General features: G+C 60.5%; 53 protein-coding genes. 31 read left to right on the top strand and 22 right to left on the bottom strand.

The window, feature by feature from the left end; translation table 11 throughout:
* Positions 1-32 precede the first annotated feature (32 nt).
* The 8 genes from JNB88_RS26110 to JNB88_RS26075 all read left to right on the top strand — a co-directional run bounded on the left by JNB88_RS26110 (position 33) and on the right by JNB88_RS26075 (position 9,243).
* Positions 33-986: a sugar-binding transcriptional regulator gene (locus tag JNB88_RS26110; protein ID WP_220357990.1), complete on the top strand. Its 954-nt coding sequence runs from the start codon at positions 33-35 to the stop codon at positions 984-986.
* A 145-nt stretch (positions 987-1,131) separates the two neighbouring features.
* Entirely contained in the window at positions 1,132-2,442 is a 1,311-nt protein-coding gene (locus JNB88_RS26105; RefSeq protein WP_037133831.1) for an ABC transporter substrate-binding protein, read from the top strand.
* 135 nt (positions 2,443-2,577) lie between these two features.
* Positions 2,578-3,450 carry a carbohydrate ABC transporter permease gene (locus JNB88_RS26100; protein ID WP_220357989.1) on the top strand — a complete coding sequence of 291 codons (873 nt, stop codon included), beginning with the start codon at positions 2,578-2,580 and terminating at the stop codon, positions 3,448-3,450.
* Position 3,451: 1 nt separating this feature from the next.
* Positions 3,452-4,282, top strand: a complete 831-nt coding sequence (locus JNB88_RS26095) for a carbohydrate ABC transporter permease (RefSeq protein WP_037133325.1) — start codon at positions 3,452-3,454, stop codon at positions 4,280-4,282.
* Between the two features lie 18 nt (positions 4,283-4,300).
* A complete protein-coding gene (locus JNB88_RS26090) occupies positions 4,301-5,299 on the top strand; it encodes an ABC transporter ATP-binding protein (protein ID WP_220357988.1) in 999 nt (332 codons plus the stop codon).
* A 107-nt stretch (positions 5,300-5,406) separates the two neighbouring features.
* A complete protein-coding gene (locus JNB88_RS26085) occupies positions 5,407-6,888 on the top strand; it encodes a mannitol dehydrogenase family protein (RefSeq protein WP_220357987.1) in 1,482 nt (493 codons plus the stop codon).
* A gap of 82 nt (positions 6,889-6,970) precedes the next feature.
* Positions 6,971-7,660, top strand: coding sequence for an HAD family hydrolase (locus tag JNB88_RS26080; protein ID WP_037133833.1), 690 nt, complete (start codon positions 6,971-6,973; stop codon positions 7,658-7,660).
* On the top strand, positions 7,660-9,243 hold the full coding sequence (locus tag JNB88_RS26075; protein ID WP_220357986.1) for an FGGY-family carbohydrate kinase: 1,584 nt from the start codon (positions 7,660-7,662) through the stop codon (positions 9,241-9,243). The genes JNB88_RS26080 and JNB88_RS26075 overlap by 1 nt, the downstream gene beginning before the upstream one ends.
* Positions 9,244-9,246: 3 nt before the next feature.
* Here JNB88_RS26075 and JNB88_RS26070 read toward each other — a convergent pair whose 3' ends face one another.
* Complete coding sequence (locus JNB88_RS26070; protein WP_220357985.1) at positions 9,247-10,101, bottom strand: MurR/RpiR family transcriptional regulator; 855 nt, start codon at positions 10,099-10,101, stop codon at positions 9,247-9,249.
* 230 nt (positions 10,102-10,331) lie between these two features.
* Here JNB88_RS26070 and JNB88_RS26065 point away from each other — a divergent pair, with 230 nt between their 5' ends.
* Positions 10,332-11,060 carry a sulfate transporter family protein gene (locus tag JNB88_RS26065; protein WP_220357984.1) on the top strand — a complete coding sequence of 243 codons (729 nt, stop codon included), beginning with the start codon at positions 10,332-10,334 and terminating at the stop codon, positions 11,058-11,060.
* Here JNB88_RS26065 and JNB88_RS26060 read toward each other — a convergent pair.
* On the bottom strand, positions 11,049-11,474 hold the full coding sequence (locus JNB88_RS26060) for a VOC family protein (RefSeq protein ID WP_220357983.1): 426 nt from the start codon (positions 11,472-11,474) through the stop codon (positions 11,049-11,051). The genes JNB88_RS26065 and JNB88_RS26060 overlap by 12 nt on opposite strands.
* Positions 11,475-11,557: 83 nt before the next feature.
* Between JNB88_RS26060 and JNB88_RS26055 the strand changes: the two genes are divergently transcribed.
* Positions 11,558-12,136: a TetR/AcrR family transcriptional regulator gene (locus tag JNB88_RS26055; RefSeq protein WP_220357982.1), complete on the top strand. Its 579-nt coding sequence runs from the start codon at positions 11,558-11,560 to the stop codon at positions 12,134-12,136.
* On the opposite strand, the gene nth is transcribed toward JNB88_RS26055, so the two are convergent.
* Positions 12,101-12,883: an endonuclease III gene (gene nth, locus JNB88_RS26050; RefSeq protein ID WP_223217340.1), complete on the bottom strand. Its 783-nt coding sequence runs from the start codon at positions 12,881-12,883 to the stop codon at positions 12,101-12,103. The genes JNB88_RS26055 and nth overlap by 36 nt on opposite strands.
* 22 nt (positions 12,884-12,905) lie before the next feature.
* Between nth and JNB88_RS26045 the strand changes: the two genes are divergently transcribed.
* The 3 genes from JNB88_RS26045 (at position 12,906) to JNB88_RS26035 (ending at position 14,938) form a co-directional block, all read left to right on the top strand.
* Positions 12,906-13,403: a DUF2244 domain-containing protein gene (locus JNB88_RS26045; protein ID WP_037133836.1), complete on the top strand. Its 498-nt coding sequence runs from the start codon at positions 12,906-12,908 to the stop codon at positions 13,401-13,403.
* Positions 13,404-13,471: 68 nt separating this feature from the next.
* A complete protein-coding gene (locus JNB88_RS26040; protein WP_037133343.1) occupies positions 13,472-14,344 on the top strand; it encodes a methylated-DNA--[protein]-cysteine S-methyltransferase in 873 nt (290 codons plus the stop codon).
* Positions 14,345-14,458: 114 nt separating this feature from the next.
* Entirely contained in the window at positions 14,459-14,938 is a 480-nt protein-coding gene (locus JNB88_RS26035) for a hypothetical protein (protein ID WP_220357980.1), read from the top strand.
* Positions 14,939-14,948: 10 nt separating this feature from the next.
* Here the strand turns inward: JNB88_RS26035 and JNB88_RS26030 are convergent, their stop codons facing one another.
* A complete protein-coding gene (locus tag JNB88_RS26030) occupies positions 14,949-15,932 on the bottom strand; it encodes a sugar-binding transcriptional regulator (RefSeq protein ID WP_220357979.1) in 984 nt (327 codons plus the stop codon).
* Positions 15,933-16,244: 312 nt separating this feature from the next.
* Here JNB88_RS26030 and tal point away from each other — a divergent pair, with 312 nt between their 5' ends.
* Positions 16,245-17,210: a transaldolase gene (tal, locus tag JNB88_RS26025; RefSeq protein WP_220357978.1), complete on the top strand. Its 966-nt coding sequence runs from the start codon at positions 16,245-16,247 to the stop codon at positions 17,208-17,210.
* Between the two features lie 56 nt (positions 17,211-17,266).
* Here the strand turns inward: tal and JNB88_RS26020 are convergent, their stop codons facing one another.
* Complete coding sequence (locus JNB88_RS26020; RefSeq protein ID WP_220357977.1) at positions 17,267-18,103, bottom strand: amidohydrolase family protein; 837 nt, start codon at positions 18,101-18,103, stop codon at positions 17,267-17,269.
* 213 nt (positions 18,104-18,316) lie between these two features.
* On the opposite strand from JNB88_RS26020, the gene JNB88_RS26015 reads away from it, so the two are divergent.
* The 3 genes from JNB88_RS26015 (at position 18,317) to JNB88_RS26005 (ending at position 21,043) form a co-directional block, all read left to right on the top strand.
* Positions 18,317-19,048 carry an SDR family oxidoreductase gene (locus JNB88_RS26015; protein WP_220357976.1) on the top strand — a complete coding sequence of 244 codons (732 nt, stop codon included), beginning with the start codon at positions 18,317-18,319 and terminating at the stop codon, positions 19,046-19,048.
* A gap of 76 nt (positions 19,049-19,124) precedes the next feature.
* A complete protein-coding gene (locus tag JNB88_RS26010; protein ID WP_223217339.1) occupies positions 19,125-19,763 on the top strand; it encodes a DUF1345 domain-containing protein in 639 nt (212 codons plus the stop codon).
* Positions 19,764-19,834: 71 nt separating this feature from the next.
* Entirely contained in the window at positions 19,835-21,043 is a 1,209-nt protein-coding gene (locus JNB88_RS26005; protein ID WP_220357975.1) for an adenylate/guanylate cyclase domain-containing protein, read from the top strand.
* Here the strand turns inward: JNB88_RS26005 and JNB88_RS26000 are convergent.
* The 7 genes from JNB88_RS26000 to JNB88_RS25970 all read right to left on the bottom strand — a co-directional run bounded on the left by JNB88_RS26000 (position 21,040) and on the right by JNB88_RS25970 (position 28,007).
* Positions 21,040-21,213 carry a DUF1328 domain-containing protein gene (locus JNB88_RS26000; RefSeq protein ID WP_037133354.1) on the bottom strand — a complete coding sequence of 58 codons (174 nt, stop codon included), beginning with the start codon at positions 21,211-21,213 and terminating at the stop codon, positions 21,040-21,042. The genes JNB88_RS26005 and JNB88_RS26000 overlap by 4 nt on opposite strands.
* A gap of 148 nt (positions 21,214-21,361) precedes the next feature.
* Complete coding sequence (locus JNB88_RS25995; protein WP_220357974.1) at positions 21,362-22,789, bottom strand: gamma-aminobutyraldehyde dehydrogenase; 1,428 nt, start codon at positions 22,787-22,789, stop codon at positions 21,362-21,364.
* 52 nt (positions 22,790-22,841) lie between these two features.
* On the bottom strand, positions 22,842-23,657 hold the full coding sequence (locus JNB88_RS25990; RefSeq protein ID WP_037133358.1) for an ABC transporter permease: 816 nt from the start codon (positions 23,655-23,657) through the stop codon (positions 22,842-22,844).
* Positions 23,647-24,621 (bottom strand): ABC transporter permease, encoded by a 975-nt coding sequence (locus JNB88_RS25985; RefSeq protein WP_220357973.1) that lies wholly within the window; start codon positions 24,619-24,621, stop codon positions 23,647-23,649. The genes JNB88_RS25990 and JNB88_RS25985 overlap by 11 nt, the downstream gene beginning before the upstream one ends.
* Positions 24,618-25,604, bottom strand: coding sequence for an ABC transporter ATP-binding protein (locus tag JNB88_RS25980; protein WP_220357972.1), 987 nt, complete (start codon positions 25,602-25,604; stop codon positions 24,618-24,620). Before JNB88_RS25980 ends, JNB88_RS25985 begins: the two co-directional genes overlap by 4 nt.
* 201 nt (positions 25,605-25,805) lie before the next feature.
* Positions 25,806-26,966: an ABC transporter substrate-binding protein gene (locus JNB88_RS25975; protein ID WP_220357971.1), complete on the bottom strand. Its 1,161-nt coding sequence runs from the start codon at positions 26,964-26,966 to the stop codon at positions 25,806-25,808.
* A gap of 132 nt (positions 26,967-27,098) precedes the next feature.
* Positions 27,099-28,007: a LysR family transcriptional regulator gene (locus tag JNB88_RS25970; RefSeq protein ID WP_016556965.1), complete on the bottom strand. Its 909-nt coding sequence runs from the start codon at positions 28,005-28,007 to the stop codon at positions 27,099-27,101.
* Between the two features lie 181 nt (positions 28,008-28,188).
* Between JNB88_RS25970 and JNB88_RS25965 the strand changes: the two genes are divergently transcribed.
* Positions 28,189-28,905, top strand: coding sequence for a hypothetical protein (locus tag JNB88_RS25965; RefSeq protein WP_220357970.1), 717 nt, complete (start codon positions 28,189-28,191; stop codon positions 28,903-28,905).
* Positions 28,906-28,976: 71 nt separating this feature from the next.
* On the opposite strand, the gene lysS is transcribed toward JNB88_RS25965, so the two are convergent.
* From lysS to JNB88_RS25945, 4 genes are all read right to left on the bottom strand, one after another.
* A complete protein-coding gene (gene lysS / locus JNB88_RS25960; RefSeq protein ID WP_220357969.1) occupies positions 28,977-30,473 on the bottom strand; it encodes a lysine--tRNA ligase in 1,497 nt (498 codons plus the stop codon).
* Positions 30,474-30,489: 16 nt separating this feature from the next.
* The gene (gene gltX / locus JNB88_RS25955; RefSeq protein WP_220357968.1) at positions 30,490-31,947 is read right to left on the bottom strand and encodes a glutamate--tRNA ligase; all 1,458 of its coding nucleotides are present in this window, start codon (positions 31,945-31,947) and stop codon (positions 30,490-30,492) included.
* A gap of 192 nt (positions 31,948-32,139) precedes the next feature.
* Positions 32,140-33,909, bottom strand: coding sequence for an SLC13 family permease (locus JNB88_RS25950; protein WP_220357967.1), 1,770 nt, complete (start codon positions 33,907-33,909; stop codon positions 32,140-32,142).
* Positions 33,910-34,010: 101 nt separating this feature from the next.
* Positions 34,011-34,565, bottom strand: coding sequence for a TetR/AcrR family transcriptional regulator (locus JNB88_RS25945; protein ID WP_220357966.1), 555 nt, complete (start codon positions 34,563-34,565; stop codon positions 34,011-34,013).
* Positions 34,566-34,675: 110 nt separating this feature from the next.
* On the opposite strand from JNB88_RS25945, the gene JNB88_RS25940 reads away from it, so the two are divergent.
* A complete protein-coding gene (locus JNB88_RS25940; protein WP_220357965.1) occupies positions 34,676-35,710 on the top strand; it encodes an aldo/keto reductase in 1,035 nt (344 codons plus the stop codon).
* Between the two features lie 59 nt (positions 35,711-35,769).
* Here JNB88_RS25940 and JNB88_RS25935 read toward each other — a convergent pair whose 3' ends face one another.
* Positions 35,770-36,531: a bestrophin-like domain gene (locus JNB88_RS25935; RefSeq protein WP_037133374.1), complete on the bottom strand. Its 762-nt coding sequence runs from the start codon at positions 36,529-36,531 to the stop codon at positions 35,770-35,772.
* 85 nt (positions 36,532-36,616) lie between these two features.
* Positions 36,617-37,444, bottom strand: coding sequence for a helix-turn-helix domain-containing protein (locus JNB88_RS25930; RefSeq protein ID WP_220358051.1), 828 nt, complete (start codon positions 37,442-37,444; stop codon positions 36,617-36,619).
* Between the two features lie 92 nt (positions 37,445-37,536).
* Between JNB88_RS25930 and JNB88_RS25925 the strand changes: the two genes are divergently transcribed.
* On the top strand, positions 37,537-38,469 hold the full coding sequence (locus JNB88_RS25925) for a phytanoyl-CoA dioxygenase family protein (protein WP_220357964.1): 933 nt from the start codon (positions 37,537-37,539) through the stop codon (positions 38,467-38,469).
* A gap of 40 nt (positions 38,470-38,509) precedes the next feature.
* Here JNB88_RS25925 and JNB88_RS25920 read toward each other — a convergent pair whose 3' ends face one another.
* Both JNB88_RS25920 and JNB88_RS25915 read right to left on the bottom strand, forming a co-directional pair.
* Complete coding sequence (locus tag JNB88_RS25920; RefSeq protein WP_220357963.1) at positions 38,510-39,259, bottom strand: TerC family protein; 750 nt, start codon at positions 39,257-39,259, stop codon at positions 38,510-38,512.
* A 167-nt stretch (positions 39,260-39,426) separates the two neighbouring features.
* Positions 39,427-40,098: a TetR/AcrR family transcriptional regulator gene (locus tag JNB88_RS25915; protein WP_220357962.1), complete on the bottom strand. Its 672-nt coding sequence runs from the start codon at positions 40,096-40,098 to the stop codon at positions 39,427-39,429.
* Positions 40,099-40,253: 155 nt separating this feature from the next.
* On the opposite strand from JNB88_RS25915, the gene JNB88_RS25910 reads away from it, so the two are divergent.
* The 7 genes from JNB88_RS25910 to JNB88_RS25880 all read left to right on the top strand — a co-directional run bounded on the left by JNB88_RS25910 (position 40,254) and on the right by JNB88_RS25880 (position 48,294).
* Positions 40,254-41,450: an HlyD family secretion protein gene (locus JNB88_RS25910; protein ID WP_220357961.1), complete on the top strand. Its 1,197-nt coding sequence runs from the start codon at positions 40,254-40,256 to the stop codon at positions 41,448-41,450.
* Between the two features lie 20 nt (positions 41,451-41,470).
* Positions 41,471-43,063 carry a DHA2 family efflux MFS transporter permease subunit gene (locus tag JNB88_RS25905; RefSeq protein ID WP_220357960.1) on the top strand — a complete coding sequence of 531 codons (1,593 nt, stop codon included), beginning with the start codon at positions 41,471-41,473 and terminating at the stop codon, positions 43,061-43,063.
* 147 nt (positions 43,064-43,210) lie between these two features.
* Positions 43,211-44,236 carry a LacI family DNA-binding transcriptional regulator gene (locus JNB88_RS25900; protein WP_220357959.1) on the top strand — a complete coding sequence of 342 codons (1,026 nt, stop codon included), beginning with the start codon at positions 43,211-43,213 and terminating at the stop codon, positions 44,234-44,236.
* 18 nt (positions 44,237-44,254) lie between these two features.
* Positions 44,255-45,709, top strand: a complete 1,455-nt coding sequence (gene xylB, locus JNB88_RS25895) for a xylulokinase (RefSeq protein WP_220357958.1) — start codon at positions 44,255-44,257, stop codon at positions 45,707-45,709.
* Positions 45,710-45,746: 37 nt separating this feature from the next.
* On the top strand, positions 45,747-47,057 hold the full coding sequence (gene xylA / locus JNB88_RS25890; protein ID WP_037133388.1) for a xylose isomerase: 1,311 nt from the start codon (positions 45,747-45,749) through the stop codon (positions 47,055-47,057).
* Positions 47,058-47,227: 170 nt separating this feature from the next.
* Complete coding sequence (locus JNB88_RS25885) at positions 47,228-48,004, top strand: phosphodiester glycosidase family protein (RefSeq protein ID WP_220358050.1); 777 nt, start codon at positions 47,228-47,230, stop codon at positions 48,002-48,004.
* 71 nt (positions 48,005-48,075) lie between these two features.
* A complete protein-coding gene (locus JNB88_RS25880; protein WP_220357957.1) occupies positions 48,076-48,294 on the top strand; it encodes a hypothetical protein in 219 nt (72 codons plus the stop codon).
* A gap of 33 nt (positions 48,295-48,327) precedes the next feature.
* On the opposite strand, the gene JNB88_RS25875 is transcribed toward JNB88_RS25880, so the two are convergent.
* Positions 48,328-49,359, bottom strand: coding sequence for a LacI family DNA-binding transcriptional regulator (locus JNB88_RS25875; protein WP_220357956.1), 1,032 nt, complete (start codon positions 49,357-49,359; stop codon positions 48,328-48,330).
* A 170-nt stretch (positions 49,360-49,529) separates the two neighbouring features.
* Here JNB88_RS25875 and JNB88_RS25870 point away from each other — a divergent pair, with 170 nt between their 5' ends.
* The 3 genes from JNB88_RS25870 (at position 49,530) to JNB88_RS25860 (ending at position 53,173) form a co-directional block, all read left to right on the top strand.
* Positions 49,530-51,053 carry a sugar ABC transporter ATP-binding protein gene (locus JNB88_RS25870; protein WP_220357955.1) on the top strand — a complete coding sequence of 508 codons (1,524 nt, stop codon included), beginning with the start codon at positions 49,530-49,532 and terminating at the stop codon, positions 51,051-51,053.
* 79 nt (positions 51,054-51,132) lie between these two features.
* Positions 51,133-52,137, top strand: coding sequence for an ABC transporter permease (locus JNB88_RS25865; RefSeq protein ID WP_220357954.1), 1,005 nt, complete (start codon positions 51,133-51,135; stop codon positions 52,135-52,137).
* A gap of 88 nt (positions 52,138-52,225) precedes the next feature.
* On the top strand, positions 52,226-53,173 hold the full coding sequence (locus JNB88_RS25860; protein ID WP_220357953.1) for a substrate-binding domain-containing protein: 948 nt from the start codon (positions 52,226-52,228) through the stop codon (positions 53,171-53,173).
* A 62-nt stretch (positions 53,174-53,235) separates the two neighbouring features.
* Here the strand turns inward: JNB88_RS25860 and JNB88_RS25855 are convergent, their stop codons facing one another.
* Entirely contained in the window at positions 53,236-55,014 is a 1,779-nt protein-coding gene (locus JNB88_RS25855; RefSeq protein WP_220357952.1) for an adenylate/guanylate cyclase domain-containing protein, read from the bottom strand.
* A gap of 253 nt (positions 55,015-55,267) precedes the next feature.
* Here JNB88_RS25855 and JNB88_RS25850 point away from each other — a divergent pair, with 253 nt between their 5' ends.
* Positions 55,268-56,320: a sugar phosphate isomerase/epimerase family protein gene (locus JNB88_RS25850; protein ID WP_220357951.1), complete on the top strand. Its 1,053-nt coding sequence runs from the start codon at positions 55,268-55,270 to the stop codon at positions 56,318-56,320.
* Positions 56,321-56,333 lie beyond the last annotated feature (13 nt).

The following is a 56,333-nucleotide window of genomic DNA, read 5'->3' as shown; positions in this document are numbered from 1 at the left end:
CCGGCCGGTTCTTTCTGCATGGTAGAGACTTGATGGTAAGAAAATCCGAAACTTCGGGACGGCTCGATGACGCGGCGCGCGCGGGATGGCTCTACTATGTGGCAGGGCGAACGCAGGACGAGATTGCTGCCTTCATGGGTATCTCGCGGCAATCCGCGCAACGGTTGGTGTCACTGGCAGTCGCCGAGCGGTTGATCAAGGTTCGGCTCGACCATCCGATCGCGGCCTGCCTCGAGCTCGCCAATGCGGTGCGCAACAAGTTCAAACTCAAGCATGTAGAAGTCGTGCCAAGCGATTCCGATTCCAGCTCCACAACAGTCGGCATTGCGGAAGCCGCCGCCGCCGAAATCGAGCGGTGGCTGAAGCGTCCTGATCCGATCGTGCTCGCCGTCGGAACAGGGCGGACACTCAAGGCTGCCGTCGATCAGCTGCCCGCCATCGAATGTCCCAACCATCGGATCGTGTCGCTGACCGGCAACATCGCGCCGGATGGATCGGCCGCCTACTACAACGTCATTTTCAGCATGGCAGATGCGGTGAAGGCGCGACATTTCCCGATGCCGCTGCCGGTGCTGGTGACGTCGGCGGCAGAGAGGGAAACTCTCCATGGCCAGCAGCTCGTCCGTTCGACCCTGGAAATGAGCGCGCAGGCCGATGTGACTTTCGTTGGCATTGGCGAACTCGGGATCGATGGGCCGCTTTGCGTCGACGGCTTCCTCGAGAAGGACGAGATGATGGAGCTGATGCGCAACGGCGCCGTCGGCGAGATTTGCGGGTGGGTCTTCGATGCCGAAGGCAAGCTCCTCGACAACCCGATCAACGAGCGCGTGGCCTCCGCGTCTATCCCGTCGCGCGAGTCGTCGACCGTAATTGGAATCGGTAAGGGCAAACGCAAATTCAAGGCGATCAGGGCGGCCGTGATGGGCCATCAAATCAACGCCTTGATTACCGATGAAGACACGGCTGAATATTTGCTCAAGATGTGAGCAAAAATATATTCATTAATTTTCAATGAGATAATTCCGTTGTTCGCTAACGCAGCAACGAATGGTGATTGACTTTTTTCCTCCTTGGGTGAGTAATTGCCCATGAGCAAAGCGAATGCTCGCACTCATCTTCTGGGAGGAAGATATGACATTGAAAACTTTCCTGCTGGGCGCTTGCTCGGCACTGGCGTTTGCCGGCATGGCTTCGGCCGAAACGCTGACGATCGCGACCGTCAACAACGGCGACATGATCCGGATGCAGAAGCTGACGGACGACTTCAAGAAAAAGAACCCCGACATCGACCTTGAGTGGGTGACCCTCGAGGAAAACGTTCTGCGCCAGAAGGTCACGACCGACATCGCGACGAAAGGCGGTCAGTACGATGTTCTGACGATCGGCACCTATGAAGTTCCGATCTGGGCAAAGCAGGGCTGGCTGCTGCCGCTCGACAATCTCGGTGCCGACTACGACGCCGACGACCTGCTGCCGGCTATCCGCAGCGGCCTGACTGCTGACGGCAAGCTCTATGCAGCACCATTCTACGGCGAAAGCTCGATGGTCATGTACCGCAAGGACCTGTTCGACGCCGCCGGCTTGAAGATGCCCGATGCTCCGACCTGGGACTTCATCGCGGACGCCGCGAAGAAGATCACCAACAAGGACAAGGAAATCTACGGCATTTGCCTGCGCGGCAAGGCGGGCTGGGGCGAAAACATGGCCTTCCTGACGGCCATGTCGAACTCCTTCGGCGCTCGCTGGTTCGATGAACAGTGGAAGCCGCAGTTCGACCAGCCGGAGTGGAAGGACACGCTGAACTTCTACGTCAACCTGATGAAGGAAGCCGGACCTCCGGGCGCTTCGTCGAACGGCTTCAACGAAAACCTGGCACTCTTCCAGACCGGCAAGTGCGGTATGTGGATCGATGCGACCGTTGCTGCGTCCTTCGTCAGCAACCCGAAGGAATCGACCGTCGCCGACAAGGTCGGCTTCGCTCTGGCTCCGGACAAGGGTCTCGGCAAGCGCGGCAACTGGCTCTGGGCCTGGAACCTTGCCATCCCGGCAGGCTCGCAGAAGGTCGAGGCAGCTGAGAAGTTCGTCGCCTGGGCAACCAGCAAGGACTACACCAACCTCGTCGCCGAGAAGGAAGGTTGGCTGAACGCACCTCCCGGTACGCGCACCTCGCTCTATGCGAATGCGGACTACCAGAAGGCAGCGCCTTTCGCGAAGATGACGCTCGACAGCATCAACGCGGCCGATCCGACCAAGCCGACCGTCAAGCCGGTCCCCTATGTCGGTGTTCAGTTCGTCGCCATCCCTGAATTCCAGGGTATCGGCACGGCTGTCGGCCAGCAGTTCTCCGCAGCGCTTGCCGGCCAGGTTTCGGTCGACCAGGCACTGCAGAGTGCACAGCAGCTGACGACCCGCGAAATGACCAAGGCCGGTTACATCAAATAGATAACCTCCTGAGAAGGCGGGGCGTTTGACCTCTCCGCCCATCTGGGTCGCCGAATTGCCCAAACTGCGTCGGCGACCCTTTTTTGCACAGCTGTCCTGCTGCCGTCTGCCTCTTGAACAGGATCGGTCATCGCCATGGCTACGTTACACACCCGCTCCGCAGCGCGAATGATGATCGCACCGTCTGTTGTGCTCCTCTTCCTGTGGATGATCGTCCCGCTCGTGATGACGATCTATTTCTCGACGCTTAACTACAATCTGCTCAGCCCGGGGATGGAAACCTTCGTCGGCTTCCTAAACTACAAATACTTCCTCACCGATCCCGCCTTTTTCTCGGCGTTGATCAATACGCTGCTGCTGGTGCTTGGCGTGCTCCTGATCACCGTTGTCGGCGGCATCGCGTTTGCGCTGCTCCTGAACCAGGAGATTTACGGGCAGGGCATCGTTCGCATCCTTGTCATCGCGCCCTTCTTCGTCATGCCGACGGTTGCCGCCCTGGTGTGGAAGAACATGTTCATGAATCCGGTCAACGGGCTCTTCGCGCATCTCGCCAAGGCGCTCGGATTGCAGCCCTATGACTGGCTTGCCAACGCGCCGCTCTTCTCGATCATCCTGATTGTCGCCTGGCAGTGGCTGCCCTTTGCGACGCTCATCATGCTGACCGCCCTGCAATCGCTGGACGAAGAGCAGCAGGAAGCCGCCGAGATGGATGGCGCCGGCGTCATTTCGAAGTTCATCTACATTATCTTGCCGCATATGGCCCGCGCCATCACGGTTGTCATCCTGATCCAGACGATCTTCCTGCTCTCGGTGTTTGCCGAAATCCTGGTCACCACCAACGGCGGCCCGGGCACGCAGAGCACGAACCTCACCTATCTCGTCTACGTGCAGGCACTTCTGCAGTTCGATATCGGCGGCGCTTCGGCGGGCGGCATCGTGGCGGTCATCCTCGCCAATATCGTTGCGATCTTCCTCGTACGCCTCGTCGGCAAGAATCTGGAGGCTTGAGATGGCTAGAAAAGTCACAACCCAGCGCAAGGTCGTCATGACCGCCATCGCCTGGACGCTCGGCATCCTGATCTTCTTCCCGATCCTCTGGACGTTCCTGACGAGCTTCAAGACGGAAGCGGATGCCATCGCTTCGCCGCCGCAGTTCCTGTTTTTCCATTGGACGACGGAAAGCTATGCGGAAGTGCAGAGCCGCTCGGATTACCTCAGCCACTTCATGAACTCGGTGATCATTTCCTTCGGCTCGACGCTGATCGGCCTGATCATTGCCATTCCGGCCGCCTGGGCGATGGCGTTTTCGCCAACCAAGCGGACGAAGGACGTGCTGATGTGGATGCTGTCCACGAAGATGATGCCGCCGGTCGGCGCACTGATCCCGATCTACCTGATGTTTCGCAACTCGGGCCTGCTCGACAGTCGCCTCGGTCTTGTAATCATCCTGACGCTGATCAACCTGCCGATCATCGTGTGGATGCTCTACACCTACTTCAAGGAAATTCCCGGCGAGATCCTGGAAGCCGCCCGCATGGATGGCGCCTCGCTTGCCAAGGAAATCATCTACGTGCTGACGCCGATGGCGGTTCCAGGCATCGCATCCACGCTGCTCCTGAACATCATCCTGGCCTGGAACGAAGCCTTCTGGACGTTGAACCTCAGCGCCTCGAAAGCGGCGCCGCTGACGGCGTTCATCGCGTCCTACTCCAGCCCCGAAGGCCTGTTCTACGCCAAGCTTTCGGCAGCCTCCACCATGGCGATCGCCCCGATCCTGATCCTCGGCTGGTTCTCGCAGAAACAACTCGTCCGCGGCCTGACCTTCGGCGCGGTGAAATAAGATATCAGGGAGAGAAACATGGGCAGCATTACCCTTCAGAAAGTCTCGAAGGTCTTCGGTGAAGCCAAGGTCATCCCGTCGATCGACCTCGACATCAAGGACGGCGAGTTCGTCGTCTTCGTCGGCCCCTCGGGCTGCGGCAAGTCCACGCTTCTCAGGCTGATCGCCGGGCTCGAGGACGTATCGGCCGGCAAGATAGTCATCGACGGCAGGGATGCGACCGAAAAGGCGCCGTCCGAGCGCGGACTTGCGATGGTGTTCCAGTCATACGCGCTCTATCCGCACATGAGCGTGCGCAACAACATCGCCTTCCCCCTCAAGATGGCGAACATGGACAAGGCCGAGATCGACAAGAAAGTCGCCGACGCTGCCCGGGTTCTGAACCTGACCGACTACCTCGAGCGCAAGCCGCGCCAGCTCTCGGGCGGCCAGCGCCAGCGCGTCGCCATCGGCCGCGCGATCGTTCGCCAGCCCTCGGCCTTCCTGTTCGACGAGCCGCTGTCGAACCTCGATGCTGCCCTGCGCGTCAACATGCGCCTGGAAATCAGCGAGCTTCACCAGCAGCTGAAGACGACCATGATCTACGTCACCCACGACCAAATCGAGGCCATGACCATGGCCGACAAGATCGTCGTGCTGAACCGTGGCAATATCGAGCAGGTGGGTTCGCCGCTCGATCTTTACCACAAGCCGCGCAACCTGTTCGTCGCCGGCTTCATCGGTTCGCCGAAGATGAATTTCGTCAGTGGCCAATACGCAGCGCAATTCGGTGCGCATACGATCGGCGTCAGACCCGAACACATGCTGCTCTCGACGGAAAGCGGTGACTGGAAGGGCAAGGTCACCGTTGCCGAACATCTCGGCGCCGACACGTTCCTTCACGTCGATGTCGAGGGTATCGGCCATGTCACGGCCCGCGGCGGCGGGGACTTCCCGGCCAAGGCCGGCGATATCGTCTACCTGACCCCCGACAAGGCGCGGATCCACAAATTCAACGAGGGCGGCCTCACCATCTGAACAGCTTTGTTGCCGGGTTGGGGACGAGAGAGCGTACCGGGCAAGGTGTCCGGCGTGCTGAGACCGGGGTCGCAGTCGACCCCGAAGACCTTCAAGAGGACTGAAACATGACGTGCAAACTATCGCTGGCAACGCTTTCCGACGCGGCAAAGACAGCCGCCGTACCGGCCTATGAGCGGGCGTCGCTGAAGGCGGGCATCGTGCACTTCGGCGTGGGTAATTTCCACCGCGCCCACCAGGCGATCTATCTCGACGACCTGTTCAATCTCGGCGAGGATCACGATTGGGCAATTGTCGGCGCGGGTATTTTGCCCTCCGACGCAGCGATGCGCGAAAAGCTCGCCGCTCAGGATTTCCTGACGACCGTCGTAGAGCAGGACAACAACAAGACGGCAGCGCGCGTCACCGCGCCGATGATCGACATCCTGCCGGTCGGCGATGCCAAGAAGATCATTGCCAAGCTTGCCGATCCCGCGATCCGCATTGTTTCGATGACGATCACCGAAGGCGGCTATTTCATCGACGCATCCGGCAAGTTCAATCCCGATCATCCGGCGATATCAGCTGACGGGCAGAACCCATCCGAACCCAAGACGGTCTTCGGCCTGATCGTTGCCGGCCTCAAGGCGCGCAAGGAGAAGGGCATCGTGCCGTTCACCGTGATGTCCTGCGATAACATTCCGCACAACGGTGTCGTCACGTCGAATGCCGTTGTTGGGACGGCGCGCCTGTCCGATCCCGTTTTTGCTGATTGGATCAAGGCGAATGTCGCCTTCCCTAATGCCATGGTGGACCGCATCACCCCCGCCACGGGCCAGCGCGAAATCGATCTTCTAAAGGATGCCTTCGGCATCGAGGACAACTGGCCCGTTTATTGCGAAGAGTTCAAGCAGTGGGTTCTGGAAGACAAGTTCACTGCTGGGCGCCCGGCACTGGAGAAGGTCGGCGTCACCTTCGTGCCCGATGTGACCCCCTATGAACATATGAAGATCCGCATCCTGAACGGCGGACATGCCGCGATTGCCTACCCGGCAGCGCTGATGGACATCCATTTCGTGCACGACTCGATGGAAGACCCGTTGATCCGCGCTTTCCTCGCCAAGCTGGAGACGGACGAGATCATCCCGATCGTTCCTCCGGTGCCCAATACCTCGCTGACAGACTATTTCGCGCTGATCGAGCACCGGCTGCTCAATCCGAAGATTGCCGATACGATCCCACGCCTTGCGCAGGACGGATCGAACCGCCAGCCGAAGTTCATTCTGCCTTCGACCCTCGACAACCTTCGCCAAGGCAAGGATGTGGTGGGCCTGTCGCTTGTCTCCGCGTTGTGGTGCCGCTACTTCGCCGGCAAGACCGACAGCGGCAAGGACATCGCTTTCAACGATGCCAGCGCCGACCGGCTGCATGCGGCAGCACTGAAAGCCAAGGACGACCCGATGGCCTTCCTCGCCTTCGACGACATCTTCGGCGAGGTGTCGAAATCCGAACTGTTTCGCAAGCGTTTCGCCCACGCACTGAAAACTCTGTGGGAAAAGGGCACGCGCGAAACGCTGCAGCTCTATCTCGACAACAAGCTTGCCGTGTAAGGATCAGTGGCGGCAGTCCGCCGCCAGTCTCCGCCCACCGGGTGGAGGCGAACGTCCTGCACCAACTGCGATTGGGTCTGCCATGACTGATGCTGAAACACGGCTGGTCATTTTCGATTGTGATGGAGTGCTTGTCGATAGCGAACCGATCTCGGTCAGCGTTCTCGTCAAGGCGATGAATGATCTCAACGTCCCGATCACCGAGGAGGAGGTTTACGGCCGCTTCCTGGGGCGTAGCTTGGCCACCGTTATCGAGACGATGAAGAGCGAGTACGACGTTCATCCGGGCCAGGAATTCCTCGACCAGATCCGCACGGATCTTTATCAGCGTTTCCGCAAGGAGTTGAAGCCGATCGAGGGTGTCGCCGAGACGATCGACGGGCTCGGCATCCCCTGCTGTGTCGCATCGTCGAGCCAAGTCGAGCGCATCCGCCTGTCGCTGACTGTCACGGGCCTGATTGATCGGCTGCCTGACATCTTCAGCGCGACGATGGTCAAGAATGGCAAGCCGGCGCCCGATCTATTCCTGCATGCGGCACACGAAATGAATGTCGACCCTGCCAATTGCGTGGTCATCGAGGATAGCCCGGCCGGCATCCAGGCTGCGAAGGCGGCAGGCATGACGGTGTTTGCTTTCACGGGCGGCTCGCACGCCAATTTCTCTGGCTACCGCGCTGAGCTCGACCGGCTTTCTCCGGAGGCTGTGTTTGACGTCATGCCGGATTTAATACACCTTGTCCGAAAACATAAGCGGGACGGGATGCACCTTTAATGCCTCAGCATGTGGTTGCGGTCGATATCGGCACGGGCAGTGCGCGCGCCGGCGTCTTCGACGCTAACGGCGGGCTGCTGGGCAAGGCCGAACACCCGATCATCATGAACAGGCCGCGTGAAAATCACGCCGAGCACGATTCAGAAGACATCTGGTCGGCGGTCTGCATTGCCGTGCGCAAGGCAACGGAGCAATCGGGGGTCGAGCCGGCGTCGGTCGGTGCGATTGGCTTCGATGCCACCTGTTCGCTCGTGGTGCGTGATGTCGACGGAGGGCAGATCAGTGTCTCCACTGGTGGGGAGCGTCGCTTCGACACCATCGTCTGGCTCGATCACCGGGCGCTGAAGGAAGCGGATTTCTGTACGGCGACCAAGCACCCCGTCCTGGAGCATTCCGGGCATTTCATGTCGCCGGAAATGGAAATGCCGAAGCTGATGTGGTTGAAGAAGCGACTGCCCGGGACCTGGATGAACACCGGCTACCTTTTCGACCTTGCCGATTTCATGACTTGGAAGGCGACCGGCGCGTTGGCTCGCTCGCGCTGCACGCTGACGGCCAAGTGGAACTATCTCGCGCATCGGGATCAGGGTTGGCAGAAGGACTTTCTGGAGCAGATCGGGCTCGACGATCTGCTGGAGCGTGGGCGGCTGCCAGAGGAAACGGTTCCTGTCGGGAAAAGCGTCGGGACGCTGACGCAGGAGGCCGCCTCGGCACTTGGATTGACGACGGCGTGCCATGTTTCGGCCGGCATGATCGATGCTTATGCCGGGGCGCTCGGAACGCTCGGCGGCGAGGCGCACGATGCTCGCGGCCTGGAGCGTCAGTTGGCGCTCATCGCCGGCACGTCGAGCTGCATCGTGTCGTTCTCGCGCGAGCGCAAGCCGAGCCATGGCATGTGGGGGCCATACTACGAGGCGGTGCTACCTGAGTCCTGGCTGGCGGAAGCCGGGCAGTCGGCAACCGGAGCGCTGCTCGATCACATTGTGCGGATGCACGCTGCTGGCGGCGAGCCGACAGCAGCGCTGCATCAGAAGATTGCCGTCCGGATTGCGCAGCTTCGCGCGGAGGAGGGAGATGACTTCGGCGCGCGCATCTTCGTCCTGCCTGATTTTCACGGCAACCGTTCGCCGCTTGCCGATCCGCATGCCGTCGGCGCGATCAGCGGGCTGACACTAGATACTTCGTTCGACGGGCTCTGCGCACTTTACTGGCGCGCCGCCGTAGCTATTGCGCTCGGCATTCGCCATATCCTCGAGCGGATGAGAGAGTATGGGTATGTACCCGACACGCTGCATGTTGCCGGCGGGCACGTCAAGAATCCGGTGCTGATGGAGCTTTATTCGGATGCGACGGGCTGCAGGATCGTGGTGCCGAAGATGAACGAGGCGGTACTTCTCGGCACGGCCATGGCGGCTTCTGTTGCCTGTGGGCTTTATGGCGATCTCGCAGAGGCAGGATCGGCAATGTATCCCGGCGGCGAAGAGTGGCTGCCGAATGCCGCCAAGCGGGACTTTTACGACCGCGACTATCGCAGGCTGCTTGCGATGTATCGTCACCGTGCCGAGCTCGAGGCGATGGCGTAGGCTCTAGCGGTTTCCGCCCTCTCCAAGCAGGCTGCCGAATTCCGCCATACGACGTATGCGAGCCGCTGCCTCCTCGCCAGCGGCCGCGGTGACGGCTTCCGATAGACAGTCGAGCAGCGCCATTAGCGGTGGCAGATTGTCACCATTGTCGGTGCGGGTCGGAGGCAGGGCAAGCGCAAGATTTGCCTGGTCCGGGATCCAATTGGCACCTTGCGCGGTGATCAGGATTACCTTGTACCCGTAGCGTCGGGCCGTGCGCGCCAGCAGGCGGGCCCTGCGGAAGCGTTTGCTGTCGATCACAATAAGTAGGGCGTCAGTGCCATCGATCCGCGCAAAGAGCTCGGCAAAGCGGCTGCCTGTTCCATCAAGGGCACGAACGCCGTCGCGCGCGAGCGTCAGGCGCTGGGCGAAGTGAGATGAGAACCCGGAAAGACTCGCGTGCGTGGCGATGAAAACCTCCCGCGCGGCCGATATCATCGACACCGCTTCGCTCCACTGTGGCTGGCCCGTCAGATGATAGATGTGGTGCAGCGCCTGGATCTGTTCCGAGACAAGCACCGCGAGCGGCTTGCCGGCGGAAGCGTCCGTCTGCAGCTCTGTCAGCGATGCCTGCATCTGTGTCGGGGAGATGGCGCTCGTCTCGCGAATGTGAACCTTGACGCTGTCGAGCCCCTGATAGCCGAGCGCGCGAAGAAAGCGGCCCACCGTCATGGGGCTCAGGTCGAGACGGTCGGCGACAGAGGCAGCGGTTTCGAATGGCAGGTCGTTCAGATGCTCTGAGAAATATTTCGCGATTCGCCGTTCGGCCGGGGTGCCGGACTTGGCATATTGGCGAAGCTTCTGAACAAAATCTTCCACGTTAGCCGTCCTGGTCTTCCCGGAAGCGTTTCGCGGATATGCAGGGCAACCCTTGTCGTTTTTCAACTATTCCGGAAGCTGCGTCTCAGGATCAAGCAATCTTGGATGATAAATTACTATATCTTAACATAGCATTTTCGACAAGTTTTGGGTCAGTCCGCCGAATTTATTTCAGCCTTGCCGTTCAAAGTTCAGATTCCTACATGGTTGATGCAACCGGAGACCTCATAATGATCTTTCAGGCCGCTCGCCTTTCCCTCATCAATCTTTTTGCGGCGGAGACGCGGTCGGTCTTTTGGAAGGTCCTGGGCCTCACGCTTCTGGTTCTCGTCGGGTTCTGGCTGCTGCTGCGCAGCGCATTCATGTCGTTCGTCTTCCCCTGGCTTGCCAGTTTCTTTCCGGCGATGCCGGATTGGGCGGGCTGGCTGGGTTTTGTCTTTGCGATTGCCGCCGGCATTGGGCTTGCGCTTGGATTGGCGTTGTTGCTGTCGCCGGTGACGGCACTGATTGCCGGCCTGTTTCTCGATGATGTGGCCGAGGTTGTCGAGAAACGGGACTATCCCTCGGATCCGCCTGGCACGGCGATGCCGCTGGGTCCGGCGATTGCGAGCTCGATCAAGTTTCTCGGCGTCGTCATTGCCGGCAATATCGTCGCGCTCTTCCTGCTCTTTGTGCCAGGCGTCAACCTGATCGCCTTTTTCCTGGTCAACGGCTACCTGCTCGGCCGGGAGTTCTTCGAGTTTGCCGCCATGCGCTTCCGCTCGCCGCAGGAGGCGCGGTCATTCCGCGCCAAGCATGCCGCAACGGTCTTCCTCGCAGGCCTTGTCATCGCTGCGTTCCTTGCCATCCCGATCGTCAATCTGCTGACACCGCTCTTCGCTGCGGGGCTTATGGTGCACCTGCACAAGCTCATTTCTGGAGAGGACGCGGGCCTTCGTGGCCCGATATCAGGTCGGTAGAGCCGAAGCCTCGTACATTTCGGCGTATTCCGCAGTTGGCGGTATCGGCTTGATGATGTCGATCAGCACACCGTTCGGATCGGCGGTGATGAAGTGTCGCTGGCCGAAATCCTCGTCGCAGATCGGCTTGAGGATAGGCAGTCCGGCGTTGAGGTTTTCTTCGTAGATGCTGTCGACATCGTCCACTTCGAAGTTCAGCAGCAGGCCGGAAACCTTTCCGCGGGCAATCAGCGGGATCGTTTCGTGATTGCCGTCGAGAATAGCGAGAGTGACGTGGTCGTCCTCCAACGACTGCAGGTGGAAATACCAATCACTTTCGAAAAGCGGCTTGAAGCGAAAATGCCGGCAATAGAAGTCCGCCGTGTCCCGAACCCGGTCGGTCATGATCACAGGATAGTAGCTGGTCGATTTCATCTCTTTTCCTCCAATCGGTTTTTACGTACACTATGTATGTTTTGATAGATAACATACATACAGTTTGTATGTAAAGAGGTGCCATGAGCAGAAGCAACCGTGAGCGGACAGAACAGACAAGGCAGACCCTGCTCGATTCTGCTCGAGCGCTCTTCGTGGAAAAAGGCTACGCCGACACTGCGACGCCAGATATTGTTGCTGCTGCGGGCGTCACGCGCGGTGCGCTTTACCATCATTTCGAGGACAAGAAGGCGCTGTTTCGTGCGGTGATCGAACGTGAGGCAATGGCAGTTGCCGAGGCAATCGAAGCGCGCACACCGAACCGCCTGACGCCGCGGGAGGCCTTGCTGGATGGCGGCTCGGCCTATTTCGATGCAATGGCGCAGGAGGGCCGGACGAAGTTGATGCTGCTTGAGGCGCCCGCCGTTCTCGGCCTCTCCGATACCAGTGCCATAGATCAAGAGAATGCCGAAACGACGCTTCAACGCGGCCTCGAGGCCTACCTTCCGGGCGCGGGGCCGATGCTGCTACCGATCACGCGGCTCCTTTCGGCAGCTTTCGACCGTGCCGCGATCGCCATTGATGCCGGTGAGAGCCGCAGCGACTATGAGCGTGCTATTGCCGCTTTACTCGACAGCCTCGCCGATCACCTGCGGCGGTAGTTCAATCAATGGCGCCGGCACATCCCAAGTCTTTTCCGGCGACTTGCAGATGTCCGCGATGACGCAGCGCTCACACTCCGGTTTACGGGCCTTGCAGGTGTAGCGACCATGCAGGATCAGCCAGTGGTGGGCGTGGTAGAGGTAGTGTTTCGGCACCACCTTCATCAGGCGCTCCTCGACCTCATCGGGTGTCTTGCCAGGCGCCAGTTTGATGCGGTTGGCGATGCGGAAAATGTGGGTGTCCACTGCCATCGTCGCCTGACCGAAGGCCATGGAGAGGACGACGTTGGCGGTCTTGCGCCCTACACCCGGCAGCGTCACCAGTTCCTCTCGCGTTTGCGGCACGACGCCGCCGAAGTTGTCGACCAGCATCTGCGAGAGAGCGATCACGTTCTTTGCCTTGTTGCGATAGAGGCCAATCGTCTTGATGTAGTCGCGGACCTTCTCCTCGCCGAGCGACAGCATCTTTTCCGGCGTGTCGGCGATTTTGAACAGCGCCCGGGTCGCCTTGTTGACGCCGGCGTCCGTCGCTTGGGCTGAAAGGGCCACGGCAACGACCAGCGTGAACGGGTTCGTATGCTCCAACTCGCCCTTCGGTTCGGGGCGCTGGACCGAAAATCGTCGGAATATTTCCTCGCGCTCGGCTTCGGAATAGGCCGAGCGAACGGTTGCCGGCTTCTTGCGGCGAACGATCACTTTTGAGGTCTGCGACGATGTGGCTGATGATTTGAGTTTCGGAGCTGGCATGGAAAATCTATACTTGGCAGCCATGATGGAAAGCAACGCCGATCAAGCCAACGACCAACCTGTTTTTGCCGCCGAGCTCTTTCCATACCGGTCTCTCGGTCGCAAGGGCTTCAAGGTGTTGCTGCTCCTGAGCGGCGTGGTATGCGGCCTCTACGGCATGTTCTTCGTGGCGACCGGCGCGTGGCCGATCGGCTTCTTTTTCGGGTTGGACTTTCTGCTACTCTACGGCGCTTTCTGGCTAAACTACCGTTCGGGTCGTGCACGGGAAGAAGTGATCGTGTCACGCACCGATATCTCCGTCCGGAAGTTCGCGCCTTCCGGTCGGATGGTCGAACATCACTTCAATCCTTTCTGGACCCGCTTCTTCGTCCGTCGCCATGAGGAAATCGGCATTCTGTCGATGCATATTTCCGGGGAAGGAAGGGGGACGGACGTCGGTTCCTTTCTCAATCCGGATGACCGCGAGAGCTTCGCCAAGGCTTTCAGGCGGGCGCTTGCCACCGTCAAGCAACGGATTTGACCGACGGCAAGAATCGGGTGGTTTGCACAACCTCACTTGACTATCTCCTTGGTACAAGGAGAAAGATCATGAACATGGTAGCCAAGCTGAACAAAGACATCACGCCCGACGGCTCAGACTACGGGACCGTCCGACAGGTGATCGAACTCATCACCGAGGACTACCGCGACCAGCCTTCGCTCGAAACGATCGCGGCGCGGCTGAACCAATCTCCAACGCAGCTGCAAAAGACGTTTACGCGTTGGGCGGGCCTGTCTCCGAAGGCTTTTCTGCAGGCGGTCACCCTCGATCACGCCAAGCGGCTTCTACGCGAAGAAGCGATGCCATTGCTGGAAACGTCGATCGAGGTCGGCCTTTCCGGTCCCAGCCGTCTGCACGATCTCTTCGTGACCCATGAGGCGATGTCGCCGGGGGAATGGAAGGCCAGAGGCGGCGGCTTGACGATCCGATATGGCTTCCATTCGTCACCGTTCGGTGTCGCGCTGGTCATGGCGACCGACCGCGGCCTCGCGGGGCTTGCCTTCAGCGACATCGGAGACGAGTCCGCCTGCCTCGAAGACATGACATGCCGGTGGCCGAATGCGAATTATGTAGAGGATGCGGAGGCAACGGCCCCCTATGCCGTGCGGATATTCGAGCCGGGCCGCTGGACCGGCGATCAGCCGCTGCGCGTTGTTTTGATCGGCACCGATTTCCAGGTGCAGGTATGGGAAAGCCTTTTGAAGATCCCCTTCGGCAAGGCCGTCACCTACAGCGATATCGCCAACGATATCGGTCGACCGAAAGCAATGCGTGCGGTCGGCGCGGCGGTTGGCGCGAATCCGATTTCCTTTGTGGTTCCTTGCCATCGTGCGCTTGGCAAAGGCGGAGCGCTGACGGGGTATCATTGGGGCCTGACCCGCAAACGTGCCATGCTTGGTTGGGAAGCAGCGCACGCCTAATCGCGGCGGCCGATCTATCCGACCTGTGGATACGCTTCGTTCTCTGGGAGCCCTGCCATCAAAAACTCAGGAATCGCGGATTTCATCTCGCGGCTGGGACTCGAGGAGGCGGAAATGAACCCTGGAGACAAGCCGTGCAAGATCGCAGGCATCGCCGTTAGCTTGCTCGCGATGTCGGTTGCCCCAACTTGGGCAAACTGCAAATCAGCGATGAGCAGCCCGCAATGGCCGGATGTGGCGCGGGCGATATCGACCGCGCAGTTGTGCGAGCAACTCCCCGTGGGGCCGAACCGCACCAGCAGTTTCAAGGTTGTGTCTGCAGATGTTTGTTCGACGGGGGACAGTCTTGCATCGATCAAGGCGACAGCGCTTTTGACTTGCGAGACCGGCGAGGATGCACTCTTCCAGATGGCTCCGGTGGAGGGGAAGGTCGTGGCCACCGTTTCCCTTGACGTGGGGGCGTGCAGGATCACGGACACCCACATCGAAATCGATGGCGAGATAGGGAGCCTTCTATCGGGCTTGCCAGATACCCAGGATTTCGGGCGCAACTGGGCGCAGTCGCAATTGTCGCGCCTGTGCCAGCTGCGGTAACGAATGGACGTTAGGCCACCTCCGCGAGCTCCAGCAGCGCCTTGGCGGCGCTCTCGTCGGTAATCAGCGTGTTGCAGCCGATCCGCTTGATCGTGGCCCGGATTGCCACGGCACGATGCGCGCCGCCGGATGACAACACGATATGCCTGGCCTTCTTCAAGGTATCGAGGTCCACCGACATGACGCGACTATTGATCGAGTGATCGATCGTGTTGCCGTCCCTGTCGAGGAAGTTGAACATCGTGTCGCAGACGCAGCCGGCGTCGATCAGCTGCTGCAGCTCGGCTTTCGAGATCCATCCCTCCGACAGCGAGGTCGAGTGCGGGCCGATGTCGCCGCAGCTGACGATTGCGAGATCTAGCGCTTCAGCCAGCCGATAGATCGTATCGAGTCCGCATTTTTCGATGAGGTTTCGCTTTGTCTCGGTCGAGTCCACCAGCAGCGGCGCGAGGAACATGTAGCATTCCGCGCCGAGCTGGCTCGCGAGCCGCCATGTATAGTCGATCGGGTTCGTCTGGTGGACGGCAACGACGCCGCCGAGCAGGGAAACGACCTTGCAGTTGTCGCGGCGAGGCGGTCGGAAGCTGGAAAGCGAGGCCGTCATGGTCCGTCCCCAGCCGACGCCGATCGTGTAATCGTCGGGAATGGCTTCCGAGAGAAACTGTCCGAGCGCAAGCCCGACGCTCTTGGCCAGTGAATTGGCGTCGGGGTGGGCGGGCGCCGGCACGACGATCGCCTCGTCGAGGCCGTAGGCGCGCTCCAATTTGACCGACAGTTCGACGCAATCGCCGATCGAGTCGTTGATCCAGATCTGAACTTCGCTGCGCTTCATCGCCTCATCCAGCAGGCGGATCACCGTTGTGCGGCTGATTCCGAGCTGTTCGGCAACATCCTTCTGCGTCAGTCCCTGATTGTAATAGAGCCAGGCCGCCCGCAGCCTGAGGGATGATGCTTCAGAATAAGCCGTGTGAGTGCCGCGTTTGAGCTTGACCACATCTCCTCCGGAGCGAATTGCGCCCTAGATCTATCATCAAGCCAGGACCGGTTCCTTGTTCCACCCGATAATGCCGGGTGTGACACTTATGTCAATTGAAATGCACAAATGTCCTTGACATATCTGGTCGGGAATAGTGATAGTCGCCGCGAAGACGACGCCTCGGGCGTCCGAGGAGGCAATGTGCGGGCAGGGCTAGTTTCGATCGGCATTTGCGCCGCGGCCCAAATGAACAATACCGCTTGTTCGTAGAAAGATTTGCCGGGCGATGTTCGTGCCGGCTCGCAGCTCAAGTCAAAAGGACCACTGACCATGACATCCAAGCTTGACCAACTCCGCGAGATCACCACCGTCGTTGCCGATACCGGTGACATCGAGGCCGTAGCCCGTCTGAAGCCGGTCGATTGCACTACGAACCCAAGCATCGTGCTGAAGGCACTCGGTACGCCGATGTTCGCAGACGCGATCAAGGAAGCTGTTGCCTGGGGTAAGAAGCAGGGTGGCAATCCGGATGCCGTTTCTGCGGCTGTTGCCGATCGTCTGGCGATCTCCGTCGGTGCTGCTCTGGTTAAACTCGTTCCTGGCCGCGTTTCGACCGAAGTCGATGCCGACCTTTCGTTCGACACCGAAGCCTCGCTTGCCAAGGCCCGTGCGATCATCGCAGCCTACAAGGAGCGCGGCATCGAGCGCGACCGCATCCTGATCAAGCTCGCCTCGACGTGGGAAGGCATCCGTGCCGCCGAAATCCTGCAGAAGGAAGGCATCGATTGCAATCTGACGCTTCTGTTCTCCAAGGCTCAGGCCGTTGCCTGCGCGGATGCGAAGGTATTCCTGATCTCGCCCTTCGTCGGCCGCATCCTCGACTGGTACAAGAAGTCGACGGGCAAAGAATTCACGCCTGAGGAAGATCCGGGCGTTATCTCCGTCCGCGACATCTACAACTACTACAAGTCCAACGACATCAAGACGATCGTCATGGGCGCGTCGTTCCGCAGCGCTGGCGAAATCGAAGCGCTGGCTGGTTGCGATCGCCTGACGATTGCGCCGAATCTGCTCGATGAGCTTTCCAACGATCAGGGCAAGCTCGAGCGCAAGCTGTCGCCTGACGTGACGAAGCCTGCCCCGAAGATCAAGGTCGACGAAAAGACCTTCCGCTGGATGATGAACGAAGACGCGATGGCAACCGAAAAGCTTGCCGAAGGCATCCGCGCTTTCGCCAAGGACCTCGGCACGCTCCGCAGCAATGTTCAGAAGGAACTGCAGCTCGCAGCCGCTTAACGTCCGCGAGAGTTATAACGGAAAGGGCGACGCCATCGGCGCCGCCCTTTTTTCTTTCACATCGACCAGATGCGCTTGGCGTTGGCTTGGTAAAGCTTGTCTCGCTCCTCCGCGCCGCAGCCTGCCGTCAGCGCGTGAGTGGCGGCAACCCAGGGCGTGAGCCCGCCGCCCAGCGTGCAGACCGGCCAGTCGCTGCCCCAGACGACGCGATCCCAGCCGAAACTCTCGATCGTGTGCTCGACATAGGGGCGAAGGCTATCGACCGACCAGTTTTCCAGATCACCATAAGCGATGACACCGGAAACCTTCGCGGTCACGTTGGAGCGTCGGGAGAATGCCGTGATGCCCTTGCGCCAGATTTCGCTCATGCCGTCTTTGATCGGCGGGTTGGCGCAATGGTCGAGGATGAAGCGGACGTCCGGGCAATGATCGACAAGTGCGAGAACCGTTTCGAACTGGTGCGGGAAGGCACAGAGATCGAAGGTCATGCGCGTGCCGGACAGCCGCTTGATGTTCTCTCGGAAAATTGGCCGCGCGGCCGTGTCATCAGGCGCCACATGCAGGACGCGGCGAAAGCCCTTGACGAAAGGATCGGCAAGCGACCGCTCGAGATAGGCTGCGAACCCGTCTTCCTCCGGCCGGCAGGCGGCGATCACCCCGCGTACGAGGCTCGAGGGGCGGCGGCTTATCTGCCTGATGTAATTGGTCTCGTCCTCCATGCGATCGGGTGCCACATCCACTTCCATGTGCAGGACGTTGGAAATTCCGCACCGCAGCGCATCCCTTGAATAGTCCTCGTAAAGACTGTCGCGATTGAGGTCACCCGCACCGGAAAGCCAGGGATAATCGAGCGCCTGCCGATCGAGGATGTGCAGGTGTGTATCAAAGAGCATGCGGTTCCTCCCATTCATGCCATGCTATCCGCCGCCGAACTGCGGCATCTCGCCCGCTGGGGCATTGGTGAGCAAATTTTCCATGCCGGCCGGCACGGGATCGATTAGGGTTTCCTCGGCGCGCCGCCCTCTTTTCCGCAGGTTGACGCCGGTTTGAATATATTGTTTGCATATGAATGAATGCGCTGCAAGCGCTGGAGTTTTGGAGGACGCATGAGCCACGGTCTGGAAGGAAAGAAAGTCGTCATCACGGCGGCGGGTCAGGGTATCGGCAGGGCGAGCGCCGAGCGCTTTCTTTCGCTCGGCGCGCATGTCTATGCGACCGATATCAACGAAAAGACGCTTTCCACGCTGGAAGGCGCCGAGAAACGTGTTCTCAATGTTCTTGATGGCGATGCCGTCCGCGCCTTCGCAGCCGAGATCGGCCCGATCGATGTTCTTTTCAATTGCGCGGGTTTCGTTCACGCCGGTTCGATCCTTGAATGCGAGGAAAAGGACTGGGATTTCTCTTTCAACCTGAACGCCAAGGCGATGTATACGACCTGCCGTACCTTCCTTCCCGGGATGCTGGGAAAGGGCAAGGGATCGATCGTCAACATGGCCTCGGTCGCATCAAGCGTGAAGGGCGTTCCCAATCGCTTCGCCTACAGCGCTTCGAAGGCCGCCGTGATCGGCCTGACGAAATCGATCGCCTCTGACTTTGTCGCCAAGGGTATCCGCGCCAACGCGATCTGCCCCGGCACGGTCGACAGTCCTTCCCTGCACGATCGTCTGCGCGCCACCGGCGACTACGAAAAGGCCATGAAGGATTTCATTGCCCGCCAGCCGATGGGGCGGATTGCGACGCCTGAGGAAATCGCGGCACTCGTCACCTATCTCGCCGGAGACGAGGCGGGCTTCACGACCGGGCAGATCCATGTCGTGGATGGCGGCTGGACGGGCTGAGGCGATATTGCTCCCGCCGCCATCAAGCTGATATCAAAGATAAGTTTGCAATGGTAGGCGTCGGGAAAGTCAGCTTATGGAGCAGGTTCGCAGGCACATGGTCTTCTTCGTTGCCTTGGTGGCGGGCCTGGTTACGTTCTTGTTGCTGACCAGCCGAGAGGTCAATCCTGAAAACCTGATCGTTGCCTGGAACGTCAGCGCTGTCGTCTTTACGGTGTTCACGTGGCACCGGATGCTGCGCGCCAGCGTCGCCAGTATTCGCAAGCGGGCGGAGGATCTCGATTTCTCCGACGTCATTCTTCTCGCGCTTTCGATTGCCGCTGCGCTCGCCAGCATTGCCGGCATCGCGATCGAGCTTCATACAGCCAGGGAGGCTGAAGCGGGCGTGGCCCTGGCGCGTGCGCTCGGCGCGGTCGCCACGATTCTGATTTCCTGGGCTTTCCTGCATACGCTGTTTACCGTGCACTACGCGCATCGCTTTTATGGCGGGGAGGCAAAGGGGGAAGGACTGAAATTTCCCGAGGATATCGAAGAGCCCGGCTACTGGGATTTCCTCTACTATTCCTTTACCATAGGCGTCGCGTCACAGACGGCCGACGTTGCAACGACGACGGTAACCATGCGCAAGCTCACTCTCCTGCATTCCGTCCTGTCGTTCCTGTTCAACACCACGATCCTGGCGCTTGCGATCAATGTCGGCGCGAGCTTGCTCTAACCCCTTTGGCTGCGTGGAGGGGCGCGTTGATCTGATGTATGAAGCAATCTCGGCGTCCAAAGGTTGCTGTCATGGAAGCGTTGCCGCGTGAAAAATTGTTGGTACTCGCAGGCTGCGACGATGCCAGTCTGGGCGATTTCGAGCGACTGCGGATCATTGTCCCTGGAGACGCCGGCTATCAGCCGAGTGACGTCAGCCGGCTTCGGCTGATCCTCGCGCTGCGGGATGCGGGTATTGGCCTCGATGTACTGGCCGAGGGCTTGAAACGGCAGATATTCTCGTTCGAGTTTGCCAGCCAGCTGATGTTCGAGCCGGTCGCGATGACCGAGGCAACAGTCTCGGCCGAGGTGACGGCGGAACATCTCGATCTCGACGCGTTGAATGCTCTGAGGGCGAATGCCAGCCTGCCGCTTCTGGAGGCCGATCAGTTGCTTCGCGAAGACGATGTGGAGTTCATCCGGCTTGTGGCGGAGTGTACGCAGCTCGGGGCCTCGGCGGCCGGCATGGAACGCGTGCTGCGCGTCTTCGGGCACTCGGTTCGCCGCTGTGTCGATACGATGCGCGACCTCTTTCGCGGCGAGGTCGAGGAGCCGATGCTGAATGCCGGGCTGAGCTACCACAAGCTTCTGGAGATCTCTGCTGCCAAGCGGCTGGCGCTGCAGAGGATCGGCTTCCGAATACTTTTCGTGCTGCAGCGGCGAATGCTGGAAGAAGCGGTTTTCGACAATATCGTCGGAAGGCTGCAGGATGCACTGCGGGAGCACGGCCTGGAACCTGGTGACGAAGCGAGCCTGCCGGCGGTCGCCTTCGCCGATCTTTCCGGCTTCACGGGGCTGACGCAGGAGATCGGCGATGCACCAGCCGCGGAAAAGGCTGCACGGTTCGAGGCGATCGCACAGCGCCTTTCACGTCGGTTCGACGGGCGCATCATCAAGCCACTGGGAGACGGCGTGATGATGCTGTTTCCGGACGCAGCCTCAGCGGTCGAAGCATCGATCTCGCTGGTGGAGCAGAGCCGCACAGACGAGTTGCCACCCGTGCGTGTTGGCGTGGCAACGGGGCAGGTCGTCCCGCGCGACGGCGATATTTTCGGGCGTACGGTCAACCTTGCTGCGCGCGTTTCGGCTCTGGCGGGACCTTCCCAGACACTCGTTTGCTTCAATACCCGCGCTGCGGCCGAAGTGTCGACGCGCAAGCTTTCCTTCCAGGACCTAGGGGCCGTGTCCCTGAAGGGCTTCAGGGATTCGGTGCACCTCTTTGCTGCTCAGCGCGCGGGCTAAAGCACCGCATTGCCGGCCATGAGCGCCAGGATCAGGAAGATCAGGAAGATCACCAGTGCGATGCCGAAGAGAACGCGGGCAATCGTCGCGGTGGCGGCGGATATGCCGGAAAAACCGAAGAAGCCGGCAATCAGCGAAATAACGAAGAATATAAGCGCCCATTTAAGCATGGATTTTTTCCTCTTTGTTCATCGTCTAGATGACGCGGTGCGAGGAAATTTGTTCCATTGCGGTCTCTGCAATCGGCTCAGGCCAACGGCGCCCTCTCCCGAGAGCGCCGTGGGTTCGTTGTCGGTTACATCGGGCCCGGCTCGCGGATCAACCGTGGTTGATCATCACGTGGCGAACGGCGGTGTAGTCTTCCAGCGCGTAGACGGACATGTCCTTGCCATAGCCTGATTGTTTCAGGCCGCCATGCGGCATCTCGTTGGTGAGCATGAAGTGGGTGTTGATCCAGGTGCAGCCGTACTGCAGGCGAGCGGCGGTCTTCATGCCGCGGCTGATGTCCTTGGTCCAGACCGACGAGGCGAGGCCATAGTCGCTGTCGTTTGCCCATGTGACGGCATCCTCGACATCCGTGAAGCGGGTCACCGATACGACGGGACCGAAGACCTCGCGGCGGACGATCTCGTCTTCCTGAGTGGCTCCCGCGATGACCGTTGGAGTGTAGAAGAAACCCCTGTCGCCTGATGTCTTGCCGCCGGTGGTGATCTCCATGTGCTTGTGTTCGCCGGCACGGGCGACGAAGCTTTCGACGCGGTCACGCTGGCGCTTGGAGATCAGCGGGCCGATTTCGTTTTCGGTGTCATCCTGCTGGTTGAACTTGATCGAGGAAACCGCCGAAGAGAGGTCGGCGACGAACTTGTCGTAGACCTTCGCGTCGGCATAGATGCGGCAGGCGGCGGTGCAATCCTGGCCGGCATTGTAGTAGCCGAAGGTGCGGATGCCCGCGACGACGGCATCGATATCGGCGTCGTCGAAGACAATGACTGGGGCCTTGCCGCCGAGTTCCAGATGCGTGCGCTTCACGGTCTTGGCGGCGGCCTGCAGCACCTTCTTGCCGGTCGCGACGTCGCCGGTGATCGACAGCATCGAGATCTTCGGGTGGTTGATCAGTGCATTGCCGACGCTTTCACCTCGGCCGAGAATGACGTTGACGACGCCTTCAGGCAGGATTTCGGAGAGCAGCTTCGCCATCTTCAGAGCCGTCAACGGCGTCTGTTCCGAGGGCTTGAAGACGACGGTGTTGCCGCCCGCGATCGCCGGCGCCAGCTTCCAGGCCATCATCATCAGCGGGTAGTTCCAGGGCGCGATCGACCCGACGATGCCGACGGCGTCGCGGCGGATCATCGAGGTGTGGCCGGGCAGGTATTCGCCGGCGACCGGGCCGTGCAGATTGCGCACCGCGCCGGCGAAGAAGCGGTAGCAATCGACGATCGCGGGGATCTCGTCATTGAGCACGGCGTTGATCGGCTTGCCGCAGTTCAGCGCTTCCAGTGCTGCAAAGCCCGCGGCATCCTTCTCGATCGCGTCGGCAATCTTCAGGAGGTAGCTGGAGCGCTCGCCAGGCGTCGTCTGCGACCAGTGCTTGAACGCGCCTTCTGCGGCGTCCACGGCTGCGTCGATCTGAGCAAGCGAGGCTTCCGGCAGGTCGAGCACGGTCTCGCCCGTCTTCGGGTTCAGGATGTGCTCTTCCGTTTCCGTGCCCGCTTCGAAGCGGGCTCCAATCAGCATCGCGGTGTCCATTATGTTCTCCCTTGTCTTTGATGGGGCGGGATGGGGGGTATCCCGCGTCCGTTTATTTGCCGGCTCCGGCGACCTGGTCGCCGTCGCGGGTGAGGTAGTAGGCTGCCAGGATCGGCAGGAAAGTGACGAGCACGACGACCATCGCGACCACGTTGGTGACCGGTCGCTGGCGCGGGCGAATGAGTTCCTCGAGCATCCAGATCGGCAGCGTCGATTGCTGTCCACCGGTGAACGTCGTGACGATGACCTCGTCGAAGGACAGCGCGAAGGCGAGCATGCCGCCGGCCAGAAGCGCCGTGCCGATGTTCGGCAGGATGACGTGGCGGAAGGTCTGGAAGCCGTCGGCCCCAAGATCCATCGACGCTTCGATCAGCGAACCGGAGGTGCGGCGGAAGCGGGCGACTGCGTTGTTGTAGACGACGACGACGCAGAACGTCGCGTGGCCAAGCACGATCGTCCAGACCGAGAACGGAATATCGAAGAGGCTGAAGGCGGAGCGCAGCGCGATGCCGGTGATGATGCCGGGCAGGGCGATGGGCAGGATAACCAAGAGCGAGATCGCTTCCCGGCCGAAGAACTTCGTCTGGCTGATCGCCGCGGCGCAAAGCGTGCCGAGCACCAGTGCGACTACAGTCGCGATGCTTGCGACCTGAACGGACAGGCCGAGAGCCGACCAAACATCGGGGCGGTTCCAGGCAACGGCGAACCATTGCGTCGTCAGGCCGGGGGGCGGCCATTGATAGCTCTTCTCCTCAGTCGTGAAGGCATAGACGAAGATCAAAAGGATCGGCAGATGCAGGAAGAGCAGGCCACCGGCTGCGGCGACTTTCAGGAGCAGCGGCGAACGCTGTGAACGATCAGAGCGCATCGAAGGCCCCCTGTTTCTTGGCTAGCCAGAGATAGATGGCCATGATGACGATCGGGACGACGGAGAAGGCGGCCGCGAGCGGCACGTTGCCTGCGGTGCCCTGCTGGGCATAGACCGCCTGACCGATGAAGAGACGCGACGAGCCGATGATCTGCGGGATGATGTAGTCGCCTAGTGTCAGCGAGAACGTGAAGATCGAGCCGGCGACGATGCCGGGCAGCGCCAGCGGGAACAGAACCGTGCGGAAGGTCTGGCTCGGCGTTGCACCGAGGTCGGACGAGGCCTCGATGAGGTTGCCGGGCACGCGTTCAAGTGCAGCCTGTGTCGGCAGGATCATGTAAGGCAGCCAGACATAGACGAAGACGAGGAAGGTGCCGAGATAGCTGACCGACAGCGAGTTGCCGCCGATGACGGGCAGGCCGAGGACACCGTCGAGCAGCCAGGACAGGTGCAGCTTGTCGAAGATCCAGGTCAGGATGCCTTCCTTCGCGAGGATGAGCTTCCACGCATAGATCTTCACGAGATAGCTGGACCACAGCGGCAGCATGACGCCGAGATAGAACAGCGCCTTCCATTTGCCCTGCGCATAGCGGGCTGCATAATAGGCGATCGGAAAGGCGACGACGGCTGAGGCCAGCGTCACCAGCGCCGCCATGATGATCGTGCGGATGATGATGTCGAAATTCGTCGGGCTGAGGAGCTGCGCGTAAGTCGCCAGCGTGAACTCATAGTTCACCAGGCCGGAGAAATCGTCGATCGAGAAGAAGCTCTGCAGGAGCAGCGCAATCAGCGAGCCGATATAGATGATGCCGAGCCACAGCAGGGGCGGCGTGAGCATCAAGAAAAGCAGCAGCTTCGGGTGCCGCCAGAAGGCGTCGGACAGCCCGCCGAAGAAACCGCCGCGACCGGGCAGGATCGACGTCTCGCGCAGTTCGGCCGGCTTTGTCAGAGCAATGGCGGTCATGCTGCGTCATCCATGTAGTGCACATCGACGGACTGCCAGGCGAGGCGGACGTGCGCGCCGACATCAGGCACGTTGGCGCCGGCAGGCAGCATCACGTGCAGGCGCGTGCCCTTGGCGGCGACCGTCAGACGGGTTGCAGCCCCCAGGAAGCTCGCATTTTCGACGCGCGCCTCGACGCCGTCGCCCGCGACATGGATCGCTTCAGGACGGAGGCTCGCCCAGCGTTTTTCGCCGCCGAGCGCGGTCATCAGGTCGGGCGCAATGACATTGGAGGAGCCGACAAAATCGGCGACGAAACGAGTTTTCGGGCGGCGATAGATATCGTGCGGCGTGCCCTCCTGGACGATGCCGCCATTGTTAAAGACGGCGACGCGGTCGGCCATCGACAGCGCCTCACCCTGATCGTGGGTGACGAAGATGAAGGTAATGCCGAGTGCGCGCTGCAGGCTCTTCAGCTCCTCCTGCATCTGTTCGCGGAGCTTCAGATCGAGTGCACCGAGTGGTTCGTCGAGGAGAAGGACTTTCGGCTTGTTGACGAGTGCGCGGGCGAGTGCCACGCGCTGCCGCTGGCCGCCCGACAGCTGTCCGGGCTTGCGTGCACCGTAGCCGGGCAGCTTCACGAGCTCCAGCGCCTGCTCGGCCGCTTTGGTGCGTTCGGTCTTGCCCACACCCTTGACCATCAGCCCGTAGGCGACGTTGTCGAGGATGTTGAGGTGAGGGAAGAGCGCGTAGTCCTGGAAGACGGTGTTGACGTTGCGACGATAAGGCGGAATGCCCTCGGCCGTTTCACCAAAGATTTCGATGTGACCGCCCGTCGGCTGTTCGAAGCCTGCGATCAGGCGCAGGCATGTCGTCTTGCCGGAGCCGGAAGGGCCGAGCATGGCGAAGAACTCGCCGGGCGCAATTTCGAGATCGACGCTATCGACGGCGCGGACCTGGCCAAAATGGCGCGAGACCTTTTGGAAACGGACGGCGGGGGTCATGGTAAGCTCCGGGATGTAATGTTTGTTTTATCTTCTTCGCAGCGGGAAGAAGGTGGCCCTGAAGGCTCGAACGAGGGGACAACCCGGCGTTCCGTCATCGCGCCCCCGCGCTGACGTTCGCTCTTTTGCTCGGTTGCCCCCTCGTCTGCCCTCGCAGGGCGTCTTCTCCCCGGCGGGGAGAAGGAGAGGTTGCGGACGATGTTATCTTCCGCCGATTACGCCGATGTAGTCAGAGACCCAGCGATGATAGGGAACGCATTCGCTCTGCGTCGTGCACTTGGCTGTCGGCGTTTTCCAGAACTTGATCTTGTCGAAGTGATCATAGCCGTTCGTGGCGCAACCGGTGTCCGTCATCAGCTCGTTGCCCTTGCAGGCGGCCGGAACAGAGGGAACGGCGCCAAACCAGGCAGCGGCATCCCCCTGGACCTTGGCCTGCAGCGAATGCTCCATCCACATGTAGGCGCAGTTCGGATGTTCGCTGTCAGCGTGCAGCATCGTGGTATCGGCCCAGCCGGTCGTCCCTTCTTCCGGGAAGGTGGATGCGATCTTCTGTTTGTCAGCCTGCATCAGGTTAACCTGGAAGGGCCAGGAGCCGGAGGCTACGACGCCTTCGTTCTTGAAGTCGTCGATCTGGATCATCGCGTCGTGCCAGTAGCGGGAGACGAGCTTGCGCTGGCCGCGCAACAGATCGAGAGCCGCCTTGTACTGGTCCTCGTTGAGCTCGTAGGGATCCTTGATGCCGAGTTCCGGCTTGTGGGCCATCAGGTAGAGCGCAGCGTCTGCAACATAGATCGGTCCGTCATAGGCCTGCACCCGGCCCTTGTTCGACTTGCCGTCAGGCAGCGTTTCCTCTTCAAACACAACCTTCCAGCTGGTTGGTGCCTTATCCTTGAAAGCGTCGGTATTATACATCAGCACGTTCGGTCCCCAGAGATAGGGAACGCCGTAGTGAACGTCCTTCACGGTGTACCATGGGGCGTTCTGCAGGCGCTTGTCGACGTTCTTGAAGCTCGGAATGAGATCGGTGTTGATCGGCTGGACACGCTTGCCGGCAATCAGGCGGAGCGATGCGTCGCCCGAGGCAGTGACGAGGTCGAAGCCGCCTTCGTTCATCAAGGAGACCATTTCGTCAGACGTCGCCGCAGTCTTGACGGACACCTTGCAACCGGTTTCCTTTTCGAACGCGGTGACCCAGTCGTAGCTCTTGTCAGTCTCGCCGCGCTCGATATAGCCGGCCCAGGCCACGATGCTGACTGCACCTTCGCCCTTGCCCAGCGCCTTCAAGGGTTCTGCGGCTACCACTTGCGTCACGAAGCTCAGGCTCGCGATCGCAACCGTGCACGTTTTCAGAAGATATTTCATCTGATGTCTCCCGGTTGTGCCACTTTTCGTGGCGTTATGTTCCCGGTTGAAAAAGTGCGCCGAATTTTCCGGTTTCGCAAATTCATTTATCAGAAAGCCGATATCGGAATTTCCGATATCGTGAGTGAATACTTAACGGGGCCGACCGGATCGCAGCGCTTCGGCGATGCCAACGAAATCGCGTGCCGCTTGCGGCAGGCTTGAGCCCTTGCGCCAGACCATGCCGACCTGCACGACGGGGAGCGAGCCGGACACGTCGCGGCTCTCGATGCGGTCACCTTCCAGCGACCAGGGGCGATAGACGAGATCGGGCAGCAGCGCCACACCGGCGCCGGTGGCGACCAGGCTGCGGACCGCTTCCACCGAGCGAGTGCGGAAAGCGACATGCGGCCGCGCGCCCAGCGCCGAAAGCAGCTTGCCGGTGTTTTCCTCGATTTCGTCGACCGTCAGCATGATCAACGGTTCGCGGGCGATGTCGGCGACGGAGATGATGTCGGCGGAGACCAGCGGGTGGCCCATCGGCAGCCACAGCCGGTAGGGCGAAGTCTCCAGGATTTCTGCCTGCAAGGCCATGCGGTCGCGCAGGTTGGAAATCACCATGACCGCCACATCCAGTTCGCCGCCGACGAGCAGGTGTTCGAGATAGCCGCCATTGTCCTCGATCGCGCTGACTTCGACGCCTGGGCAGGCGCGGCGATAGCGGGCCAGGAGATCGGAGAGGACATAGCCGGCGACCAGCGACGTGACGCCGATGTTGAGCTTGCCCGACAATTCGTTCTGCTTGCCGGAGAAGCTGGTGCGGGCATCCGAAACACTTGCCAGGATCTTTGTTGCGTGGCGCAGGAACTGGTGGCCGTTGTGCGTGATCGTCAGACCGCGTGGATGACGCTCGAAAAGCTCGACGCCAAGGTCGGTTTCCAGCTCTTTGAGAGCCTCCGTAACCGAGGATTGAGAGATCGACAGGTTCTGCGCGGCCCGCGTTACCGAGCCCTGCTCGGCGACGGCGACAAAATATTGAATCTGGCGAAGCGTGAAGGCCATGCGCCGTTAGAGCATGGCCGCGAGGACATTGGCAAGCATCGGGAAAGCTTGGACCTTTTTTGGTACTAATCCCATACTGACGCAAACTTGGGCTGCGTATTTAAGTATTCGGAAACGTCATTTCTCTAGCGTCAAAACCACTCGTATCGCGTTGGAGCTTGTTAATGGCGGAGCAGTTGGCGTGAAGGCCCTACTGCGCATCTTCCGGCCTTCCCGGAAATTGGTGTTTATCATCGCTGGCGTCGCCCTCCTCGGGGGCGTCTCCGGCGGTGCCGCGCTTTATATCGGCAAAGACAAGATCCTCGGGCCTTCCGCGGAAGCGGCGAATGGCCTCTCCTGCACAGATGTCAATCTTGTCACGATCAAGAGGCAGAACCGCGTCTGGATTCGTAAGTATATCAAGACCGAGCCGACCGACGGCATGACGAGGGTCAAAACCGCGCTCCGCGTGGCCAAGGCCATCTATGACGCGCAGAAGCCCGATCTCGTGCAGGTCGTGGTTCTCGATACCAACGGACCCACGCTGCGCTCAGACATTCGAGGTCGCGCGATCGGCGCCGACGTCGTCTATATTCCGCACCCCGATCCCATCCTCGAGAGCGAAGAAGCCAAGACCTACACGGCCCGCTACTACGACGGAACCGCTGCTGCCAACGGGTTGTTCTTCGGAGAGCGTGTCGATCTTCCCGAAGACGAGATCACAGCGCTGAACGCATCCTTCAAGGACTATTCGGATTGCATCGACCCGATCGCCGTAGCCGCCACCAAGGGCGGGGAGGGCGAAGGCAAGAAGGCAGAAAAGACGGAAGATGCGAAGCCGGCGGAAGGCGGCGAACATGGTTCGGCGCCTGCTGAGGCAGCCGCAGCGGAGAAAGCCGCACCGGCCGCCGGTCACTAACTGCTCCAAAAGAAAAAAGGCGGCCGGCCATTCGGGCCGCCGCCTTTATTTTTGCATTCGGTAGGTTCGGATCAGTCCGCCTTGGCGCGGCGAGCCGGGAAGAGAATGACGTCACGGATCGACGGAGCGTTGGTAAGCAGCATGATCAGGCGGTCGACGCCGATGCCGAGACCGCCGGCGGGCGGCATGCCCTGGTCGATCGCATCGAGGAATTCATCGTCCAGCTGCTTTTCCTTTTCGCCACGAGCGTGCGCCTGCTCCAGCTGCTCGACCATGCGGCGGCGCTGTTCTTCCGGATCGTTGAGTTCGGAGAAGGCGTTGCCGAGTTCCCAGGCGTTGCAGTAGGTCTCGAAGCGCTCGACGAGGCGCGGCTCGCCCGGCACTTCCTTGGCAAAGGGCGAGATGTCCTTCGGGAAATGCGTGACGTGTGATGGCTGGATGAGCGTCGCCTCGACCTTCTCTTCGAAGATGAAGGCAAGGCATTCGCCCCAGGTCCAGTCCTTCTCGACCGCGAAGCCGGCAGCCTTGGCGGCTGTTCGGGTTTCCTCATCGGTTTTCATGGCGAGGAAGTCGATGCCTGTCACTTCCTTGACGGCGTCGGGCATCGGCACGCGCTTGAACGGGCCCTTGAAGGAGAGCTGCTTGTCGCCGTAGCTGAACTCTGTCGAACCGTGGATCTTGGTTGCCAGCTCCGCGAACATCCGCTCCACGAGGTCCATGATGTCCTCGTAGTCGGCATAGGCCCAGTAGCATTCCATCATCGTGAATTCAGGATTGTGCCGGGTCGACACGCCTTCGTTGCGGAAGTTGCGGTTGATCTCGAACACTTTGTCGGTGAGCCCGGATACCAGCGTGCGCTTCAGGAACAGCTCCGGCGCGATGCGCAGGTACATGTCCTGCTTCAGCGTGTTGTGGTGCGTCTTGAATGGGTCTGCCGTGGCACCGCCATAGACGGAGTGCAGCATCGGCGTTTCGACTTCCATGAAGCCGTCGTTTTCCATGAAGCGACGGATACCGGAGACGATCTTCGAGCGCTGCTGGAAACGGAGCTTCGATTCCTCGTTGGTCATGATGTCGAGGTGGCGTTTGCGATAGCGGATCTCGATGTCGGAAACGCCATGCCACTTCTCCGGCATGGGAAGCAGCGACTTGGTCAGCATGGTGATTTCGCGGGCGTTGATCGACAGCTCGCCGCGCTTGGTGCGACGCACGGTGCCGGTCACGCCGATGATGTCACCGATGTCGATCATGCCGAGCATGTTGCGAGCTTCTTCGGGCGTCACGTCCTTGTGGCTGAAGATCTGGATCTTGCCCGAGGCGTCATGGATATCCATGAACATGCCGGAGTTGCGGGAGGAGTATACGCGGCCGGCGACGGTCACGACATCCTGCGTCTCGACGTCGGAATCGAGATCCTTGTACTTTTCAGCCAGCTCGCCATTGGTCATGGTCCGGTGGAAATGCGCCGGATAGACGTCGCCGATCTGCTCGCGCAGCAGCTTGAGCTTCTGCGCGCGGACTTCTGTCGCGTCGGAGGAAAGGGTCGCTGTTTCGGTCTTTTCAGTCATGATGCAAACGTCCGGTTCAGTTCTTCGGGCCGACGAGGGAGGCGACTGCCTGAGAGGCCAATTTCAGCCTCTGGCGCACGACCGAGCGGCCGAGGATCGCCATCGAGTCGAAGAGCGGCAGCGAGCGCGACGAGCCTGATACGGCAACGAAGAGCGGCGCCACGATGACCTTCAGCTTCTTCCCCATGCGGTCGGCAATGGCGCGCAACTCGGCTTCGATCGTCTCGACGTTCCATTCGAGGATCTTTTCGAGATCCGGCTGAACGGTGTTGAGGATCTCGAGGATCTCTTCCGGCGGCGACTTGATCTTGGCGAAGGCCGACGGGTCGAGGCCGAGATCGGACTTCAGCAGGAAGCCTGCCAGCTCCGGCAACTCGCCGAGCTTTGAAATGCGTGACTGCGACAGGCGGAGGCCGGCCTTCAGACGGTCGTTTTCCATCGCCCAATCGAGGACGCGGGCCTGGAATTCTTCTTCCGACAGCTTCTCGCGGATCCAGCGGCCGTTCAGCCAGTCGAGCTTCTGGATGTCGAAGATGGCGCCTGCCTTGGAAAGGTTCTCGGGGTCGAACTTTTCGGAAAGCTGATCCATATCAAGCAGCTCTTCGCCTTCGGCGATCTGCACGAAGAACAGGCCGAGGAAGTTCATCAGCGCTTCGGGGATATAGCCGAGAGCGGAGTAGTAGGAGATCGACGTCGGGTTCTTGCGCTTCGAGAGCTTCGACTTGTCGGCATTGCGCATCAGGGACAGATGCATGAACACCGGCTGTTCCCAACCGAAATAGCGGTAAAGCAGGATGTGCTTCGGTACCGAAGCCAACCACTCTTCGCCGCGGGCGACATGGGTGATCTTCATCAGATGATCGTCGATGACATTCGCCATGTGGTAGGTCGGCATGCCGTCGCCCTTGATCAGGACCTGCATGTCGACCGAATCCCACGGAATGCTGACATCGCCGTAGACGCCGTCGGTGAAGTCGCAGGAGCCCTCGGTCGGGATCTTCATGCGGATGACCGAGCCTTCGCCAGCAGCCATCTTGGCGCTGACCTCTTCGGCGGAGTATTTCAGGCAAAGGCCGTCATACTTCGGCGCCTTGGCGGCGGCGCGCTGCTCTTCGCGCATCTTTTCCAGACGCTCGGGCGTGCAGAAACAGCGGAAGGCATGGCCCTTGTCGAGCAGTTCCTGGCCGTAAGGCGTGTAGATGTCCTTGCGGTCGGACTGACGGTAGGGGCCGTAGGGGCCGCCGATGTCAGGGCCTTCCTTCCATTCAAGGCCGCACCATTTCAGCGCGTCCAATACCTTCGTCTCGAATTCCGGGGTCGAGCGCGTGGCATCGGTGTCTTCGATGCGCAGGATGAACTCGCCGCCGTTCTTCTTGGCGAAAAGATAGTTGAAGAGTGCGATATATGCAGTGCCGACATGCGGCTCGCCGGTCGGCGAGGGAGCAATGCGGACGCGGACGCCGGAAGCTGTCATTTTTATGTGCCCGTCAAATGAATGCCGGACGGCTTTTCCTGAGAAAGCGACGTTCGGCCGGAAAGAATGCAGATAACTGGATCAGGAAACCGGTCGGAAAAGGGCACTGCCCCCGTTGATCCGTCAATTGCCCGTTTGGCTGGCCTTAAGGCCATATTCGACCGCGCGCGTCAAGGAAAATGGGCGATCGCGTCAATGGACAGGCCAGACGTAGAGCAGGACAGGCACGCTGACGAGGACGATGATGAAGGAAAGCGGCAAGCCGAGACGGGGGTAATCGCTGAAGCGGTAGCCGCCCGGGCCGAAGACAAGCGTATTGCACTGGTGGCCGATCGGCGTCAGGAAATCGCAACCGGCACCAATGGCGACCGCCATCAGGAACGCTTCAGGTCTGTATCCCAGTGTCTGGGCGAAGCTTGCCGCGATCGGCGCCATGACCAGGACCGTCGCGGCATTGTTGAGGAACGGTGTCACCGCCATGGCGGTGAGGAGGATCAGCGCCAATGCCCCGAAGGGTGGCATCTGGGCCGCGAAGTGGCCGAGCCATCCGGCAATCAGGTCACTGCCGCCCGTCGTTCGCAATGTATCGGAGACGGGGATCAGGGCCGCCAGCATGATCAGGATCGGTCCGTCGACAGCCTTGTAGACCTCGGCAAGCGGAATCACGCGGAAGACGACCATTGCAAGGGCGGCACAGAAGAAGGCAATTGAAACCGGGACCATTCCCGCTGCCGTTATACCCATCGCCGCCGCGAGGATTATCAACGGGACGTAGGCTCTGCGCGGCGTACCGAGCATGATGTCTCGCTGTGCCAGGGGAAGACAGGAGAATTCCTGCAGGAAGGCTGGCAGGTTTCGGCGACTGCCCTGCAGCACAAGCACATCGCCGGCCCGCAGCGTGACTTCGCTCAACCGCTCCGTCAGTCGGTGGCCGTGGCGGCTGACGGCAAGGAGGTTGATCCGGCGGCGGTTCCACAGCGAGAGTTGGCGCGCCGACCAACCGATCAACATTGATTCCGATGAGACGACAGCTTCAATGGAGGTGACGTCTCCCTCGTCCTTCGCCTCCGGTATCGGCTTGCCGGCAAGCTTGAGTTTAGCGTTCGAGACAACCCGGTCGAGCGCTTCGGGCCGCCCCTCCAGCAAGATCGTGTCGCCAGCCTTCAGCAGGATGTCAGGGAAGGGCGAGAGGCGGGAATGCCCGCGCAGGATCGCGGTTGCGACCACTTCGCCATCCCCGAGCTGCAGGATCTCGTTGAGCTTCTTGCCTTCGAAGCCTGAACCTTCGACCACGGTTGCTTCGGAGAAGTAGTTCTTCAGGTCCAGCGCTTCCTCGAGCGAGGGATTCTCGTTCTGCCGCTCCGGAACGAGCCAGTGGAAGAAGATCAGAAAGACGATGCCGACCAGAGTAAGCGTCGCGCCAACGGGCGTGAAGTCGAACATGGTAAAGGGCTCGCCGGTGATTTCGCCCCGAAGCCGCGAGACCACGATGTTCGGAGAGGTGCCGATCTGGGTCATCAGCCCACCGAGGAGGGCTGCGAAGCTCATGGGCATCAGGTAGAGCGAAGGGGATCTCCCGGTCTTGCGGGCAAACTGGAAGGCAACCGGGATCATGATCGCAAGCGCGCCGATGTTCTTGATGAAGGCCGACAGAACCGCGACGACGATAAGGAGAAGGGCCAGCTGCGAATGCGGGTTGTTCAGATTCGGAAAGAAGCGCTTGATTGCCGTGTCGACGATCCCGGAGCGCGCCACGCCGGCACTGACAATGAGGGCGCTGCCGACGATGATGACGATGTCATCACTGAAACCCGAGAATGCCTTGTCAAATGGAACGATCCCAACGGCCACGGCGAGCACCAGCGCGCAGCAGGCCACCAGATCATAGCGAAACCGGTCCCAGATGAAGACTGCCATCATCAGGCCGATAACGCCGAAGGCGAGAATCTGCTGCGTTGTCATGCGATTCCAGCGACTTGAGGGTAGGCTGCCGGCGAGCGCCGGTCGTACTGATATCTGTAAGCTTTCCTGAACTAATCAATGCCGCGCCAAGTGCAAAGTTCCTAACTCTGCTCGTCCAGGACGCGGATCGTCTGTGCGAGAATTTCGTCCGAGAGGGCGGGATCATCGACGGCCCGCGCCATGACGAGGGCGCCGACAAGGCTTGAGAGATCGGCTATGGCCTTGCCGCGATCGACCGTTGCCCCCTGCTTCGCCTGGATCTGCTCGACCTGCTCGATGCGTGTGCGGACATAATCGGCGATGGCGCCGCGCTGTCCTTTCGGAAGGCGGGCGATTTCAGGACCCAGAGCCGCGACCGTGCAGCCGCTCTCGGCCGCATCGCGATGAGCCTTCGACAGATAGTTCTTTGCGAGGGCGCCGAGCGTAGCGTACTCCGGCTCGGAGCGAAGGCTCTCCTGCAGTGCGTGGCCGACGGCTTCGGCCGCGAGATCGCCTTTCGATTTGAAGTGGCCGTAAAAGCCGCCATGGGTCAGTCCGGCACCCTTCATCACTTCGTCGACGCCGACGGCATGAATTCCCTTCTCGCGAAACAGCCTGCCGGCGGTGTCGATGATGCGTTGGCGGTTCTGGCTCGCCTGTTCCTTGGTTGGACGCATTTTAGTCTCTCATCATTTGAGCTTGACAATTTATATGACGTTCGTCATTTAAATGCAAATGAATGACGATCGTCATTTAAATTGTAAAGGAAGCAAGGAAGGCAATCACAATGCGCTACAGGATCTTTGGCCGAACCGGCCTTCGCGTCTCCAGCATGGCACTTGGTACGGGCAACTTCGGAACGGGCTGGGGCTACGGTTCAAGCCGTGACGAGGCCAAGGTCGTATTTGATGGCTACCGCAGCGCCGGCGGCAACTTCGTCGACACGGCAGACCAGTATCAATTCGGCCAGTCGGAAACGATGCTGGGCGAATTCATTGCCACCGACCGTGACGACATCGTCGTCGCTACCAAGTTCGCGCTCGGCGACCGTTACAAGGCGGGCCTGCAGGGCACCGGCAACAGCCGCAAGGCGATGGTGCAGTCGGTGGAAGCAAGCCTGAAGCGGCTCGGCACCGATCGCATTGATCTTCTCTGGGCACACATGCCCGATGCCGTGACGCCAATCGACGAGATCATGCGCGGCTTCGACGATCTCGTCCGCTCGGGCAAGATCCTCTATGCCGGCCTTTCCGACTTCCCGGCGTGGCGGGTCGCAACAGGCGCAACCCTTGCCGAACTGCGCGGCTGGGCGCCGCTGTCGGCTCTGCAGTTGGAATACAGCCTGGTCGAGCGCACGGCCGAACGCGAACTTCTGCCAATGGCGGCGGCTTTTGGACTTGGCACCGTCGGCTGGTCGCCGCTCGGTGGCGGGCTGCTGACCGGCAAGTACCGCAAGGGCGAAACCGGCCGCCAGCAGGGGCTTGGCGCTGTCATCCACTCCGAAAGCGATGCGCGCAAAACTGCTACGGTCGATACGGTTCTGGCAATCGCCGAGGAAACCGGTGTGCCTGCGGGGCAGATCGCCATCGCCTGGGTGTTGCACAAGGGCACGCTACCGATCATCGGGCCGCGCACGGTAGCGCAGCTTTCCGACAACCTCGCAGCGCTCGACGTGACGCTCACCGAAGAGCAGATCCGGCGTCTCGATAACGCCAGCGCCATACCACTTGGCTTCCCACACGACGTTGTTTCCCGCAGCCGCGATACGCTTGCCGGCGCCAAGGCGGATCTCATCGACTGGCCGACGGTTGCCGTTCGCTAGGCCCAGTCCACAGTATGCCGTGCCGTCTCATTGACGACGGCACGGAATTTTCGGCGTTGCTATTGCTGAAGTTCGGCAAGCGCGCGGCGAAGAGGCGTGTCGGAAATCTGGATCCAGCCAGAGAACGGGATGTCCATATCCAGCACGACGAAGATCGACAGGGAGATGAGAAGCGCGGAGATTGCAAACATCATGACGACAATGATGTTTCTCGGCGCACGATAGCCGAAACTGGCAAAGATCAAGGTCAGCCACGCCGTCAGCATGCTGATGAGCGGCCTTGGAATGACGCCCTCGGACTGTTCAACGATCACCCATCGCTGCTCGACCATCCTCTGGTACTGCAGGCGGGCATCGTTCCAGAGTGCGACATGCCCTGGGTCGGATGGCCGTATCAGCGCAAGACTGTCTCCGACGGCATTGAGCGCGAACTCGCTCGTGCGGTCGCTTTTGACCAGAGGGTCGGGGGCGGCGCGTGCAGGATTGGTCAGGGCCTTTTCAACATAGTGTTCCAGCCGCTTACGGGTGTCGCTGGCTTCGAGGCCATAGGTGCGCAGGGTTCGGTCGAGAAGGATGATCTGGGTTGCGAAGGCATGAACGTTCTTGTCGATCTCGGCGAAGGTGTTCTTTGATGAATTGATCATCAGGCCGAAAACGAGCGAGGTCATCACGACGAAGATGTTGGCGACCAGCCGGACAACGGTGTTGGTCTCGTCCTGACGATGATGCACCGGCAGCTTCGAGTAGGTCAGCATCGTTCCGATGGAAGCGGTCATGAGCAAGGCGAAAACTGCAGCCGCCACCAGCAATTCCAGCACCATTTTACCGCTTCCCCCGCGTTTTGGAGCAAACTAGCCGTTTTCACTGACTTTGCCAGTCGAATGCATTGTCACGATCAGCCTCGGCCTAGGATCGGCGGTGCTGGCGGCGAAACTCGCTCGGCGAACAGTTCTCGCGATCCTGAAACAATCGCGAAAAATAGAATGCGTCGTCGATCCCGACCACGTGCGAGATTGCCTCGATCGAGAGGTCGGACGCCGCCAGCAATTCCTTGGCGCGATCGACGCGAAGGCGCAACTGGAAGGCCTTCGGAGACAGCCCGACGGCGGCCTGGAAACGCCGCCGCAACGTCGCGGGGGACATCCCGAATTCCACGGCAAGAGCGTTCATGTCGGTCGGCTCGAAGGCGCGCCGCTGCAACGCGTCGATAGCCTGCTCGACCCCGGTCTCGTCGACATCGTGCCTCCGTGTGCTTGCCTGGCGGGCGCATTGGACGGCAACGCGATGAAGCGTCGCTGACGCCGATGCGAGGCTGAGCGGATCGCCAGAGGCAACGTCCAAATGGAGAGTGCCGAAGAGATGCAGCATCTCGCGAAGGTTATGAAGCCGCACCACCGGTGCTGCCGTTGAGATCAGGCGACGGTCAATCAGATCGGCCATCAGCGTGCCCTCGAAGAGTGCCCATCGCTCCTCCCAGCTTTCACCTTGGGTCGGTCCATAGGAATGCAGCGTCCCGGCGGGCAGCCAGAAGAGCGAAGGACCGTTGATTTCCTGGACGCCTGCCGCGGGTGTCTGCACCGTCCCGTGCCCGGCTTCCACAAGCACAACCGCGTGCACTGGCAGCCGGCGGTTGGCAATGCGTGTTTCGATGCGTTGCCGGCCAAACCCCGTGACGGCGAGCGCCGTCGCACCTGCTGGGCGAGACCGATAGAGAGCGATCGGGGCGTCATTCATGAGCGAAAAGTCCATGCATTCTTTCTGTCCATGGCCAATTTCTTTTCTGTGAACGAGATTGGCGCAGCTATTTCGTTTTGGGAGTGATCGAAATGTCAAGTCTTGCCCTGGACCAGCAGCCCGCACTGGCGCCGGCGACCGGTCTCGTCGCCAATGGGAAAGTGCTGTCGACAGCTGCAAACCGGATGGGCGCGCTCGTTCCGACCGATCCGTTGATTGGCGTGGAGGCGGTCCGCAAGCTCTATCGCGAACAGGGCTATGTCTGGTTGAAGGGTTTTCTTGATCCTGAAGCGGTGAATGCGTTTCGCGGGTGGGTTTTTGCGCATCTTGCGCGTGCCGGTCTCATCGAAGCCGGTTCAGATCCGACTGTCGGCCTGTCCGCGCCTGGCGGATTGGATCGTGGCTACGCCGACCGCATCCTCATGTCGATTGTCCGCTCGGTCGCGTTTGAAGGCTTTTGCGCGCAGCCGCGGCTTGCGCAGTTCATGGACGAGTTCCTCCGCGGGATTTCCTACCTACACAAACGCAAGATCATGCGCTTTACCCAACCCGATACGACGACAGCGACCCCTGCTCACTACGATCTTGTCTATCTGCGCGGCGGCACCAGCCGGCTCGTGACCGCCTGGATACCGATAGGCGACACGCCGGCCGACATGGGCGGGCTCGTCTACCTCGAGGGATCTCATGCCATCGGTGTTCGCATGGAGGAGGAGTTTGCCAGGAACAGCCTCGACCTGTCTGCTGAAGAAAGGATCAGTGCCTTCAACCGCAACATGACCGAGGGAGGTTGGGTTTCCAAGGATCTTCCTGAGATGGCAGACCGTTTCGACGCGCGCTGGCTTATTGCCGACTACGAGGCCGGCGACGTCGTGCTGCATAGCCCCTATATGATCCACGCCTCGACCACAAATCAAAGCGCTGCGAACCGGATCAGGTTATCGACGGATATCCGCTACCAGAATGTCGATGACGAGATCGACGCCCGTTGGAGCAATCACTGGAGCCTGGGGGACATGCTCTAGGAGCGCGGCAAATGCAGCCGCGCTCCGATTTGGTCAAAGGCTAGTGTCCGCCGGACTTCTTTCGCTGACGCGCGTTGCGGGCGAACATGTTGAGGATCTCGACCAGCGCCGAGAAGGCCATGGCCGCGTAGACGTAGCCCTTTGGCACATGGAAGCCCATGCCTTCGGCGATCAGGGTCGTGCCGATCATCATCAGGAAGGCGAGGGCCAGCATGACGATGGTGGGGTTCTTCTCGATGAAGTTCGCAAGCGGCGTTGCGGCGACCAACATGACGGTAACTGCGGCGATAACGGCGACCACCATGATCGGCAGGTGCGGGGTCATGCCTACCGCAGTGATGATGCTGTCGACGGAGAAGACGAGATCGAGCAAAAGGATCTGGCCAATGGCGGCTGTAAAGCCGGCCGTCGCTGCCGTCCCGATGAAATCCTCGTTGTGATCGACCGGATCGACGTTGTGGTGAATTTCCTTGGTTGCCTTCCAGAGCAGGAAGAGGCCGCCGGCGATCAGGATCATATCCTTCCAGGAGAAGCCGTGGCCGAACAGTTCGAAGACCGGCGTCGTGAGCTTTACGATCCAGGCGACGGTACCGAGAAGGGCGAGGCGCATGACAAGCGCAAGGCCGATGCCGATCTTGCGTGCCTTCTCGCGGTGCTCGGGCGGCAGCTTGTTGGTAAGAATCGAAATGAAGATGAGGTTGTCGATCCCGAGGACTACTTCCATCACCACGAGGGTGATGAGGGCCACCCAAGCGGCCGGGTCCTGAACGAGCATCATGATGTCTTGCATCGGCGTTTATCCCCTTGCGCCACCTAAACTGACGCTCGCAATGTACGGACGCGGCTCGCCTTGGCAAGCGCGCAAGGGGATATACGAAAGCAAGATGACTTTTATTCCTCGATGGGCGAGGAGATTTCCGTCAGGTCGTGAGCATTCGAGCTCCGTAGCGGTCGTGTTTACGATTGCTTCCTGGTGCCATAGGCCGCGGTGAAGACGCGGATGGCGCCGTTGACCACGCGATCCATCTCCTCGCGCGGCGGCGGGGCGTCCATATCGCCGAACAGGCGCAGTTTGAAGAAGCTTCCGCTGCAGAGTTCGAGGAATTGGCGCGCGGCAAGTTCGATGTCGTCGATCTCAAACCGTCCAGCTTCGATCTGGCTCGTCAGGAAGTCCTTCAAGACCGTCCTGATGTTCTCCGGGCCGGTGAAGAATTGCTGACAGAGGTGAGGCATGCGGTCGCGTACGCCGATCACTGTGCGCATGGCATTGATGACTTTATCGTCGGTGATATGGCGGATGAAGGTGATGCCGAAGTCGTGCAGCGCCACATCGACGTCACTCGATTCCGTCAGAGCGTTGCGAACGCTGGCGACGAAGGCCGCCCGCTCGCTCTCCATCATTGCGGTGAAAAGCTCTTCCTTGTTGGCGAAGTAGACATAGAGCGTTCCCTTTGACACCCCGGCTTCGCGCGTTACATCGTTCATGCTCGCGGCATCGAAGCCGAGTTTCATGAAAACGCGGCGGGCACCGTCGAGAATTTGCTTGCGCTTTGCGGGGTCTTCACCCGCGGCCCATCGGCCGCCCGTAGAAGGAGACTCGTCTGCGCGCGTATCGGAAAGCTCTGTCATCGCTCCTTAACCATATTCGCATCTGCGAACGTTTCGTTAATAAAATCGAACCGGGTGGTTCGATACGTCTTGATATGAATGTAAAAAGGCTCTATGTCAACTGAACCGAACCGTTCGGTTCGATTAAATTTCACTCGATTTATCGGTATCCGTCCATGTCGTCCAGTCCAAAAGCCAATGTTGCCCGCATCGTCAGCGAGACCGCTGAGACCGAGGGCAAGGCTCAGGAAGCAGCAGTTCCTGCCGCGGAAGCACCGCACGCGCCGCAAGCCCCCGCCGATACAAAGCCGGCTCCTGCCGCGCAGAAGAAAAAGCGTGGCTTCGCATTGCCGATCATCGGCCTTGCGCTTCTCGCCGGCGCTGGCTGGTACGGTTACGACTGGTGGACGACGGGTCGTTTCCTTGTCTCGACTGATGATGCCTATATCGAAGGCGACATCGCGACGATCTCGCCGAAGGTTACCGGCTATGTCGCCAAGGTGAATGTCGTCGCCAACCAGCAGGTCAAGGCGGGCGATGTTCTGGCAACGCTCGACGACGGCGACTACAAGTTGGCTCTCGATCAGGCGATCGCCTCGCTTGAAACCGAAAAGCTCTCGCTACAGCGCATCGATGCGCAGATTGCTGGCGGCCAGGCAAGTCTGGATCAGGCGGAGGCCCAGAAGGCGGCTCTCGAAGCCACTGTTCGCGGCGCTCAGATCACCCAGACTCGCGCTGCCGAACTGCAATCGAAGTCGGTCGGTACCACCGCCAACCTTGATGCTGCAAATATCGCGCTCGATCAGGCAAAGGCGAACCTCGTCGGCGGCAATGCCGCAATCGCATCCGCGCATGCGAATATCACGCTGCTGCAGGCACAGCGCCGCGAAGCTGAAAGCACGATCCGCCAGCTCGAGCTTTCTCGCGACAAGGCTGCTCGCGATCTCTCCTTCACGATTCTGAAGGCACCTTATGACGGTGTCGTCGGCAACCGTTCTGTGCAAGAAGGCGACCTCGTTTCGCCCGGCCAACGCCTGATGGCACTCGTCCCGGTCCGCCAGCTCTATATCGACGCGAACTTCAAGGAGACGCAGATCCAGCATCTGGTTCCGGGTTCGAAGGTCAACGTGCATGTCGATGCCTATGACGATCATCCGATCGTCGGAACCGTCGAGTCTATCTCGCCGGCATCCGGTTCGGTCTTCTCGCTGCTGCCTCCGGAAAACGCCACGGGCAACTTCACGAAGATCATCCAGCGCGTGCCGGTTCGTATCGCGTTGCCGCAGGACGCTCTCGACAGCGGCCGTCTGCGTGCCGGCCTCAGCGTCGTCGTCGACGTCGACACCCGCACGGCGCCGGAAGCCGGCAAGTAATATCCTGACGAGGTAGGCCCATGGCCGGCAGCGCAACAGTTGGAACAGTCCCGGTCGCCCCGGCGGCCGCGGACCAGATGGACCCACGCAAGCTCATCGCGTTTTTCGCGATGGTCCTTGGCATGTTCATGTCGATCCTCGACATCCAGATCGTGTCGGCATCGCTTGCCGAAATCCAGGCAGGCCTTAGCGCCGGCTCGGACGAGATCGGCTGGGTGCAGACCTCGTATCTGATTGCCGAAGTCATCATGATTCCGCTGTCAGGGACCTTGGCGCGCATCGTCTCGACGCGATATCTGTTTGCGGCCTCTGCGGCCGGCTTCACGTTGGCGAGCGCGCTCTGCGCGACGGCGACGAGCATCGATCAGATGATTGTATATCGCGCCATCCAGGGCTTCATTGGCGGCGGCATGATTCCATCGGTCTTTGCAGCCGCCTTCACGATCTTTCCGCCGTCGAAGCGCAGCATCGTGTCGCCGATCATCGGCCTGATAGCCACGCTCGCACCGACGATCGGCCCGACCGTCGGCGGTTATCTCAGTCACGCTTTCTCCTGGCACTGGCTGTTCCTGGTCAATATCATTCCCGGCATTGCCGTGACGATCGTCACGTGGAATTTCATCGATTTCGACAAGCCGGAATTCTCCCTGATCAAGAAGTTCGATTGGTGGGGCCTGTTGTCGATGGGCGTTTTCCTCGGCGCGCTTGAGTATGTGCTGGAAGAGGGCAATTCCAACGACTGGTTCAACGACAGCTATATCTTCATGGGCGCGATCGCCTCTGCCGTTGCTGCCGTCGTCTTCTTTTATAGGGCCTTCACCGTGGAGTTCCCGGTTGTCGACCTGAGGGCTTTCACGAACCGGAACTTCGCCTTCGGCTCGGTGTTCTCGTTCGTCATGGGTATCGGCCTTTACGGGCTGACTTACATTTATCCCGTCTATCTCGGGCGTATCCGCGGCTACGATTCGCTGATGATCGGCGAGACCATGTTTGTCTCGGGCCTGGCGATGTTCTTTACGGCTCCGATTGCCGGAAAGCTGTCGGCGAAGATGGACTTGCGGCTGATGATGGTGATCGGCTTTGCCAGCTTCGCGGCCGGTACCTACATCATGACGCATCTGACCCAGGACTGGGATTTCTACGAGCTCTTCATTCCGCAGATATTCCGCGGCTTCGGGCTGATGATGTGTATGGTGCCGATCAACAACATCGCACTTGGAACCATGCCGCCAGCGCGAATGCGCGGCGCGTCCGGCCTCTTCAACCTGACCCGCAACCTCGGCGGTGCGGTGGGGCTGGCGATTATCAACACGGTGCTGACGAACCGGCAGGACGTTCATTACGAGCGGTTGCGCGAGAATATCGATTGGGGAAATCCCGCCGCGATCGACCAGATGAACAACATGGCAGCGAACTTCAATACCTACGGCATGGATGGCGCAGCGGTCGCGATCAAGCAGATGGTCGGACTGGCAACGAAGCAGGCTGTCGTCCTCGCCTTCAGTGACGTCTTCCTGCTGTTGACCGTGCTTTTCCTCGCTATGATCCTCGGCGTCGCAATGCTCGATAAGCCCGCGCCGCAGGGCGGAGGCGGCGGTGGCGGCGGCCACTGAATAGTCTTTCAAATCAATGCTGAAGGCCGATCCAGGAAACCGGGTCGGCCTTTGTTTTTGCACAAAGATCTGACGTGAACGGAAACGTTTGCAGATTTTGATTTACGTACATCAAATTTGGAGCTAAAGGTCTCATCAGGAGGAGAGATGAGGCCAACAGTCCACGATATCGCTGCTGCGGCAGGCGTCAGCCTGGCAACCGTCGACCGGGTTTTGAACCGGCGTCCGGGTGTGCGCCATGTGACGCGCGAGAAGGTCGAGAACGCCATTCGCGAGATCGGCTATGTCAGGGACGTTGCTGCCGCAAACCTCGCGAAGGGCCGGACCTATCCGCTGGTCTTCATCCTGCCGGCGAGCGACAATTCCTTCATGCATGGACTGAACGACGAGGTGCGCGCCGCCATCGCGCGCTCGTCCGTGGAGCGAACGGCGATCCGCACGCTTGAGGTGCCGGCGTTCGATCCTGCGGCGCTCGTCAAGGTTCTGAATGAGCTTGGCGAGGAACGGCCTGCCGGAATCGCGCTTGTCGCGACCGACGCCCCCGAGGTGCGCGATGTCGTCGACCGGTTGGTGAAAGACGGCATTCCCGTCGTCACGCTGGTTTCGGATCTCACCGGTTCGCAGCGCCACCACTATGCAGGTGTCGACAACATCGCTGCCGGCCGTACTGCCGCACGGCTGCTCGGGCGGTTCCTCGGAGGCGCCAAGGGAGAGATCGCGGTACTTGCCGGTTCTATGCTGGTGCGCGACCATCGCGAACGCCTCGAGGGCTTTGCCGCCGTCATCGCGGCGGAGTTTCCATCGCTTTCCATTCTGCCTGTCATCGAAGGCCGCGACGATCCTGAAATGGCGCATATGCTGGTCGCGGACGCGCTGTCGAAGAAAGGCGATATCATCGGGGTCTACAGCCTCGGTGCCGGTAATCGCGGCCTGATCAGGGCGCTGAAGGAAAAGGCCGTCGATCGGTCGCTGACGGTCGTTGCCCACGAGCTGACGACCCATACGCGCGCGGCGCTGCTCGACGGCACGATTGACGCAATTCTGAACCAGGATGCCGGGCACGAAGTGCGCAGTGCTATCCGCGTCCTGAAGGCGAAGGCGGACGGGCTTGCCGTCATCGAGGCGCAGGAACGCATCCGCCTCGACATTTTTCTAAAAGACAATCTGCCGTAACGGCAAAGGGAGAAACACATGTATCTGGGTCTGGATCTCGGAACCTCCGGCGTCAAAGCCATGTTGATCGACGGCGATCAGAAGATCATCGGCTCGGCCAATGGTTCGCTCGACGTTTCGCGCCCGCATTCCGGCTGGTCGGAGCAGGAGCCCTCGCACTGGATCCGCGCGACGGAAGAGGCGGTTGCCGGGCTGAAGGCAAAGCACCCCAAGGAACTTGCCGCCGTGAAGGGTATCGGTCTCTCCGGCCAGATGCACGGTGCGACGCTGCTCGACGCCGACGACAAGGTGCTGCGCCCCTGCATTCTCTGGAACGATACGCGCTCCTACGTCGAAGCGGCTGCGCTGGATGCTGATCCGCGCTTCCGCAAGCTGACCGGCAACATCGTTTTCCCCGGCTTCACCGCACCGAAGCTTGCCTGGGTTGCCAAGCATGAGCCGGAGATTTTCGCCAAGGTTGCCAAGGTGCTGCTGCCGAAGGACTACCTGCGTCTCTGGCTGACCGGCGAGCACATCTCCGAGATGTCGGATTCGGCCGGCACGTCCTGGCTCGACACCGGCAAGCGCAAATGGTCTTCGGAGCTGCTTGCAGCGACCGGTCTTGATGAAAAGCAGATGCCTCGCCTGATCGAAGGCACGGAGCAGGGCGGCAAGCTGCGCGGCGAGCTGGCCGGCAAGTGGGGCATCACGGGAAGCGTCGTCGTTGCCGGCGGGGCCGGGGACAACGCGGCGTCCGCGTGCGGCATGGGCACGGTCAGCGACGGCGCGGCTTTTGTGTCGCTCGGCACCTCGGGCGTTCTGTTCGCCGCCAATGCTGCTTATCTGCCGAAGCCTGAGAGTGCCGTGCACGCCTTCTGCCACGCGCTGCCCAATACCTGGCACCAGATGGGCGTCATTCTTTCTGCGACGGACGCGCTGAACTGGCATTCCAGCGTCACCGGAAAGTCGGCGGCGGACCTGACCACCGAACTCGGCGAAACGCTGAAGACGCCCTCCGGCGTCACCTTCCTTCCCTATCTCTCCGGCGAACGTACGCCGCACAACGATGCTGTCATTCGCGGCGCGTTCATCGGGCTCGAGCATGAGAGTAGCCGTGTGGTGCTGACACAGGCGGTTCTCGAAGGCGTGTCCTTCGCCATCCGCGACAATCTGGAAGCGCTGCGCTCTGCTGGCACTGATATTTCCCGCGTCACGGCAATCGGCGGTGGTTCGCGCTCGCGCTACTGGCTTGCCTCGATCGCAACCGCGCTCGGTGTTCCCGTCGACCTGCCTGCCGATGGCGACTTCGGCGCGGCGTTCGGTGCAGCACGCCTCGGCCTGATCGCGGCAACAGGCGCCGATCCGGTTTCCGTCTGCACGCCGCCGAAGACGGCTGGCACGATCGAGCCCGTCGCGGCGCTCTCTGGCGCCTACGAAGATGCCTACAAGCGCTACCGCGCTCTCTACCCGGCGATCAAATCGCTGCAGCACTGAACCCAGAACAACAATTCGAAACCTGAGGAGACATGAGATGAGCACCGGATTTTTCGGCGACATCCAGAAGATCAAGTACGAAGGCCCCGAGAGCACCAATCCGCTCGCCTTCCGCCACTACAACAAGGACGAAGTCGTTCTCGGCAAGCGCCTGGAAGATCACCTGCGCTTTGCCGTTGCCTACTGGCACACGTTTGCCTGGGAGGGCGGCGATCCCTTCGGCGGACGGACCTTCCTGCGCCCCTGGTTCGAAGACACGATGAAGGCCGCCAAGCTGAAGGCTGACGTCGCGTTCGAGCTCTTCCAGATTCTCGACGCGCCGTTCTACTGCTTCCACGACGCCGACGTGCGCCCCGAAGGCAAGAACTTCGCTGAAAACACCAAGAACCTGAACGAGATCGTCGACTACTTCGCCGAAAAGCAGGCTGCATCAGGCGTCAAGCTGCTCTGGGGTACGGCGAACCTCTTCTCCAACCGCCGCTTCATGTCGGGCGCCGCGACCAACCCGGATCCGGATGTTTTCGCCTACTCCGCCGCGACGGTTAAGACCTGCATGGACGCCACGGCCAAGCTCGGCGGCGCCAACTATGTTCTCTGGGGCGGCCGCGAAGGCTATGAAACCCTGCTCAACACCGACCTGAAGAAGGAACTCGACCATCTCGGCCGCTTCCTCAACCTCGTCGTCGAGTACAAGCACAAGATCGGCTACAAGGGCACGATCCTCATCGAGCCGAAGCCGCAGGAGCCGACCAAGCACCAGTACGACTACGACGTCGCGACGGTCTATGGCTTCCTCAAGAACCACGGCCTCGAAAACGAAGTGAAGGTCAACATCGAGCAGGGCCATGCGATCCTCGCCGGCCACTCCTTCGAGCACGAGCTGGCGCTCGCCAACGCGCTCGGTATCTTCGGTTCGATCGACATGAACCGCAACGACTACCAGTCCGGCTGGGATACCGACCAGTTCCCGAACAACGTTCCTGAAATGGCGCTCGCCTACTACCAGGTCCTGCAGGGCGGCGGCTTCACGACCGGTGGCACCAATTTCGACGCCAAGCTGCGCCGCCAGTCGCTCGATCCGGAAGATCTGCTGATCGGCCATATCGGCGGCATGGACGCCTGCGCCCGCGGTCTCAAGGCTGCTGCGAAGATGATCGAGGACAAGGCTCTGTCCGGTCCGCTCGATGCCCGCTACGCCGGCTGGGATTCGGCCGAAGGCCAGAAGCTCGCTCGCGGCGAATACTCGCTCGAGCAGATCGCCGAGTGGGTCGAAGCCAAGGACATCAACCCGCAGCCGAAGTCCGGCAAGCAGGAACTGCTCGAAAACATCGTCAACCGTTACGTCTGATCGGCGGTTGATTGTGGAGGAGAAGGCCGGGGAACGAAGGTTTCCCGGCCTTTTTGTTGATCGCCGCAAAGCGCGGGGCAGTGGCTTCGACGCTTGGGGCGAGATAGGTTGCCGGCGCTGAGCGGTTTGCGGGCAGCCGACTGCGATTAGAAGGAAAGGGCATGGCTGCGATGAGTTCTCTCAGACTGGGTATGCTTGCCGGGGTAGCGATGCTGGCCGCCGCGACGGCTACGGGGGCGGCCGCGGCTGCTCCTTGTGTGCAGGACACCTTCGAGGACGAAGCCTATGTCGTATGCACCGTCGAGAAAGGAACAGACGGTCTCCGCTTGTTCTGGAAGAACGCAGATGGAGCGCCTTATCGCGATTTTTCCGGCGTCGCCGAGGCCGCGCGCGGCAAGGGAAAGACCCTGGCGTTTGCGGTCAATGCGGGCATGTATCTGCCCGACTTTTCGCCGATAGGGCTGTACGTTGAGGACGGCCGAGAATTGCGGCCTGTTAACCGCGCGCCGAGCGATGGGCCGGCCACCGGTCCTGTGCCGAATTTCTACAAACGACCGAATGGTGTCTTCTTTCTCGATGACGCGGGCGCCGGGATCCTTCCGACACAGGAATTCCTGAAGCGCCGCCCTGCGGTCCGTTTCGCCACGCAGTCTGGCCCGATGCTTGTCATCCGCAACAGGTTGAACCCGATCTTTATCGTCGGATCGACAGACCGGACGCGCCGGAGCGGCGTCGGCATCTGCAGCGATGGCGCGATACGCTTCGCGCTCAGCGAAGGCAGGGTGAATTTTCATGATTTTGCACGGCTATTCCGCGATCATTTGAAGTGCCCCAATGCGCTGTTTCTCGATGGTGGCAGGGGCGTCGGGCTCTACAGTCCGGTCCTTGGACGCGACGACAAGTCCTGGCATGGGGGGTTCGGCCCGATATTTGGATTTGTCGAGTAGGGCCGTTCTGACTTGCATGGTGTCCGCCAGCGAGCGTAGAGCGTCCTTGTAGCCAAACGGGAGGTCGACTCATGGACGACAAAGAGCGTGATTGGACCGCCCTGGTGCAGGCCGTAGCCGATAGCCCCAAGCGTGACAACAGCGCCTATCACAGGGCAATGGCCGAGGCTCGACAGGCATTCGAGGCCGCTGAAGCTGCTCTTGGCGGGCCGGTTCAGGTCAAGACGAAAACCAAGATGAAACGAAGCGGCGAATACGTGGTGAAGTGGGTGTTCAAGCCGGTGAAATGATCGCCGCCTCGGCGATGATCTGACCTGCTGATATCAGCGCTTCGTCCATCGCCGTGACGGGGCGCCAACGGAATTGCGCACCACCAGATCCGGACGCAGCAGGATTTCGGTCTCCGCAGGCTGACCGTCGGAAAGAAATTCGAGCAACAGGGCCATCGCCTGCTTGCCAATCAATGTCCGCGGTTGGCGGATAGTGGTCAGCGGCGGTGACATGAAGACGGCCTGGGGCACGTCGTCGAAGCCGGTCACCGAGAAGTCGCTCGGGATATCGTAGCCGCGAGCGTTGAGGCCGATCATCACGCCGATCGCCGTCTGGTCGTTGACGCACATGAAGGCCGTCGGCAGTGTGTCGCGCATGAAAAGCTGCTCGACCGCGTGGCGGCCGCTTTCCAGTGTCCCGTCGCCTTCGAGAACGATGCGCATGTCGGGCGCGACGCCCGCTGCATCGAGCCCCGCGTCATAGCCTTGCCGACGCCGGCTGTAGGCGAGGCGCGTGCGCGAATCGCCGATGAAGGCGATCTTGCGATGGCCCTCGGCGAGCAGCAGGTCGACCGCCTTTCTGGCGCCCTCAACGTCATCGACGCCGACATAGGGGATGCCACCGTTAAAGACCGGCTCGAAGACGCCGACGCTCGGCGGCAAGCGAGCCGTCATCGTCTGATGGCCAAAGGGCAGGATGCCAGTAAAGAGGATCAGCCCGGCGGCCTGGTTTGAATTCAGGAATTTCAGATATTCGAGGCCGCGCTGCGCATCGTTCTGCGTGTGGCCGATCAGAATGCCGTAGCCATGGGCGCGCGCTTCGTTCTCCAGGCCGACAAGAATATTGGAAAAGTTCGGGTCGCCGATATCAGGGGCAACCACCAGAATCATGTTCGACCGGCCGAGCCGCAGGCTGCGGGCCATGGCGTTGGTCGTGTAGCCGGTGATAGCGATCGCCTGGTTGACCTTGAGCCGCGTGGAGTTGGCGACCTTCTCCGGCGTGTGGATCGCCCGCGATACCGTCGCGATCGAAACCTCGGCTATCCGAGCGACGTCTTCTATGGTTGCGGGCGTGGAATTCGACACTGCGTCCTGCCTTGGGATGCCTTCGCCGCGACACTACACAGACTTGCCCGCAGGTCAAACGCTGCGACCTGCAGATCTGTGTGTAACAGTGATGTAAACCTTTACATCGGTCGTGTAAAGGTTTACATATGGCTTCAAGCGGATGGGAGCCGCAGGGAGGAAATCAGTCAATGAGTGTGGATTCTGCCGACGCCGCGCCCGTGGTGTTGTCCGCGCGGCGCATATGCAAGTCGTTCAGCGGCGTGCAAGTCCTCTTCAGTGTCAATTTCGATCTGCGTGCCGGTGAGATTCATGCTCTCATGGGCGAAAACGGCGCGGGCAAGTCGACTCTCGTCAAGGTCATGTCGGGTTTTGAGCAGCCGAGTTCCGGCGAGATTTTGCTCGACGGCAAACCGGTCGTCCTGCCGGCCAATGGCGCGGCAGAAGCGCTGGGCATCGTTCTCATCCACCAGGAATTCAATCTCGCCGAGCATCTGACGGTCACGGAGAGCCTTTTCCTCGGTCGCGAAGTCACGCGTTTTGGCGTGCTCGACCGCAAATATATGCGCGCCGAGACCCGCAAGGCACTCGATTTGCTCGGTTCGCACGTCGACGAGAATGCCATCATCGGCACATTGTCGATCGCCGACAAGCAGATGGTGGAAATCGCCAAGGCCATCAGCCGCGATGCCCGTGTCGTCATCATGGACGAGCCGACGGCAGTGCTGTCGCGCGAAGAGACGAATTTCCTGTTCCGACAGGTGCGCAAGCTGCGCGACAGCGGGACGAGCTTCATCTTCGTATCCCACAAGCTCGACGAGGTCATGGAGATCACCGACCGGGTGACCGTGTTGCGCGATGGCCAGTGGGTCAAGACAGCGCCAACGGCGATGCTAGACGGCGAATCCATCGCCCAACTGATGGTCGGACGCGAGCTTTCAAGCCTTTACCCCACGAAGGTCGAGCCCAATGTCGACGAAGAAGTCGTCCTCCGCGTCGAAGGTGTTTCGACCGGCTACGTCCAGGATGCGAGCTTCGAGGTCCGCAAGGGTGAGATCATCGGCTTCTCCGGCATGATCGGCTCCGGTCGGACGGAGTTGATGGAGGCGATTGCCGGACTGCGGGCGCGCGTATCGGGCGAAGTCGTCATTCGCGGCGAGACCGTGCCGTCGGGCGACGTGCATGCCGCCAACGGTGCCGGGCTTGCCTACATGACGAAAGATCGCAAGTCGAAAGGCTTGTTGCTGCGCTCCGGCATGATGACCAATCTGACGCTGCAGTCGCTCAATCAGCATTCGCGGCACGGCTATCTCAGCCCGAGCAGCGAGGCGAAGGCGCTTGCCAAGGCGCGGCGGCGCTTCGATATCCGCGTTCGCGACACCAACATCGTTGCCGGACGCATGTCGGGCGGCAACCAGCAGAAGCTGCTGCTTGCCAAGGTCATGGAGACCGAGCCCGAGATTATCATCATCGACGAGCCGACGCGCGGGATCGATGTCGGTACCAAGCAGCAGATTTATCATTTCATCTCGGCGCTGGCGCGCGACGGCCGATCCATCATTGTTGTCTCCTCGGAGATGCCTGAGGTGATCGGTCTCTGCACACGCGTCGCCGTGATGCGTGAGGGGCGGATCGTCGGCGTCCTCGAGGGCGACGAGATCTCCGAGCAGGAGATCATGCGCTATGCAGCCGGATTGAAGAAAAAGGCCGCCTGACGCTGGCGGGAGCGGCTGTGCCCGGCACGCCGTGCAGGTATGATGCCCATCAAATAAGGGGCGGGAGGTTGGTTTGGAAATGAGCGTGAACGAGGAGACCAGGGAAATCAGGCGTCGCCCCTGGCGGGATATCGATCTCAGGGCCGTCGCGCCTTTTGCTGCCCTGATCCTGCTGCTGATTGTCGGCGCTCTGGTCAACCCGAACTTTATCGGCATCACCAACCTCGCCAATGTCGCGACGCGCTGCGCGTTCATCGCCATTATCGCCGTCGGTGCGACTTTCGTGATTTCGGCAGGCGATCTTGACCTTTCCGTTGGCTCCATGGTGGCATTCGTCGCCAGCCTGATGATTTTGCTGATGAATTCAGGCGTGATCGCTGATCCGACGTTGATGTTGGCCGCTGCGGCCGTTTTCACGCTCGTTGCCGGTGCGCTCTGCGGGCTTGCCAATGGTCTGATCACCACTGTTGGCCGGATCGAGCCTTTCATCGCCACGCTCGGCACCATGGGTATCTATCGCGGCCTGACGACCTGGCTCAGCCAAGGCGGCGCGATCACGCTGCGCTCCCCTGATATTCAGACGCTTTACCGTCCGGCCTATTTCGGCAGCATCCTTGGTGTGCCGGTGCCGATTGTCGTGATCCTGGCAGTCACGGCAGTGGCTGCCTTCATTCTTTACCGCACGCGCTACGGTCGCCATGTCGTCGCTGTCGGCTCCAACAGTGACGTGGCGCGTTACTCCGGCATTGCGGTCAATCGCGTACGCACGATCGCCTTCGTCATCCAGGGGCTCTGCGTTGCCATCGCCGTGCTGCTCTATGTGCCGCGCCTCGGCTCGACCTCTGCAACAACAGGCATTCTCTGGGAGTTGCAGGCGATCACCGCCGTCGTCGTCGGCGGCACGGCGCTCAAGGGCGGCGCCGGCCGCGTCTGGGGCACGATCTGCGGTGCTTTCATTCTTGAGCTCGTCGGCAACATCATGCTGCTGTCGAACTTCATCAGCGAATATCTCATCGGTGCGATCCAGGGTGCGATCATCATCATCGCCATGCTGGTGCAGCGCTCGCTGGTCCGCAAAGCGTAAGCGGACTGGCTCCAGGAATTGGCCGGGATCACAGGGCGTCCGGTTGACGGGTAGGAAAAGTCCCTGACGTTTATTGGGAGGAAATAGAATGCGCAAACTCATGTTGGGTCTTGCGGTTGCGGCCGTCACGCTGGCGGGTACCGCATACGCACAGGACAAGAAGTTCACCATTGGCGTGTCCATTCCGGCCGCTGACCATGGCTGGACCTCGGGCGTCGTCTTCCACGCTGAGCGTGTGGCCAAGAAGCTGATGGAAGAGCATCCTGGCCTGAACGTCATCGTCAAGACTTCGCCTGATGCCGCTAGCCAGGCCAACGCCGTGCAGGACCTTGATACGCAGGGCATCGATGCACTTGTCATCCTGCCGTCGGATCCGGATCCGCTCGTCAACGCCATCAAGGAAGTCAAGAACAAGGGCAAGTACGTCGCGCTCGTCGACCGTGCCCCGTCGACCAATGATGACAGTGTTCGCGACCTCTATGTTGCTGGTAACAACCCGGCGCTCGGCGAAGTTGCCGGCAAGTACATCGCAGCGCAGACGCCGGACGCCGAAGTCGTCGTCATCCGCGGTCTGCCGATTCCGATCGATCAGCAGCGCCAGGACGGCTTCGACAAGGGTATTGCCGGCTCCAAGGTCAAGGTTCTTGACCGCCAGTACGGCAACTGGAACCGCGACGATGCCTTCAAGGTCATGCAGGACTACCTGACGAAGTACCCGAAGATCGACGTTGTATGGTGCCAGGATGACGACATGGCTGTCGGCGTGCTGCAGGCGATCGAGCAGGCCAAGCGTACCGACATCAAGTATGTCGTCGCCGGCGCCGGCTCCAAGGACATGATCAAGAAGGTCATGGACGGCGACAAGATGATCCCGGTCGACGTTCTCTATCCGCCGGCAATGGTTGGCACGGCCATGGAACTGACGGCAGCTGGCCTTTACGACCAGGTTCCGGTTCGCGGCACCTTCGTCCTCGACGCAACGCTCGTCACGAAGGACAACGCCAAGGACTTCTACTTCCCGGATTCTCCGTTCTGATCTGAAAAAGTGTAATGCGGCGCCCGTTCGAAAGGACGGGCGCCTTTTGATGTCGCCGCTTGCTAGTCGGGCAGGCCGGCACTGGCAAGATCCGCGATGCAGCGGTCGATGAAGGTGACGGTCATGACAGGATTGTCGCCGAAATAGAATTCTCGCCGGGCGTCGGCACAGGTCATGCCCGGTCGGAAGCGATGAAGCCTGGAAATCGCCTCTCTTGCCTCGGCCGATTCTCCTTGGCTTCCGAGAGCCGCAGCCAGGAAGATCGCTGGCCAGAACGTGGCATTCGGTGAATGGAGCGATGCGCGCGCTGCTTTGGTCGCCTCCGCCATGTTGCCCAACTGATAGTTCGCAAGCGCGACAATGTTATGGAAGGTCCAAAGATGTGGGTCGCGAGGACTGAGCCGGAACGCCTCCTTGACCTCGTCAATGCCTTCCGCGGGGCGATCGACGTAGCAGAGCACCTGCCCGAGCGCGAAGTGAGCCTGCGCGAAACTCTGATCGAGCTGCAATGCGTTGCGCAGGTGCGCAAGGCCGGCTTCGGTCGCACCATCAAGCGCGAGCGCCCTGCCGAGGGCAAGATGCGCAGCCGGCTCTTTCGGATCGAGTGCAATCGCCCGCTCCGCAAGGTCAATCGCCTCGCAGATTCGTTCGGCTCGCTCATCGAGGGGGCCGTACCAGCCGAGCTGAATGTGAACATAGGCAAGTCGGGCCTGCGCTTGCGCGAACGTCGGGTCGATACTGATCGCCTGCTCGAAAAGCGTCCTGGCGGTCTTCAATTCATCAAGAGTGAACCTGTAAAGATGCCAGAGGCCCTTGAGGTAGATTTCCCAGGCATCCATGTCGAATACGGCGCGTCCGCGAAGCGCGGCGAACTCGATGGAATCCAGTTCCGGCTCTATGGTGCCGGTGATCTCCGATGCGAGCTGGTCCTGGACGTCGAAGATGTCAGCCAGGGTTCGGTCGTAACGTTCCGCCCAGAGCAGCGTGCCATCCGTGCCGTTCAGCAGCTGCGCGCTGATCCGAACCCGATCGGCTGCTCGGCGCACGCTGCCTTCGAGCACGTACTTGACGCCAAGGTCTTCCGCGACCTGGCGGACATTGGGTTTGCGCCCCTTGTAGCTGAAGGACGAGTTTCTTGCGGCGACCAAAAGCCAGCGGCAGCGTGCCAGCGTTCCGATCAGCTCATCGGTGAAGCCGTCGGAGAAATGCTCCTGCCCTTCAACACTCGACATATTGGTGAACGGAAGCACAGCGATCGAAGGTCGGTTGCGCAGTCGCGACGTGGCCTCGGCCCTCGACCCTGCGGTCGATTGCGGCTGCTCGTTTTCTTCGGCCGTCCATCGCCACACTCGGATCGGTCGCTCGATGTTCTTCAATCTCCTGTTGCCGAAATCGACTGCCCTGAAATCCAGCTTGGACCGGATCTGGTCGTTGACCTGCTGCGAGATACAGATCCCTCCGGGTGGTGCCAGCGCCTGCAGGCTCGCGGCGAGGTTCACTCCGTCTCCGAAGATGTCGTTGTCCTCGACAAGCACATCGTCCACGTGGATGCCGATCCGCCACAACATGCGCTTGTCAGCCTTGATGGACTCATTGCGCCGAAGCAGTGCTCTCTGAATATCCATGGCGCAGCCAACGGCATCGACGACGCTCGAAAACTCCGCCAGCGTGCCGTCACCGACAAATTTGACGACACGGCCATGATGTTTTTCGATGCTGGGGACGATGACTTCGCTGTTGTGGGTTTTCAGCGTGGCAAAGGTGCCGGTTTCGTCAAGGCCCATCAGCCGGGAAAAGCCGACAACATCAGCATCCAAGATTGCTGCCAGACGCCGCGTCATGCGCCACCCTCCTGGTTACAAGACAGTAGCACGGCACGAAGCTATGTCCATCGCCACAATCGCTGCAAGATGGCAGGAGAAATGCGGTACGTACATCTTGCAGCCCGGAACAGGCCGTGGTTAAGTCGGCCGCCTTCGATTTCCGCCCAGTGGGGCAAATTTGCAGTTTCGCCTAAATCGGCTTGCAGACTTCAAATCGCGTGCTAGAACACTACCAGAAACGTTTACGGTCATCTTTTAGGGAGGAATTGACATGAAAACGATCAAGGGTCCGGGCCTGTTCCTTGGACAGTTCGCTGGCGATACAGCGCCTTTCAACTCGTGGGATTCGATCACCAAATGGGCAGCCGATATCGGCTACAAAGGCGTGCAGGTTCCGACCTGGGCGAGCCAGCTGATCGACCTCAAGAAGGCGGCATCCTCGAAGGACTATTGCGACGAGTTTGCCGGCGTCGCGCGCCAGAACGGCGTCGAAATCACCGAGCTCTCGACCCATCTCCAGGGCCAGCTCGTCGCCGTGCATCCGGCCTATGACGAAGCCTTCGACGGCTTTGCAGCTCCTGAGGTGCGCGGCAATCCGAAGGCTCGCCAGGAGTGGGCTGTCGAGCAGGTGAAGATGGCGCTGACGGCCTCGAAGCATCTCGGCATCAAGGCGCATGCGACCTTCTCCGGCGCGCTTGCCTGGCCGTTCATCTATCCGTGGCCGCAGCGCCCGGCCGGTCTCGTCGAGACCGCCTTCGATGAACTCGCCCGCCGCTGGACGCCGATCCTCAATCATGCCGACGAAAACGGCGTCGACGTTTGCTACGAGATCCATCCGGGCGAAGACCTGCATGACGGCATCACCTTCGAGATGTTCCTTGAGCGCGTGAAGAACCATCCGCGCGCCAACATGCTCTACGATCCGTCGCACTACATCCTGCAGTGCCTGGACTACCTCGACAACATCGACATCTACAAAGACCGGATCAAGATGTTCCACGTCAAGGATGCAGAGTTCAATCCAACCGGCCGCCAGGGCGTTTACGGCGGTTATCAAGGCTGGGTCGAGCGTGCCGGACGCTTCCGTTCGCTCGGCGACGGACAGGTCGATTTCGGCGCTGTCTTCTCGAAGATGACGGCCAACAACTTCGACGGCTGGGCCGTGGTCGAATGGGAATGCGCGCTGAAGCATCCGGAGGACGGCGCACGTGAAGGCGCCGAGTTCGTCAAGGCGCACATCATTCGCGTCACCGAGAAGGCGTTCGACGACTTCGCAGCAGGTGGTACGGACCAGGCGGCCAACCGGCGGATGCTGGGGCTTTAGTAAGCTAAAACCC

This window comes from Rhizobium cauense, assembly GCF_019511525.1.
GTDB lineage: Bacteria > Pseudomonadota > Alphaproteobacteria > Rhizobiales > Rhizobiaceae > Rhizobium > Rhizobium cauense.
This window is presented reverse-complemented; position numbering and strand designations above follow the sequence as displayed.

Bases quoted from the DNA above. Each gene is read 5' to 3' on its own strand.
- JNB88_RS26110 (WP_220357990.1), top strand. From the start codon at position 33: ATGGTAAGAAAATCCGAAACTTCGGGACGGCTCGATGACGCGGCGCGC.
- JNB88_RS26105 (WP_037133831.1), top strand. From the start codon at position 1,132: ATGACATTGAAAACTTTCCTGCTGGGCGCTTGCTCGGCACTGGCGTTT.
- JNB88_RS26100 (WP_220357989.1), top strand. From the start codon at position 2,578: ATGGCTACGTTACACACCCGCTCCGCAGCGCGAATGATGATCGCACCG.
- JNB88_RS26095 (WP_037133325.1), top strand. From the start codon at position 3,452: ATGGCTAGAAAAGTCACAACCCAGCGCAAGGTCGTCATGACCGCCATC.
- JNB88_RS26090 (WP_220357988.1), top strand. From the start codon at position 4,301: ATGGGCAGCATTACCCTTCAGAAAGTCTCGAAGGTCTTCGGTGAAGCC.
- JNB88_RS26085 (WP_220357987.1), top strand. From the start codon at position 5,407: ATGACGTGCAAACTATCGCTGGCAACGCTTTCCGACGCGGCAAAGACA.
- JNB88_RS26080 (WP_037133833.1), top strand. From the start codon at position 6,971: ATGACTGATGCTGAAACACGGCTGGTCATTTTCGATTGTGATGGAGTG.
- JNB88_RS26075 (WP_220357986.1), top strand. From the start codon at position 7,660: ATGCCTCAGCATGTGGTTGCGGTCGATATCGGCACGGGCAGTGCGCGC.
- JNB88_RS26065 (WP_220357984.1), top strand. From the start codon at position 10,332: ATGATCTTTCAGGCCGCTCGCCTTTCCCTCATCAATCTTTTTGCGGCG.
- JNB88_RS26060 (WP_220357983.1), bottom strand. From the start codon at position 11,474: ATGAAATCGACCAGCTACTATCCTGTGATCATGACCGACCGGGTTCGG.
- JNB88_RS26055 (WP_220357982.1), top strand. From the start codon at position 11,558: ATGAGCAGAAGCAACCGTGAGCGGACAGAACAGACAAGGCAGACCCTG.
- nth (WP_223217340.1), bottom strand. From the start codon at position 12,883: ATGCCAGCTCCGAAACTCAAATCATCAGCCACATCGTCGCAGACCTCA.
- JNB88_RS26045 (WP_037133836.1), top strand. From the start codon at position 12,906: ATGATGGAAAGCAACGCCGATCAAGCCAACGACCAACCTGTTTTTGCC.
- JNB88_RS26040 (WP_037133343.1), top strand. From the start codon at position 13,472: ATGAACATGGTAGCCAAGCTGAACAAAGACATCACGCCCGACGGCTCA.
- JNB88_RS26035 (WP_220357980.1), top strand. From the start codon at position 14,459: ATGAACCCTGGAGACAAGCCGTGCAAGATCGCAGGCATCGCCGTTAGC.
- tal (WP_220357978.1), top strand. From the start codon at position 16,245: ATGACATCCAAGCTTGACCAACTCCGCGAGATCACCACCGTCGTTGCC.
- JNB88_RS26020 (WP_220357977.1), bottom strand. From the start codon at position 18,103: ATGCTCTTTGATACACACCTGCACATCCTCGATCGGCAGGCGCTCGAT.
- JNB88_RS26015 (WP_220357976.1), top strand. From the start codon at position 18,317: ATGAGCCACGGTCTGGAAGGAAAGAAAGTCGTCATCACGGCGGCGGGT.
- JNB88_RS26010 (WP_223217339.1), top strand. From the start codon at position 19,125: ATGGAGCAGGTTCGCAGGCACATGGTCTTCTTCGTTGCCTTGGTGGCG.
- JNB88_RS26005 (WP_220357975.1), top strand. From the start codon at position 19,835: ATGGAAGCGTTGCCGCGTGAAAAATTGTTGGTACTCGCAGGCTGCGAC.
- JNB88_RS26000 (WP_037133354.1), bottom strand. From the start codon at position 21,213: ATGCTTAAATGGGCGCTTATATTCTTCGTTATTTCGCTGATTGCCGGC.
- JNB88_RS25995 (WP_220357974.1), bottom strand. From the start codon at position 22,789: ATGGACACCGCGATGCTGATTGGAGCCCGCTTCGAAGCGGGCACGGAA.
- JNB88_RS25990 (WP_037133358.1), bottom strand. From the start codon at position 23,657: ATGCGCTCTGATCGTTCACAGCGTTCGCCGCTGCTCCTGAAAGTCGCC.
- JNB88_RS25985 (WP_220357973.1), bottom strand. From the start codon at position 24,621: ATGACCGCCATTGCTCTGACAAAGCCGGCCGAACTGCGCGAGACGTCG.
- JNB88_RS25980 (WP_220357972.1), bottom strand. From the start codon at position 25,604: ATGACCCCCGCCGTCCGTTTCCAAAAGGTCTCGCGCCATTTTGGCCAG.
- JNB88_RS25975 (WP_220357971.1), bottom strand. From the start codon at position 26,966: ATGAAATATCTTCTGAAAACGTGCACGGTTGCGATCGCGAGCCTGAGC.
- JNB88_RS25970 (WP_016556965.1), bottom strand. From the start codon at position 28,007: ATGGCCTTCACGCTTCGCCAGATTCAATATTTTGTCGCCGTCGCCGAG.
- lysS (WP_220357969.1), bottom strand. From the start codon at position 30,473: ATGACTGAAAAGACCGAAACAGCGACCCTTTCCTCCGACGCGACAGAA.
- gltX (WP_220357968.1), bottom strand. From the start codon at position 31,947: ATGACAGCTTCCGGCGTCCGCGTCCGCATTGCTCCCTCGCCGACCGGC.
- JNB88_RS25950 (WP_220357967.1), bottom strand. From the start codon at position 33,909: ATGACAACGCAGCAGATTCTCGCCTTCGGCGTTATCGGCCTGATGATG.
- JNB88_RS25945 (WP_220357966.1), bottom strand. From the start codon at position 34,565: ATGCGTCCAACCAAGGAACAGGCGAGCCAGAACCGCCAACGCATCATC.
- JNB88_RS25940 (WP_220357965.1), top strand. From the start codon at position 34,676: ATGCGCTACAGGATCTTTGGCCGAACCGGCCTTCGCGTCTCCAGCATG.
- JNB88_RS25935 (WP_037133374.1), bottom strand. From the start codon at position 36,531: ATGGTGCTGGAATTGCTGGTGGCGGCTGCAGTTTTCGCCTTGCTCATG.
- JNB88_RS25930 (WP_220358051.1), bottom strand. From the start codon at position 37,444: ATGAATGACGCCCCGATCGCTCTCTATCGGTCTCGCCCAGCAGGTGCG.
- JNB88_RS25925 (WP_220357964.1), top strand. From the start codon at position 37,537: ATGTCAAGTCTTGCCCTGGACCAGCAGCCCGCACTGGCGCCGGCGACC.
- JNB88_RS25920 (WP_220357963.1), bottom strand. From the start codon at position 39,259: ATGCAAGACATCATGATGCTCGTTCAGGACCCGGCCGCTTGGGTGGCC.
- JNB88_RS25915 (WP_220357962.1), bottom strand. From the start codon at position 40,098: ATGACAGAGCTTTCCGATACGCGCGCAGACGAGTCTCCTTCTACGGGC.
- JNB88_RS25910 (WP_220357961.1), top strand. From the start codon at position 40,254: ATGTCGTCCAGTCCAAAAGCCAATGTTGCCCGCATCGTCAGCGAGACC.
- JNB88_RS25905 (WP_220357960.1), top strand. From the start codon at position 41,471: ATGGCCGGCAGCGCAACAGTTGGAACAGTCCCGGTCGCCCCGGCGGCC.
- JNB88_RS25900 (WP_220357959.1), top strand. From the start codon at position 43,211: ATGAGGCCAACAGTCCACGATATCGCTGCTGCGGCAGGCGTCAGCCTG.
- xylB (WP_220357958.1), top strand. From the start codon at position 44,255: ATGTATCTGGGTCTGGATCTCGGAACCTCCGGCGTCAAAGCCATGTTG.
- xylA (WP_037133388.1), top strand. From the start codon at position 45,747: ATGAGCACCGGATTTTTCGGCGACATCCAGAAGATCAAGTACGAAGGC.
- JNB88_RS25885 (WP_220358050.1), top strand. From the start codon at position 47,228: ATGAGTTCTCTCAGACTGGGTATGCTTGCCGGGGTAGCGATGCTGGCC.
- JNB88_RS25880 (WP_220357957.1), top strand. From the start codon at position 48,076: ATGGACGACAAAGAGCGTGATTGGACCGCCCTGGTGCAGGCCGTAGCC.
- JNB88_RS25870 (WP_220357955.1), top strand. From the start codon at position 49,530: ATGAGTGTGGATTCTGCCGACGCCGCGCCCGTGGTGTTGTCCGCGCGG.
- JNB88_RS25865 (WP_220357954.1), top strand. From the start codon at position 51,133: ATGAGCGTGAACGAGGAGACCAGGGAAATCAGGCGTCGCCCCTGGCGG.
- JNB88_RS25860 (WP_220357953.1), top strand. From the start codon at position 52,226: ATGCGCAAACTCATGTTGGGTCTTGCGGTTGCGGCCGTCACGCTGGCG.
- JNB88_RS25855 (WP_220357952.1), bottom strand. From the start codon at position 55,014: ATGACGCGGCGTCTGGCAGCAATCTTGGATGCTGATGTTGTCGGCTTT.
- JNB88_RS25850 (WP_220357951.1), top strand. From the start codon at position 55,268: ATGAAAACGATCAAGGGTCCGGGCCTGTTCCTTGGACAGTTCGCTGGC.